Genomic DNA, 56,409 nt, shown 5'->3' with positions numbered 1-56,409 from the left:
GGAAAGCATCGGCGCCCGCGCCCATCGCGACGGCTGCGCCCCATTCGATCAATTCATAGAGCGCGCTGATGCCGCCGCAGGCCATCACCACGATCACGAACAGCCACTTGCCTGGCCTGAGCGCCGTCCGGCGCAGCAACAACTCGCGCGCCACCATCGCGGGCACGAAACCCTGCGCAAAGTGCCCCACGCCGTCGTAGGGGTTGCGCGCCAGTCCGAACCAGTCCTGCATCCAGAACCCCAGCGGTACCTGGGCATAGGTGTAGTGGCCACCCAGCATCAGGATCAGGGCGTGCACGAAGATCAGGCCGTAGAGCAGGGGCGTGAGCGGAAAGCGCCGCCGGCTCAGCCACAGCAGCGGCAGCACCACGACGACCGGCGCCACCTCCATCGCCCAGGTGTCCAGTTCCAGAGGGTGCCAGGCCGACAGGCCCAGCAATGCGATCAGGGCGACGGACCAGAGCGTCAGGCCGCGCGCGTCGAGGGTGGGGGAGGACATCGGCGGATCATATCGATCCGCCGTGCCGGACTCACTCGTGGCGCAGCGCGTCGATGGGATTGAGCCGCGCTGCCCGCCGCGCCGGGAAGTAGCCGAACAGCACACCGATGGCGGCTGAGAACAGGAAGCTCAGCAGGTTCACCCCCAGGTTGAACTGGTAGGGCACGTCCATCACCGCCGACAGCGCCACCGAGGCGCCGGTGGCCAGCACGATGCCCACCAGGCCACCGAGCGCGGCCAGCACCACGGCCTCGATCAGGAACTGCAGCAGCACCTCGCGCTCCAGCGCGCCGATGGCCAGGCGCAGCCCGATCTCGCGGGTGCGTTCGGTCACGCTCACCAGCATGATGTTCATGATGCCGATGCCGCCCACCAGCAGACTCACGGCGGCCACCGCACCCAGCAGCATGGTCATGATCTTCGTGGTGCCCGACAGGGTTTCGGCCAGTTGCTTGGTGTCGAGCACGTTGAAGTTGTCCTCGTCGGTCTCGGCCAGCTTGCGGCGCTCGCGCAGCAGCTGCGTGATCGAGGCGGTCACGCGCGTGGCGTCGGCGCCGTCGCTCATGGACACCAGCAGGGTGTTGACGCGGGTGTGGCCGACGATGCGGCGCTGCAGCGTCTTGATCGGCATCAGCACCATGTCGTCCTGGTCGTTGCCGAAGGCGCCCTGGCCCTTGGATTCGAGCGTGCCGATGACCTCGCAGCTCATGGCCTTGACCCGCAGCTGCGCACCCACGGCGCTGGTGGCGCCGAACAGCTCGCGCTGCACCGTCTGGCCGACGAGGCAGACCGCCCCACCGGCGCGCAGCTCGTCGTCGCTGAAGTTGCGGCCGTCGGCGATCTTCCAGTTGCCGGTGATCAGCCAGTCGTTGGTGCTGCCGATCACGCTGGAGCTCCAGTTGCGGCCGTTGGCCACCAGGGTCGTGCCGGTGCGGGCTTCGGGCGCGACCGCCAGGATGCCGCTGACCTGGCCCATGATGGCCTCGCCGTCGCTCTCCTTGAAAGCCGGTGCTCCGGCGCCGCCGCCGCCCGGGCCCATGCGCTGGCCGGGTCGCACCTGCAGCAGGTTGGTGCCCAGGCCTGCGATCTGGTTCTGCACCGCCGCGGTGGCGCCGTTGCCCACGGTGACCATGGTGATCACGGCGCTGACGCCAATCACGATGCCCAGGATGGTGAGGAACGAGCGCAGCAGGTTGCGCCGGATCGAGCGCAGCGCCAGGATCAGGGTGTTAAGCCACATGGCTGCCTCCCTCGGACTGGCTTTCGCGCAGCATGTGCGGCGCCGGGTTGCGCACGTCGCTGGCGACCACACCGTCGACGAAGCGCACCATGCGGCGCGCGTACTCGGCCATGTCGGGCTCGTGCGTGACCATCAGCACGGTGATGCCCTGTTCGGCGTTCAGGCGCCACAGCAGTTCCATGATCTCCTGGCTGCGTTGCGTGTCGAGGTTGCCGGTCGGTTCGTCGGCGAGCAGCACCTGCGGCTCGGTGACGATGGCGCGCGCAATGGCCACGCGCTGCTGCTGGCCACCGGACAGCTCGCCGGGGGTGTGGTGTTCCCAGCCCTTGAGCCCGACCTTCTCCAGCGCCGCGAGTGCCGCCGAGTGCCGCAGGGCCGCGGGTTCGCCGCGGTAGACCAGGGGCAGTTCGACGTTCTCCTGCGCCGAGGTGCGCGCCAGCAGGTGGAAGCCCTGGAACACGAAGCCGAAGTAGCGCCGGCGCAGGCGCGCGCGCTGGTCGCGCGAGAGTGACTCCACGTGCACGCCACGGAACAGGTATTCGCCGCTGGTGGGCACGTCCAGGCAGCCCAGGGTGTTCATCGCAGTCGACTTGCCCGAACCGCTGGGACCCATGATGGCCACGAAGTCGCCCTGCTGGATGTCGAGGTCGACCCCCTTGAGCGCCTGGAAGGCGGTGTTGCCCTCGCCGTAGGTCTTGGTGATGCCTCGCAGGCGGATCAGCGGGGCGTCGCTCACTGCCCTGCTCCGGAGGCACGCTGTTCGGTGATCACGGCCATGCCTTCGCTCAGACCTTCGCCGCTGACCTCGGTGTTGCGGCCGTCGCTGATGCCGGTCTTCACCGGTTTGGCCACGGGCTGCCCGTTTTCCAGCACCCAGATCTGGCGCGGGCCGCCGCCGCGGCGGTCCATGCCGGCGGTCTTGGGGCGGGCGGAGCTTGGCGGGCGCGGCATCATCTTCGAGAGGATGCCGCCACCGCTCGCAGGGGTGGCTCCGTTGGACGACGCGGGCGAGAAGCGCAGCGCGGTGTTGGGCACCAGCAGCACGCCCTTGGCTTCCTTGGCCACGATGGTCGCGGCCGCGGTCATGCCCGGGCGCAGGCTCAGGTCGGCGTTGTCGACGTTGAGCGTGGTGGTGTAGGTAACGACGTTGTCGGTCTTGGTGGAGCCGAAGGCCACGCGCTGGATGGTGGCCGGGTAGCGCCGAGCGGGGAAGGCGCTGACGGTGAACGTCGCCTTCTGGTCGACCTTGACATTGCCGACGTCGGCCTCGTCCACCGCCACGTCCAGCTTGAGCTGGGCCAGGTCTTCGGCCAGGGTGAACAGGGTCACCGCCTGCAGCGAGGCGGCCACCGCGTTGCCCGGATCGACCGAGCGCGAGAGCACCACGCCACTGATGGGCGATCGGATCGAGGCCTTGGACAGGTTGGTTTCGTTGGTTGACAGCGCGGCGCGGGCTTCGTTGACCGAGGCCTGGGCGGCGGCCTCGGCGGCCACGGCGCGGTCCACGGCGGCCTTGGCGCTGTCCAGCTCGGTGGCTGAAGGCACCTTGCCGCCCGACAGGCGCGCGACCTCCTCGAAGCGGGCCAGCGTGGCGCGGGCCTCGCGGGCCGTGGCCACCGCCTGGGCCAGCTGCGCCTGGGCCGAGGCCAGGCCGGCACGCGCCTGCGTCACCTGGTCCTGCAGCTTGGCGGTGTCCAGCTCCACCAGCACCTGACCCGCCTTGACGCGGTCGTTGACGTCGACCAGCACGCGCTTGACCGTACCCGAGAGCTCGCTGCCCACGTTGACCGAGCGGGTCGGTTGCAGCGTGCCGTTGGCGGCGACCGTGAGCGTGATATCGCCGGTTTTCAGCGGCTCGGTCACAAAGACCGGCGCGGCCTTGGCGCTCTTCTGCGACTGCCACACGTAGAGGCCGCCACCGGCCAGCGCGAGCGCCGCGACCGCGATCCAGGTCGAGGCGCGCTGCCACCAGCGGGGCGGACGGTCATCGCCCAGCAGGTTCTGGACGTCGGCGGGGGTGGAGGTCTTCTTGGCGTTCATGGTCATCGGGAGAAAGCGTTCAGCGGGCGGCGCTCGGCGCGGCGGTGTCCGGGGTCCAGCCTCCGCCCAGGGCCTTGTATAGGCGCACATGGCCGGTGGCGAGCGACGTCTGGGCGCTGGCCACGCTGTCCTGTGCAGACAGCAGGGTGCGCTGGGTGTCGAGCACGGTGCGGAAGTCGATCAGGCCGCTCTGGTAGCGCTGGCGCGCCAGCAGTTCGGCGTTCACGGCCGCGTCCGCGGCAGTCTGCAGGCGGGCCAGGCGCTCCCGGTCACCCTGTATGGCGACCAGCGCGTCTTCCACGTCCTGCAGCGCTGTGAGCACGGTGCTGGCGTAGCTTGCGCGCGCCTGTTCCAGTGCCGCCTCCTGCGCGCGCACCTGCGCCTTCGCGGCGCCGCCGTCCAGCAGAGGTGCCGACACGCTGGCCAGCAGGGACCGCACCATGGAGGCGCCGTCGGTCAGCGTGCCGAGGGTGAGTGCGGACAGGCCCAGTGAACCGCTCAGCCGGAAACTGGGGTAGCGCGCGGCATCGGCGGCCGCCACCCGCGCCAGCGCGGCGCTGATGCGGTGTTCGGCGGTGCGCACGTCGGGGCGCTGGCGCAGGGTCTCGGCCGGCAGCGAGAGCGCGATGTCCGCGGGCGGCTGCGGCACGGGCGCGACCGCGCCCAGCGTGGCGTCGAGCGCGCCTGGCGCCTGCCCGGTCAGCACCGACAGCGAGTTGCGGGCCTGGGCCAGGCTGGTCTGCAGCGCCGGAATCTGTGCCTGGGTCTGCGCCTGCGCGGCGACGGCCTGCTCGAGGTCGAGCGAGGAGGCCAGGCCGGCCTGCACCCGCCAGCGGGTGATCTGCAGCGTCTCGGACTGGGCGGCCAGGTTGCGTTGCGCAATGTCCAGCCGCGACTGCAGGCCACGCAGCTCGATCAGCGACGCAGCGACCTCGGCCGCCAGCGATACCTGCACATCGGCCAGGCCGGTCTCGGACGCACGGGCCTCGGCTTCGCTGGCGGCCAGACTGGCCCGGTTGCCACCGAAGATGTCGGGCTCCCAGCTGGCGTCAAAACCCGCCTGGAAGCGGTTGCTGGTGTCGGCCGTGCCCGAGCGGCTGCGCTGGGCCGAGCCCGAGGCGCTGAGCGAGGGGCCGTTGTTCGCCTGCTGCACGTCGCGCTGGGCGCGCGCCTGTTGCAGTGCGGCCTGCGCGCTGCGCACGCCGGGATTGGCTTGCAGCGACTGGGTGACCAGCGCGGTCAGGGTGGGGTCGTTGAAGCGCTGCCACCAGTTGGCCAGCGGCGTGGCGGGGGATGGGGTGCTGCTGGCCCCGGCGGACCATGCGGTTGGCACCACGACCCCGGTGGGGTCCAGGGACCCGGCTGCGTTCGGGGTGGCACATGCGCCCAACAGGGCGGCTGCGCACAGGGTCAGAAGAAGCGCACCTGGTCGGGGCCGTGACGGAGGAGCAGTAGGCATCGGTTCGTTCATGGTGTGGTGCCGGCGAACCAGCTGGAGACCGATTGTGCGCAGGCGCCTCGAAGGGACCGTGACCGGTGTGTGAAGTTCCGGTAAAGCGCCGGTCTTACTGGAACGCCACTTCGGCGAAGCTGCGCAGCTTGCGGCTGTGCAGCTGGTCCACCCCGCCAGCGCGCAATAGTTCCACCGCACGGATGCCGATGCGCAGGTGCTGGTCCACCCGCTCGCGGTAGAAGTGGTTGGCCATGCCGGGCAGCTTGATTTCGCCGTGCAGCGGTTTGTCGCTCACGCACAGCAAGGTGCCGTAGGGCACGCGAAAGCGGAATCCGTTGGCCGCGATGGTGGCGCTTTCCATGTCCAGCGCAACCGCACGCGACTGCGAGAAGCGGCGCTGCGGCGTGTTGTCGGGCAGCAGCTCCCAGTTGCGGTTGTCGGTGCTGGCCACGGTGCCGGTGCGCATGATGCGCTTGAGCTCCTGCGGCGGCACGCCGGTCACGTCGGCCACGGCCTGCTCCAGCGCCACCTGGATCTCGGCCAACGCCGGGATCGGCACCCACAGCGGCAGTTCTTCGTCGAGCACATGGTCCTCGCGCACGTAGGCGTGGGCCAGCACGTAGTCGCCCAGCTGCTGGCCGTTGCGCAGGCCGGCGCAGTGGCCCAGCATCAGCCAGGCGTGCGGGCGCAGCACGGCGATGTGGTCGGTGATGGTCTTGGCGTTGGCCGGGCCGACGCCGATGTTGACCATGGTGATGCCCGAGCGGTCTTCGCGCAGCAGGTGGTAGGCCGGCATCTGCGGCAGCCGGGGCAGGGCCTTGCCCAGCGCGTCAATCGCTTCGGTGCTCAGGCCGGCGCGGCGCGTGACCAGGTTGCCCGGCTCGACGAAGGCGACGTAGTCGCTGTGCGGGTCGGCCATCTCGGCGTGGCCCAGCTTGATGAACTCATCGATGTAGAACTGGTAGTTGGTGAACAGCACGAAGTTCTGGAACCAGTCGGGCGAGGTGCCGCTGTAGTGGCGAAGGCGCTGCAGCGAATAGTCGACGCGCGGCCCGGTGAACAGCGACAGCGGGTGCGGCTCACCGGGTTTGGGTTCGTGCGTGCCGTTGGCGATGCCGTCGTCCATCACGGTCAGGTCGGGCAGGTCGAACACGTCGCGCATCAGGGCGCGGCGCTCGGGCCCCATCTCTCCTTCCACATGCTCGTGTTCGGCGAAGGAGAAGTGGATCGGGATCGGCTGCGTGCTGGTGCCCACCTCCAGCTTGCCGTCGTGGTTGGACAGCAGCAGGCGGAACTGCTCCAGGTAGTAGTCGCTGTAGAGGTCGGGGCGGGTCAGCGTGGTTTCGAAGCGGCCCGGGCCGGCGACGAAACCGTAGCTCAGCCGGCTCTGCAGCCCGGCCTCCTGCCGCGAGACACTGCGCGAGTGCAGCCGCACGAAGGGGTAGCAGGCGCGGATGCGGGCGCCACCGGGCTCGGCACCCGCCACGAAGTCGTGCATGGCTTCGCGCAGGAAGGCGACGCTGCTGTCGTAGATGTGCTGCACCTGGGCCAGCGCGGCGGCCGGGTCGTCGAACAGCTGGGGTGCGATGAAGGTCGGGGATTTGTGCATGGGGCTATTGTGGCCATGTGCGGCGCGCTTTGTGTGACGGCAGGGGCGCTACAGTGCAGCGAGGAGCCACCATGCTTTGGAACACATCGCCCCCCATTGATGCAGCTACCGCAACTGCAACCTTGCTGGTCGCGCTCGGCTGCGGCCTGCTGGTGGGCATCGAGCGCGAGCGGCGCAAGGGCAGTGGCCCGAACCGGGCGTTCGCCGGCTTGCGCACCTTTGCGGTGACCAGCGTGGCCGGTGCGGCGGCGGCGCTGACCCAGATTGGCGGGCTGGTGGTGGCCGGTGCACTGCTGGTGATCGGCCTCACCCTGCTGGCCTACCAGCGCGACCGCTCTGACGACCCCGGCGCGACGACCGAGATTGCGCTGCTGCTGACCTACCTGACCGGTGTGCTTGGCGTGTGGAGTCTGCCGCTGGCGGCGGGTCTGGCCGTGGGCCTGACCGCGCTGCTGGCCGGGCGCGAACGCCTGCACCAGTTCGCCTTGCATTGGTTGCGCCCGGGCGAGGTGCGCGATGGCATCGTGCTGGCTGCGCTGGCGCTGATGGCCTTGCCGCTGGTGCCTGACCAGTCGCTGTGGGGCACGCCGCTGAACCCGCACAAGGTGGTGCAGCTGCTGGTGCTGCTGCTGGGTGTGCAGTCGGTGGCGCACCTGGCGGGGCGGCTGCTCGCGGCCCGCCACGCGGTGGCGGTGTCGGCGCTGGCCTCGGGCTTCGTGTCCAGCACCGCCACCATCGCCACCCTGGGGCTGGCTGTGCGCGAGCAGGGCGCCCGTCCGCGCCTCATGGCCGGTGGCGGTCTGCTGTCCTGCGTGTCCACCCAGTTGCAGTTGCTGCTGGTGGCTGCGGCCATGCAGCCGGCCTGGCTGGCGCAGCTCTGGCTGCTGGCGCTGGTGGGTGCCGGGGTGGTGGCTCTGTGGGGCTGGGTGCTGTTGCGCGGTGCGCCGACCGATGGCGATGGGCTGTCGGTTTCGTCTCCACGCATCGAGGGACTGGCGGTGCGTGGCGGTGACCGCATGTTCAGTCTGCGCGGCGCCGCGGCCGTGGCCATGCTGCTCAGCAGCATCCAGCTGGTGGTGCACGCCTTGCAGCGCTGGCTGGGTGATGCGGGCCTGGTGGCAGGCGCACTGGTCGCCGCGCTGGCCGACCTGCATTCGGCGCTGGCGGCGGTGTTTTCGGCCACCACGCCGGTGTCGGGACCGGCTGGCGTGTGGGCGGTGGCGCTGGCCTTGCTGGTGCATGCGGCGAGCAAGAGCGTCACCGCGGGCCTGACGGGCGGCGCCGCCTACCTGCGCTGGCTGGCGCCGGGTTTGTGGCTGCACACCGTGCTGGTGGCGGCCGGGGTGGTGTGGATGGGCAGCGCCTGAGCGCGTGAAGATGCGATCCGGCGCCGGGCCGCCCCAAGCCGGATCAGCCCCCGTGGGGGGCAGCGACCCGCGCAGCGGCGGAGTGCGGGGGCCTTTATCCCTTGACCGGTTCGCGCATGGTCACGAACTCTTCGGCTGCCGTCGGGTGGATGCCGATGGTGCTGTCGAACACCGCCTTGGTGGCGCCGGCCTTCATCGCCACCGCAAAGCCCTGCACGATCTCGCCGGCCTCGGCACCCACCATGTGCAGGCCGACCACGCGGTCGCTGGCTGTGTCCACGATCAGCTTCATCAGCGTGCGCTCGCTGCTGCCCGAGAGCGTGTGTTTCAGCGCCTTGAACTCGCTGCGGAAGACGGTGATGGCGCCGAACTTCTCGCGCGCCTGCGCCTCGCTGTAGCCCACGGTGCCAATGCTCGGGTGGGTGAACACGGCGGTCGGGATGAACTCGTAGCCCATGCTGCGCGGCGCCTTGCCGGCCGCGGGGCCGAACAGCTGATCCACCACCACCATGGCCTCTCCCAGCGCCACGGGCGTGAGCTGCACCCGGTTGGTGACGTCGCCCACGGCCCAGATGTGGGGCACATTGGTGCGGTAGCGTTCGTCCACCAGCACCTCGCCCTGCGCGCCCTGGGCGACACCCAGTGCTTCGAGCCCCAGGCCTTGAACATTGGGCTTGCGGCCGGTGGCATAGAGCACCGCGTCGGCCATGACCACGTTGCCGTCCTCCAGCTCGGCGCGCAGGCCTTCTGCGGTCTTGCGGATGTCCACTACGCCGGCGTTCAGGCGCAGGTCGACGCCGGACTTCTGCATTTCGCCGGCCACGAAGTGGCGGATCTCGTCGTCGAAGCCGCGCAGCACCTGCTCGCCGCGGTAGAGCTGCGTGACCTGGGCGCCCAGGCCATTGAAGATGGACGCGAACTCGCAGGCGATGTAGCCGCCGCCCACCACCAGCAGGCGATGCGGGAAGGGTTCGAGGTCAAACACCTCGTTGGAGGTGATGACGTGCTCGCGTCCGGTGAAATGCGGCACGAAGGGCGTGCCACCGGTGGCCACCAGGATGTTTGCGGCCGTGAAGGCCTGGTGGCCGGGCGATCCGTCGGCGTTGAGCGTGGACACGGTCAGGGCGTGTGGACCGTCGATGCGCGCAAATCCGTTGATGACCGTCACACCGGAGCCGCGCAGCAGGTTGGCGTAGACGCCGTTGAGGCGCGATATCTCTTTCGCGCGGTTGGCCTTGAGCGTCGCCCAGTTCAGGACGGGTTTCGCGCCTTCCCAGCCGAAGCCGTGCGACTCCTCGAAGGCGTCGTGGTAGTGCGCCGCGTAGCTGTAGAGCTTCTTGGGGATGCAGCCCACGTTGACGCAGGTGCCGCCCAAGCCGTCGGTTCCCAGGGTCTCGGCCAGTGCGACGCGGGCGCCGCGCCCGGCGGCCATGCGCGCGGCGCGCACACCGCCGCTGCCGCCACCGATGACAAAGAGGTCGAAGTCGAATGAACTCATGGCTTCAGGTGCAGGACAGGAAGCCTTTCAGTGTACGGGGACGCTCCTTGGCACCTACTGTGCAGGGGCTCTCAGGCGAGGGCGCGCACCTCGTCCTGGGCCATCACGCGCCGCCGCGCCATCTCGCGGCCCATGCCGATGGTGTCGATGCCGGCCAACCGCTTCCTGGCCTCGGGATAGGCCAGCGACTCCTCCAGCAGGATGTGGTCTAGGTACAGGGCCTCGAACACCTCCAGCGCGTGCCGCAACTCCGCGGGGTCGAACCAGAGATTGCCGTTGGTCGCAGCCTCCAGCGAGGGCGCGATCTGGATCCAGTTCTCTTCCAGCCAGCCGTGGTCCTGGATCAGGTGCTCGGCCGCCTGCACGACCTCGGCGTCCTGGCTGGCCAGCAGGGAGGGAAAGATGTGCTTCTCTTCGTCCAGGTGGTGCTGGCGCGCTTCGGTGTTGAAGTAGTTCAGCACGCGGCGGGCCAGCGCCCGGTTGGCTGCGTTCAGTCCCTCGGACTCGATGGCCTCCACCAGCCCGTGCAGTTGCCGCACATGGTCCTGGATGTCCTGGTGGGTGCTGTCGAGGAATTCGAAGATTGCGATGGAGACGGGGGCTGCGCTCATGGGAGACTCCTTTAACATGCAATCAATTCTGGAGACACCGCGGCAGCGCCCATTGATCTGCCTCAAAAAGAAAGCCCGCCAAAGCGGGCTTCCGATGAAGTGCGATATGGCGCGGAGGTCAGTACGTGTACACACCCTTGCCGGTCTTGCGGCCCAGCCAGCCGGCCGCAACCATCTCCTTAAGCAGCGGGGCGGGGCGGTACTTGCTGTCGTTGAACTCGGCCATGTAGACGTTCATGACGGCCAGGCACACGTCCAGGCCGATCATGTCGGCCAGGGCCAGCGGGCCGATGGGCTGGTTGGTGCCCAGCTTCATGCCGGCATCGATGTCTTCCGGCGTGGCCACACCCTCGGCCAGCACGAAGAAGGCCTCGTTGATCATGGGCACCAGGATGCGGTTGACCACGAAACCGGGCGCGTTCTTCACTGTGATCGGCGTCTTGCCCAGGGCCTCGGCCAAGGCCTTGACGGCGTCGTGCGTGGTGTCGCTGGTCTGCAGGCCGCGGATGATCTCCACCAGCGCCATCATGGGCACCGGGTTGAAGAAGTGCATGCCGATGAATTTGTCCGAGCGCTTCGTCGCGGCGGCCAGCTTGGTGATCGAGATCGAGCTCGTGTTGGTGGCGACGATCACCTCGGGCGCCAGGATGTCGTCGAGCTGCTGCAGGATCTTGACCTTCAGGCCTTCGTTTTCGGTCGCGGCCTCGATCACGAGCTGCGCGCCCTTGAGGTCGTCGTAGCTGGTGGAGCCCTTGATGAGCGCCAGCGCGGCGGCCTTGCCCTCGGCGGTGAGCTTTTCCTTCTTGATCAGGCGGTCCAGGCTGCCGGCCACGGTGGCCAGGCCCTTGTCCACCGCGGCCTGGGCCACGTCGACCATGACGACGCGGATGCCGCTGACGGCGCAGGCCTGCGCGATGCCGTTGCCCATGGTGCCGGCGCCGATGATGCCGACGGTCTGGATGCTGCTCATGAGGGAATCACTCCTGGAAGATGAGGGTAAAGACGGAGGCGCTCTAGGCGGGCCAGCCTACTGCGGCGCAGGGCCCTGTGCTACCTTGCCCCGCATTGTCGCGCAGCGTCTTGCACCGGCTTGACAGGCGCGCGACGCCAGGAGTCAACATGTTCGATTACATCGTCGTGGGCGGCGGGTCCGCGGGCAGCGTGCTGGCCGGCCGCCTGAGCGAGGATCCCGCCGTTCGCGTCGCCCTGCTCGAAGCCGGTCCGCCGGACCGCAGTGTGCTCATCCACTGCCCGGCGGGGCTGGCGGTGATGGCCAAGTACCAGCTCAACGGCTGGGACTATTCGACCGTGCCGCAGCCGGGCCTGCACGGCCGCAGGGGCTACCAGCCGCGCGGCAAGGTGCTGGGTGGCTCCAGCTCCATCAACGCCATGATCTACGCGCGCGGCCACGCGCAGGACTACGACGCCTGGGCGGCCGAGGGCAACCCGGGATGGTCGTTCAGCGAGGTGCTGCCGTATTTCAAGCGCGCCGAACACAACGAACGCGGCGCCGACGACTGGCATGGCAGCGGTGGCCCGCTGAACGTGATGGACCTGCGCTCACCCAACCCGGTGCTGCCCGACTTCATCGAAGCGGGTCGCCAGGCGGGCTACCCCGTCAACACCGACTTCAATGGCGCCGAGCAGGAGGGCGTGGGTGTCTATCAGGTGACCCACAAAAACGGCGAGCGCTTCAGCGCCGCCAAGGCCTACCTCACGCCGAATCTGGGTCGCCCCAACCTGCGGGTGATCACGAACGCGCTGACCACGCGCGTGATGACCGAGCGACGCGATGGCCGCCCCGTGGCCGTGGGCGTCGAGTACCGCCCCGAGGGCGGCCGTGGAGCTCTGCAGACGCTGAGCCTCAACCCGGGCGGCGAGGTGCTGTTGAGCGCCGGCGCCTTTGGCTCGCCGCAACTGCTGATGCTCTCGGGCATCGGACCGGCGTCGCAGCTGTCGGAACACGGCATTGCCACGGTGCACGAACTGCCCGGAGTGGGCCGCAACCTGCACGACCACCCGGACGTGGTGATGGTGGTCAACGCCCCCAGGTTGACCGACCTGTTTGGCATCTCGCCGCGCGGGGTGATGAACATGGCGCGGGGCATTTTCGAATGGCGGGGCCGGCGCAGCGGCATGCTCACCACCAACTTTGCAGAAGCCGGCGGCTTCATCAAGAGTGCACCCGAGGAAGCGATCCCCGACCTGCAGCTGCACTTCGTGGTGGGCAAGCTGGTGGACCACGGCCGCAAGACCGTGCTGGGCCATGGCTATTCCTGTCACGTCTGCCTGCTGCGACCGAAGAGCCGGGGCACGCTGCGCCTGGCCAGCAGCGACCCGCAGGTGGCACCGCTGATCGACCCGGCCTTCCTGCAGGACCCGGACGATGTGGCGCGGCTGGTGCTCGGCTTCAAGCGCATGCGGACGCTGCTGCAGCAGCCGGCCCTGGCGCGCCACGGCGGCATCGAATCGGCCGCCTCGCGCGATGCGCAGAGCGACGCGCAGATCGAGCAGTTCATCCGCCAACACGCCGACACCATCTACCACCCGGTCGGCACCTGCCGCATGGGGCCGGACCCGGCCGCTGGTGCGGTGGTGGATGCGCGGCTGAAGGTGCACGGCGTGGACGGGCTGCGCGTGGTCGACGCATCGGTGATGCCCAGCGTGGTGGGCGGCAACACCAACGCCCCGGTGATCATGATGGGTGAGAAGGCGGTGGCTATGATTCGCCTGGACCGATCCACCACGAGCACCACGCCATGATCCTCGAACACGCCGACATCCGCATCGACCCCGCCAAAGCCGCCGACTTCGAAGCCGCCATCCTGCGCGGCGCCAGCACCGTCATTGCGATGGCCAAGGGCTTCCAGGGCTTCAAGGTCAATCGCAGCATCGAAAGCCCGGGCCGCTACATCCTGATGATCTACTGGGACACGCTGGAGGACCACACGGTGGGTTTCCGCCAGTCGCCGGCGTTTGCCGAATGGCGCAGCATCGTCGGTCCCTTCTTCCTGCAGCCGCCGGTGGTCGAGCACCTGGAGCTGGTCGGCAAGTCGGAATGAGGCACGCGGCTACTGGCGGCGGAAGTTCGCTGCAACCGTGGTCGCCGCCCTCACCGTGACGGTACAGGGCCTGGTTCCGCGGCAGGCCCCCGCCCAGCCCACAAAGTTCGAGCCCGCCGCTGGCGTGGCGCTGAGCACCACGGTGGTGCCGCTGAGCAATGTCTGTTTGCAGGAGTTGGCGCACACCTGACTCGCGGGGGCGATGGCGACCATGCCGCTGCCGCTGCCGGCGCGCACATAGCTCAGGACATAGGGGATCTTCTCGAAGACGGCTCCGACGGTGACGTCGGCCGATAGTTTCACCTTGCAGGTCCCGACGCCACGACAGGCACCGGTCCAGCCCATGAACCTTGATCCGCTGGAGGCCTTGGCCGTCAGGGTGATGGTGCTGGCCACCGGTTGCAGCGTGACGCATGCAGAACCGCAGGCGATGCCGCCTGGTTTGCCTGTGACGACTCCCGAGCCATTGCCTGCGCGTCCTATGGACAGGGTGTGTCGCGTTGCACTGAACGTTGCGACGACGCTGCGGGCACCCACCATGCTCACGACACAGCTGCCAGTGCCGGCGCAGGCGCCGCTCCAGCCCGCAAAGCGCGCGTAGGGGCCGGGGGTGGCGGTGAGCGACACCGTGCTGCCCCCCATGTAGGTCGCACTGCAGACGCTGCCGCATGAGATGCCCCCCGATGAGGCGGTGACGCTGCCCATCGCGTTGCCGCTGCGGGACACAGACAGGGTGTACGAGCCAGCCTGGAACTGGGCGTCTACCTGCCTGGCTTCGCTCATGCTCAGGGTGCATGCACCACTTCCGCTGCAGGCCCCAGACCACCCGCCAAAGATGGATCCGGCAGAGGGCGTGGCGATGAGGGTCACGGTGGTGTTGTCGGCGAAAGTCTCGCTGCAGTCGCCACCGCACAGCACGCCCGCAGGCGAGGATGACACGATGCCGGCTCCGGTGCCGCTGCGCGTGATCGTCAGCGTGCGGGGTGTGGCGGTGAGGGCGCCGGTTTGTAGCCGCTTGAGACCCGAAACGGTGCCCCCGGGTCGGGTGTCGCTCACAGTCAGTCCTTGGATCTTGAGCAGGTTCAGCCCATCGGCAACAGAAATGGCGGGCTGAAGCTGCCGCAGTTGGGCCCAGGCACCCGCCACATGGGGTGCAGCCATCGAGGTGCCGTTGTACAGGGCATACCCCCCGCCAGGCACCGACGAGCGGATGTAGCTGCCCGGCGCCACCAGCGACACGAAGGAGGCGACGTTCGAATACGACGCGATGCCGCCGACCCCCGTGCCACACGCACTGCCGTCAGGTCCCGCGTCGCAGTGGGCGGCCACGCTGATCGCACTTGAAATACAGGCCGGCGCGGACATGGCGCTCTTGTAGCCACTGTTGCCGCTGGCAATGACCGTCGCGACGCCGGCTGCGCGCAGGTTGTCGATGGCCGCCTTCAGGGCCACATGCTGTGTGTCACAGGTGCTGTTGTACTGGCCAGCCCCGAGACTCATGTTGACAGCGGCGATATTGAGACTGTCCTTGAGCAGATAGACCCGTTCCAGCGCCTTGATCTGGTCGCTGGTGTAGGACATCACCGCGTTGGAGGCAGGGAAGAAGCTGAACACCTGGATCGAGAGCAGATTGGCGCCCGGCGCCACCCCTCTGCCACCTGCTGCATCGCTGCGTCCGGCCACGATGCCTGCCACGTGGGTGCCGTGGCTGCAGCCGTTGATAGAGGTGGCGCAGTGCACGCCCGCACCCGCCGAGGTGCTTGCCGGGACGCCGCCAGGACACAGCGACTTCGATTGCGTGGTGGTGGACGAGTAGCAGGCCTCGGACACCACCGCACCCGCCAGCATGGGGTGGGACTTGTCGACACCAGTGTCCAGCACAGCCACGGTCTGGCCTGCGCCCGTGACGCCCGTGGCCCATGCCGTGGGGGCGCCAATCATGGCCGTGCTCTCGGCCAGGGCCAGCGGCATCGCCACATCTTCCTCGATCGAGGTGACCAGAGGCGACGCCATCAGGCGCGCCAGCGTGTTGGCATCCACCTCGGCTGCGAGGTGGGGTTGCAAACTGAAGGTGCTGAGGATTTTGGCGTTGGTGCCACGGAAGTAGTTGGCTTCCAGGGCCTTCTGCGCCTGCGCCACACGCAGCCGCTTGCTGGTAGTGGGCAAAGCTGACGTGGCTTCGGACCTGGGTGTGCTGACTTTGAGACCGATGATGACCCTTGCCTGGCCCTGTGTTGCCGTTAGGGCCGCAAGCCGGTCAAGCTGCTCCGAGGGTTGGGGTTGCGCGTGCAGTGAGCCCATGCCCAGGACACCAGCCAGCAACGCACCACCCACGCGAACAGACATTCGCCAAACCATGAAAGACCTATGACCGCCACGGTCCTCCGTTAGGGGGGTACAAGCCGGGCTGATCTTGCTCTATCGGCTTTCGGAGCCAGAACTTGAGGCTGGTGCTGTTCGGCTCGGTAGTTCAGGTTTGCGTGGAGGTCTTTCTCATCAGCGTGGACTTGCCGAACAGGCTCTCGATCAGGTCCACCGCCAGCTCGGCGGTGCGGTTTCGCACATCGAGCGCCGGGTTGAGTTCCATCACGTCCAGCGAGGCCAGGCGCCCCGTGTCGGCGATCATCTCCATGCACAGCTGGGCCTCGCGGTAGGTGGGGCCGCCGGGCACCGTGGTGCCCACGCCGGGCGCGATTTCCGGGTCCAGGAAGTCCACGTCGAAGCTCACATGCAGGTGTGTGTTCTCGTCCAGCCCCATCAGCGCTTGCTCCATGGTGTGGCGCATGCCCATCTCGTCGATGTAGCGCATGTCGAACACCTCCAGTCCCACCTCGTGCACGAGGCGCTTCTCGCCCGGGTCCACGCTGCGGATGCCGATCTGCCGCACCACGCTCGCGTCGATGGCCGGGGTGTGGCCGCCGATGCCGGTCAGCTCGGCCGGGCCGTGGCCGCACAGGCAGGCCACCGGCATGCCGTGGACGTTGCCGCTGGGGGTGAGTTCGGCGGTGTTGAAGTCGGCGTGCGCATCCAGCCAGAGCACTCGAAGCTGCTTGCCTGTTTCGCGGCAGTGGCGGGCCACCGCACTGATGGAACCCATGCCCAGGCAGTGGTCGCCACCCAGCACGATGGGCAGGCGGCCCCGGGCGAGTTCGGCGTGCACCGCGTCGTGCAGCGCGGTGTTCCAGGCGACCACCTCGCCCAGGTGCCGGTAGCCGTTGACCGGCGGTTGCCAGGGGTTGGCGGGGCCGCTGAGGTTGCCGCGGTCGATCACCTCCAGCCCATGGCTTTCGAGCACAGGCTGGAGGCCGGCCACACGCAGTGCCTCGGGCCCCATGGAAGCGCCGCGCGCGCCGGCGCCGATGTCGGTGGGAACGCCGATGAGGCTGACAGGGAGGGTCATGGTGATTTCGCTGGTGGAAGACGTGACAGTGTAGGAACGGTGGCGGGAAGTCCAACCAGACTTTCCCGCACTCACGCCCGGGGCAGCTCGATCTCGAAGCGCGCGCCCTGGCCGGGGGCGCTCTCGGCACGGATCGTCCCGCCCATGCGCTCCACGGCCTTGAGCACCAGGGCCAGCCCGATGCCGGTGCCCGGAATCTGGTCCTGACGGTGCAGGCGCTGGAACATGCCGAAGATGCGGTCGTGGTGCTTCATGTCGAAACCGATGCCCTGGTCGGTCACGCTCAGCAGCACCCGGTCGCCGCGGGTCTGCGCTTCGATGCGGATGCGCGGCGCCTGGCCCGCCGGCGTGAACTTCAGGGCGTTGTCGATGAGGTTGCGCAGCACAATGGCCAGGCCCTTGGCGTCGGCCTGCACCTGCAGGCTGTCGGGCACTGGTATCTCCAGCACGCCCTGACGGGTTTCGAGCTCGTCGCGGAACGGCGCCGTCACATCTCGCACGCAAGCGGCGAGGCCCACCGGCCCGATCTGCTCCGTCATCTGCTGCAGCCGCGAGTAGGCCAGCAGGTCGCTGACCAGGCGCGACATGTGCAGCGTCGCACGCTGGATGCGGCGCAGGTAGTCGCGGCCCTGCTCGTCCAGCTGCTGCGCGTGCTCCTCCAGCAGCAAGGCGCTGAACCCCTCGATGCCACGCAGCGGTGTGCGCAGGTCGTGCGAGGCCGAATAGGTGAAGGACTCCAGCTCGCGGTTGACGACCTGCAGCCGCTGCACGCTGTCGTGCAGCTGTTGCGTGCGTTCCTGCACCTTCTGTTCGAGCTGCTCGGCCAGCTCACGCATCCGGGCCTGGGCACGGCTGCGTTCCTGCAGGTTGACCAGCATCTGCGCGAACAGCTTGAGGAGCGTGATTTCTTCCTCTGCATAGACGTGGTCGCTGCGGACCGAGTCCAGTCCCACGTAGCCATGGCAGCCTTCCTGTCCGGTCAGGGGCAGGGTCATGAGGCTGCGGATGCCCTGGGCCTTGACGATGTCCTTGAGCGGGCCTTCGGGCATGGCCTGCACGTCGGGCAGGTACACCATCTCGCCCCGCTGGTGCGCGGCCACCCAGTCTTCGTCCCAGTCCATCGGCAGGTTCTGCAGCCGGGCCTGCTCGGAGGCAATGCCTTCGGCGCACCACTCGTGGGTGTTGGAACTGGTGCGGGCCTTGAAGTCGTAGTCGAACAGGTAGGCGCGGTCGGCGGCCACGAAGCTGCCCAGATCGCCCAGCGCTTCCAGGATCGCCTGGTCCATCTGCTGCAGGGGCAGGTTGATGAAGCGGCTGGCCAGGCGGAACAGCAGCAGCACAAAGTCGTTCATGTGCTCCCGCTCCCGCTGGACCTGCTGCTGCTCGGTGATGTCGCGCACCAGGAACATGCACTGGTCACCGCCTGGAAGCCAGGCCAGGCGGGCGTTGAAGTAGTGGGGGCCATCGGCCATCTCGATGCTGTAGCCCAGCTCCTGCAGTCCGTCGCTGCGGGCCCTGTCCATGGCCGCATGCAGGCTGGCTGACAGCGGCGCGGGCATGACCTCGCGGATGGTGCGTCCCAGGAACTCCTCGGGCCGGCGATAGAGCTGTTCGGAGCCCGCCTGGTAGAACACGAAGCGCGCCTGTTCGTCCACCACAAACAGCATGTCCTTGAGCACGTCGAAGACCTGCTTGAGGGTGGCGTCGCGCTCGCGTGCGGTGGCCTCGGCCTCCCGCAGATCGGTCACGTCCAGGCAGGAGCCGACGTAGCCGACGAAACGCTGGTCGGCGTCGTAGCGGGGTCGGGCCTGTTCGTGCACCCAACGGAACTCGCCGTCGTGGCGGCGCAGGCGGTACTCCATGCTGTAGGGCCGGCGCGCATCAAAGTTCTCGTTGAAGATCTTCTCGCAGCGGTCCTGGTCCTGCGGATGCAGGTCTTCCAGCCAGAAGGTGTCGCATTCGGTGGCCAGGTCGCGGCCGGTGAAGTCGAGCCAGGCCTGGTTGAGCCAGTCCGGGTGCTTCTGGTCGTCCACGGTCCAGGCCAGGCCGGCCGAGGCATTGGCCACGGTGTCCAGGTGTTTGAGGGTCTGTCGCTGTGCTTCTTCCAGCGCCTTGCGGTCGGTGATCTCGAAGGTCGTTCCCGCCATGTAGGTCACGCGGCCCATGGCGTTGCGCAGGCCGCTACCCCGGGTGTCGAACCAGCGCACCCGGCCCTGGGCGTCGAAGGCGCGGAACTCGATGCGGAAATCGGCCTCGCCCCGGAGGAAACGGCGCAGGGCCTCGCGCACGCGGCGGCGGTCCTCCGGATGGATCAGCCCTGAGACGACCTGCTCCATCTGCTCTTGCGCAGGAGGCTGGTACCCAAGGTTCAGGAAGAACTCTTCGCTGGGCAGGATGAGGTCGCGCAGGAAGTCGCGTTCCCACACCTGCCCGTGCGAGGCGGCCAGCCGGAAGCGCTGCTCGTTGCGCTTGAGCGCCCGCTGGTCCCTCTCCAGCTGGGTGACGTCGCGGAACATCAGCAACAGGCAGTCGCCGCCGTCCCGCTGCACCCGTTCGGCGCTGTAGCGCACATGGATCAGCTGGCCGTCGCCGCGGTGGCTGCTGCCCTCGACATCGCGCACCTTCTCGCCATGCTCCAGCGCATCGATCAGGCTCTGGTGGCGGATGGCGGTGTTCCAAAGCCCCAGGCCGGCCGAGGGCTGGCCGATCAGCTGTTCGCGCGACCGTCCGAACAGCTCGCAGAAAGTGTCGTTGACCAGCAGCAGGCGGCCGCTGTGCCACTCGCTGAGCGACATGGCCTCGGGCGCGGCCTGGAAGGCGGTCTCGAAGAGCTGCTGTGCGGAGTGCCGCAAGGCTTCTGCTTCGTGGCGCTCGGTGATGTCGCGGGTGATGACCAGGACGGTGGGGGCTTCGCCGGCCGACGCCGGTTCCAGCCGGGCCTGGGATTCCCAGTGTCGCATGCCCCTGGGGCTCAGTTGGCTGAAGTAGAGGGTTTCGGCATTCCCGGTGGCGAACACCCTTTGCAGGCAGTCGGTCCACTGTGCTTCGTTGTCGGGCGAGGCGCGCAGGGCGCTGATGGGGTGGCCGATCAGTGCTTCGGGTTTCAACCCGATCGCCGCCTCGATGGCCGGGTTGGCGTACAGCACGCGACAGGCGTTGTCATAACGCACGACCACATCGGGCATGTGGTCGGTCAGGGTCTGCAGGTGGTGCTCGCTGCGGGCCAGTGCGCGCATCGAGCGGTGCAGGCGCCACGCACCGTGGGCCATGGCCGCAGCCACCAGCAGGGTGAGGCCCCAGGCCAGCGGCAGCAGCGTCCTCCAGCCGGTCAGCACGCTGTCGACCGACAGGGCGTACACCACGACCAGGCGGTCGGCTTCGCCGCCGAGGCGTTGGTAACCCACGATGCGCTCCACCCCGTCGATCATGGCCTCGGCCTGGAACACCCCGGCGGCCTGGTGGTCCAGCGCGGTGGCGAGGTGGCCGCGGAAGCTGCGCCCCTGTTCCTCGGCCACCAGCGGGTGGCGCACCAGCACGGTGGTCGCCCCGTCGGGCTCCAGTCGGAACAGGCTCATGCTGCCGCCCTCGGGCAGGCCTTCGGATTCGAAGCGCGCCAGGACGGCGTCGCGGGGCAGCCACAGCTCGTAGGTTGCACGGGCACCGGGCCCTGGCTGGCGCCACAGGAACGGCAGCACCCAGCGCCCGTCTTCCTCGCGGGCGAGTTCCGGCATCCACGTCCGTTCGGGAATGGCGCTGGCCTGTTCGCCTGGGGGCAGGCGGTGCAGTTCGAACGGCAGGCTCAGCGAGTCCACCAACAGACGGTGGTCGCCCAGCAGGTGGGGCGGCTGCAGTCCGGGTGAGAAGTGGCTGACTTCGATGGCAGCACGACCCAGACGGAGCGACTGGTCGAGTTCCGCGGCCAGTCGCCGGACCTCACGCTGCGCCCGGGCCTGCGCGAGGTCCAGGGCCGCGTCCCGCTGGGCCAGCAGCAAAACGGTGGCCAGCGCAACCAGCAGGCCGATGGACACGAGCACCAGAGACACCAGCCCCCAAGGTCTGGTGTCGCCGCGGAACGGGGTGATGGGCTCGCCGGGTGAGGCCATGAAAGGATGGTTGCTGTGTGTGAGCCCATGTGGGCCACAGAGAGTCTAGCAACCCGGACCCGGGTGGGGGATCACATGTTCCGGCGGTACTGCCCCCCCACCTCGAACAGCGCGCTGGTGATCTGGCCCAGGCTGCAGCAGCGCACCGCGTCCATCAGCACCTCGAACACGTTGCGGTTCTCGATCACGGCCTGCTTCAGGCGCGCCAGCTGAGCCGGGGCCTCGGCAGCGTGGCGGGCGTGGAAGTCGGCCAGGCGCTGCAGCTGGCTCTGCTTTTCCTCTTCGGTCGAGCGCGCGAGTTCGATGGACTCGGGCACCGGGTCGCCCTTGGGATTGCGGAAGGTGTTGACACCGATGATGGGGTACTCGCCGGTGTGCTTGAGCATCTCGTAGTGCATGCTCTCTTCCTGGATCTTGCTGCGCTGGTAGCCGGTCTCCATCGCGCCCAGCACGCCGCCGCGCTCGGCGATCTTCTCGAACTCGGCCAGCACGGCTTCTTCCACCAGCTCGGTCAGCTCGTCGATGATGAAGGCACCCTGGTTGGGGTTCTCGTTCTTGGCCAGGCCCCACTCGCGGTTGATGATCAGCTGGATCGCCATGGCGCGGCGCACGGAGTCTTCGGTGGGCGTGGTGATCGCCTCGTCGAAGGCGTTGGTGTGCAGCGAGTTGCAGTTGTCGTAGATCGCGATCAGCGCCTGCAGGGTGGTGCGGATGTCGTTGAACTGGATCTCCTGCGCGTGCAGGCTGCGGCCGCTGGTCTGGATGTGGTACTTGAGCTTCTGGCTGCGTTCGTTGGCGCCGTACTTCTCCTTCATCGCCACGGCCCAGATACGGCGCGCCACGCGGCCCAGCACGGTGTACTCCGGGTCCATGCCGTTGCTGAAGAAGAAGCTCAGGTTGGGCGCGAAGTCGTCGATGTGCATGCCGCGCGCCAGGTACGCCTCCACAAACGTGAAGCCGTTGGACAGCGTGAAGGCGAGCTGGCTGATCGGATTCGCACCTGCCTCGGCGATGTGGTAACCCGAGATCGACACCGAGTAGAAGTTGCGCACGTCGTGGTGCACGAAGTACTCGGCGATGTCGCCCATGACCTTCAGGCTGAACTCGGTGGAGAAGATGCAGGTGTTCTGGCCCTGGTCTTCCTTGAGGATGTCGGCCTGCACCGTGCCGCGCACATTGGCCAGCACCCATTCGCGGATCTTGGCGGCCTCGGTGTCGGTCGGCTCGCGGCCGTTCTCGGCCTTGAACTTTTCCAGGTTCTGGTCGATGGCGGTGTTCATGAACATCGCCAGGATCGAAGGCGCCGGACCGTTGATGGTCATGGACACCGAGGTGGTGGGGCTGCACAGGTCGAAGCCCGAGTACAGCACCTTCATGTCGTCCAGCGTCGCCACGTTCACGCCGCTGTTGCCGATCTTTCCGTAGATGTCCGGCCGCAGGTCGGGGTCGTTGCCGTAGAGCGTGACCGAGTCGAAGGCGGTGGACAGGCGCTTGGCCGGCATGCCTTCGCTCACCAGCTTGAAACGGCGGTTGGTGCGGAACGGGTCGCCCTCGCCGGCGAACATGCGGGTCGGGTCCTCGCCCTCGCGCTTGAAGGCGAAGGTGCCCGAGGTGTAGGGGAAGCTGCCCGGCACGTTGTCCAGCATCAGCCACTTGAGGATCTCGCCGTGGTCCTCGTACTGCGGCAGCGCGACCTTGCGGATGGTGGTGCCGGACAGCGATTTCGTGGTCAGCGCGGTGCGGATTTCCTTGTCGCGGATCTTCACCACGTACTCGTCGCCCGCGTAGGCCTTCTGCATGTCGGGCCACTGGGCCAGCAGCTTGCGCGCGGCCGGGTCCTGCTGCAGCTCGCGCACCTGCGCCAGGTCGATGGCGGCTTCGGACGCCTTGGGGCGGTTGGGTTTGTCCACCGCCAGCATGGCGGCGGCGGCGCGCAGCTGCTGGATCTCGCGGGCCAGTTTCGCCTGCTCGCGCGCCTTCTTCTTGTAGCCGCGCACGGTGTCCGAAATCTCGGCCAGGTAGCGCGTGCGCGCCGGTGGAACGATAGGGGTCTGGTTGGTGCTGTGGCGCACGTTCACCAGCGGCAGTTGGCCGTCGGACAGCTTCAGGCCCTTCTCGATCAGCCGCGCCTTGAGCGCCTGGTACAGCGCGGTCACGCCGTCGTCGTTGAAGCGCGCGGCCATGGTGCCGAACACCGGCATCTGGTCGGGCATGACGGTGAAGGCCTCGCGGTTGCGCTGCACCTGCTTGGCCACGTCGCGCAGCGCGTCGGCCGCGCCCTTGCGGTCGAACTTGTTGATCGCCACGAACTCGGCGAAGTCCAGCATGTCGATCTTTTCCAGCTGGCTGGCGGCGCCGAACTCAGGCGTCATCACGTACATCGGGATGTCGACGTGCGGCACGATGGCGGCGTCGCCCTGGCCGATGCCCGAGGTCTCGACGATGATCAGGTCGAAGCCCGCCACCTTGCAGGCCGCCACCACGTCGGGCAGGGCGGCGCTGATCTCGCTGCTGGTGTCGCGGGTGGCGAGACTGCGCATGTAGATGCGCTGGCCCTTCTGCCAGGGCGTGATCGCATTCATGCGGATGCGGTCGCCGAGCAAAGCGCCGCCACTCTTGCGGCGGGATGGATCGATCGAGATCACGGCCACGCGCAGCGCGTCGTCCTGGTCCAGGCGGATGCGGCGGATCAGCTCGTCCGTGAGCGAGGACTTGCCGGCGCCGCCGGTGCCGGTGATGCCCAGCACAGGCACGGTCTTGCCGGCGGCGGCCTGGCGCACGGCCTCGACCATCGATACATCGGCCTTGCCGTTTTCCAGCGCCGTGATCAGCTGCGCCAGCGCGCGCCAGTTCATCTCGCCATGGCCTTGGATCGCTTCCAGCGTCTTGGGCGCATACGAACTGATGTCGCGGTCGCAACGCATCACCATCTCGCCGATCATCCCCTGCAGGCCCATCTTCTGGCCGTCTTCCGGGCTGTAGATGCGGCCGACGCCGTAGCTGTGCAGTTCGCGGATCTCGGCCGGCACGATCACGCCGCCACCGCCGCCGAACACCTGGATGTGTTCACCGCCGCGCTGGCGCAGCAGGTCCACCATGTACTTGAAGTACTCGACGTGGCCGCCCTGGTAGGAACTGATGGCGATGCCCTGCACGTCTTCCTGCAGGGCCGCGGTCACCACGTCGTCCACCGAGCGGTTGTGGCCCAGGTGGATCACCTCGGCGCCCATGCCCTGCAGGATGCGCCGCATGATGTTGATGGCGGCGTCGTGGCCGTCGAACAGGCTGGCAGCGGTGACGAAGCGCACCTTGTTCGTGGGACGGTAGTTGGCCAGGGCCTTGAAGTCGGCGGACAGGTCGGTCATGGGGGGTCTCTCTCGGGTGGGCTTGTCGGGATGAGTGGTCATTCGACCCGCAGCCCCTGGAGGGCCGGGTCTTCGGGCGGGAAGCGCAGGTCCAGCGCCTGGAGGGTGTCGCGCACGATGGTCGCGATCATCAGGTTGCGGTGCGTCTTGGAGTTGGCGGGCACCACGGTCCAGGGCGCCCAGGCGGTCGAGGTGGTTTCCAGCAGGTCCTCGTAGGCCTGCTGGTACCGGGGCCACTGTTTGCGCACCTCCAGGTCGCCGAGGCTGAACTTCCAGTGTTTGGTGACGTCGTCCACCCGTTCCTGCAGGCGCTCGCGCTGCTCGTCGAAGCCGATGTGCAGCATGAACTTCAGGACCACGGTGCCGGTCTCGGCCAGCAGGCGTTCAAAGTCGTTGATGTGCTGGTAGCGCTGCTTGGTCTGCTCCGGCGTGATCCAGCCGTTGACCACCGGCACCAGCACGTCTTCGTAGTGGCTGCGGTTGAACACGGTGATGTGGCCGGCGGCCGGTACCTGCTGGTGGATGCGCCAGAGGTAGTCGTGCGCGCGCTCGGGTTCGGTGGGTGCCTTCCAGCCCACGGTGTGCACGCCCAGCGGGCTGGTCTGGCCGAACACGCCGCGGATGGTGCCGTCCTTGCCCGAGGTGTCGGTGCCTTGCAGGATCACCAGCAGCTTGTGGCGGCCATCGGCGTAGAACAGGTTCTGCAGCTCGTCGATCTCGCGCGCCAGGGCCTGCACCCGTGCCTGGTCCTCGGCCTTGCTGCCCTTGGAAAAGGGCTTGTCTCCGGGGTCAAAGTCCTTCAACCGTACCTGCCGCAGGGCGGGCCCGATCTGCCACCGGGCCCAGGCGCTGCCCGCCGGTGCGTGCAGTGCCGGGAAAACCGCCTGGTTCATGCCGTTCTGGGTACTCATGAGGGTGTTTGCGGGTTGGTTGACGTTTACGTAAACGTAAATTCGAATGGTAACGCAGGCGGACCGGATTCACCATGGGGGAAGCCCGCCCGAGCCTAGAATCTTGCGGCCACCGCCTGGAGAGAAAGAGACCGATGCCCACCGTCCACGACCCCGAACGCAAACGTGCCCTGGTGTTGCGCCTCAAACGCGTCGAGGGGCAGCTGCGCGGCATCCAGAAGCTGCTGGAATCCGACGCCGACTGCGAGACGGTGGCCCAGCAGCTGTCGGCCGCACGCAAGGCCCTGGACAAGAGCTTCTTCGCCATGGTCGGCTGCGTGATCGCCCAGGGCGACGTGCCGCCCGACGACGTGGCCGACATGCTGGCCCGTTTTTCCTGACCCCCGTCCTTCAGGTCCTGCCATGAAACCCATCCAGCTGTTCGACCCGGCGTCGAGCACCTACACCTACCTGCTGTTCGATCAGACCACGCGCGAGGCCGTGATCATCGACCCGGTGGACGAGCAGATCGAGCGCGACCTGGGCGTGCTGCGCGAATACGGGCTGCGCCTCGTCTGGGCGCTGGAGACCCATGCGCACGCTGACCACATCACCAGCGCTGGCAAGCTGGCCGAGTTGGCGGGCGCCAGAACGGCGGCGCCGGCGGGCTGCGGCATCGGCACCGCGGGCCGGCAGTTGCAGGATGGGGATGAGCTTGAATTCGGTGGCGAGCGCCTGCGCGCTCTCCACACGCCGGGTCACACGGCCGGCAGCATGAGCTACCTCTGGCGAGACCACGTCTTCACCGGCGATGCGCTGTTGATCGGTGGCTGCGGCCGCACCGACTTCCAGTCGGGTAGCGCGGTCGACCTCTATCGCAGCCTCACGCAGGTGCTGTTTGCGCTGCCCGATGACACCATCGTCTGGCCCGGGCACGACTACCAGGGCCGCACCTCGTCCACCATCGGCCACGAGAAGACCGGCAACCCGCGCGTGGCCGGCAAGACCGAGGCCGAGTTCGTGGCCATCATGGACGGCCTGAACCTGCCCCGGCCGCGCCGCATCGACGAGGCCGTGCCCGCCAACCTGACGTCTGGGCTGCGCCACGACGCCGACGGCGTGCAGCTGATGCAGCCGCGCGAAGGGCAGGGCGGCTACGCGGGCGACGTGTCGCCCCAGCTGGCCTGGCAGTGGGTGCAGCAGGGCGAGGCGGTGCTGGTCGACGTGCGCACCGATGCGGAGCGCGAATGGGTGGGTTTTGTGCCCGGCGCGCTGCCGGTGGCCTGGAAGCAGTGGCCGGGCATGGCGATGAACGCCGGGTTCGACGAGGCCGTGCGCGCCGCCGCCGACGGCGGGCGCAAGCTGGTGCTGCTGTGCCGCAGCGGTGTGCGCTCGGTGGCGGCCGCGCGGCGCGCCACCGAATTGGGCCTGGAGGCCTACAACATTCTTGAGGGTTTCGAGGGCGATCCCGATGGCCATGGTCAGCGTGGCCGAAAGGGAGGCTGGCGGTACCACGGACTGCCCTGGCGCCAGAACTGAGCCGGGTCGACCGTTGCTGTCCGCAGGCGCGCCGCTTATCGGAAAGACAGCGTCAGACTTGAGAAGAAAGCGTAACCACCCCTGCTAGAGCTGACAGGTAGGGGGGCATTTTCATCCTACAAGTTTTTTCAATGGGTTCTTCTTTTTACAGGAGCATCCCATGGAACTGCTGGACCACGCCCTTGAAACGCAACGCCCCTCCCCTCGTCTGACGGCCGCGCTGGAGGCGCGGATCCAGAAGGATTTCCTGCCCCGCTGGAACGACCTGTGGCAGGGTCGGTTTGCGGTGCAGGGTGCTCGCCCCGGCCCCAATTCGGTGCGCCTGGACGGCAACGATTACCTGTCGGTGTCCGGCCATCCGGACATCGTCCGCGCTCAGGTGGAGGCGCTGACCCGCAGCGGCAGTTTCGCCGTGCAGTCCGGGGTGTTCATGCACGACGAACACCCGACGCGCAACCTCGAACTCAAGCTCGCCCACTGGGTGGGCAAGGAGGACGGGTTCGTGTGCCAGTCCGGCTACGCGGCCAATGTCGGCCTGATCCAGTCGGTGGCCAATCCGGAGACGCCGGTGTACCTGGACGGGCAGGCCCACGCCTCGTTGTGGGAAGGTGCCCACGCGGCTCGCGCGCCTTCACAGGTGTTCCGGCACAACGACCCCCAGCATCTGGACAAACTCATGAGCCGGCACGGTCCAGGGCTGGTGGCGGTGGACTCGGTCTACAGCACCACCGGCGCGGTGTGTCCGCTGCATGAGATGCTGGAGGTGGTGGAGCGGCATGGCTCGATGATCCTGGTCGACGAGTCGCATTCGCTGGGCACCCACGGTCCCTCGGGTGCCGGTCTGTGCGCCCAGCTGGGGGTCACGGACCGGGTGCACTTCATCTCCGCGAGCCTGGCCAAGGCGATGGCGGGGCGGGCCGGCTTCTTCACCGCGCCGGACCGCCTGCGCTACCACATCCTCACGTCGAGTTTCCCCAACATCTTCAGCTCCTGCGTGTTGCCGCACGAGGCCGCTGGCCTCGCGGCGACGGTGGACGTGCTGCAGAAGGCCGACGCCGCGCGAGAGAACCTGCGTCGGGTGACCCGGCGCATCCGCAGCGCGTTGACCGAGATGGGGTATCCGATCGACCAGGGCACCGAGCAGATCATCGCGCTCGAAGCAGGGCCGGAGCCCGCCACCATCCAGGTGCGCGACGAGCTGGATGCGCTGGGGGTGCACACCGCGTTCTTTGGTGCCCCTGCCACCAGCCGCAACCGGTCATTGGCGCGCATGACCCTGCACTCAGCGCTGACCGAGGCGGAACTCGAGCACGTCGAGTCGGCTGCGCGCCTGGTCGCCGACCGGGTCCGGCCCTGGGAATGGGCCGCCGCCCGCCGCCAGCGCGCTGGCGCTCAGCTGTCCTGAATGGTCCGCACGCCCTGCATGTCCAGGAAGTTGCGGTACGGGTAGATCGGCAGCGGCAGGTCGGTCTCCGCCAGCGGGAACAGGGCGCCGATGAGCTGGCCATCGTCGCCCACTGCAAAGGCTTTCTCGGTCCGGATCGGTCCGCGCAGGCCCAGCTGCTGGTGCAGCTCGACCGCCGGCAGCCGCAGCCCTTTCTGGATGGCCTGCACCACGTCGAACCCCAGTCCCGCCGAACGGGCCAGATCGGCCACGTCCTTCAGGCCGGAGGCTGGCTCCAGCTGCAGCCATTCGCAGAGCCCGTCCGGGGTGAGGCCCAGCATGCCGAACGGCTCATCGAGCACGACGTACTCGACCCAGTTCGAACGGGCCCGGGTCAGCAGCGCCTCCATGATCGAAGGCACCTCCAGCAGCGCCTGGTGGTGGGACTGCATGGCCGTGCGCCAGACGGTGTTTAGCCGCGGGTGGGCGCGGCGGGCCAGCTTGACCAGTGTAGTCATCAGGCGTCCGGCGATGTCGGCCGTCTGCTTGGGGATGAACTGGTCGATCAGACCGTTGTTGAAGGCCTTGATGGCGATCTGCTCGTCGGCCTGTCCGGTCAGCAGGATGCGCGAGCCCGGCCAGTCCACCAGGGTTTCGAGCACCTTCAGGCCATCGATACCGGGCATCGCGAAGTCCACCACACAGGTCTGTGCCAGCTGGTAGCGCGCCGGGTTGGAGCCCCAGTAGCGCAGCACCTGCGGCAGCAGATGGTGGCCGTGACGCCAGCGGTCGATCATCTGCAGGTGGTGCCCCGCGTCGGCCTCCCAGCGCGCCGGCTCGTCGTTCATCCGGGCGATGAAGGCCGCCGGTCGGGAAAACAGTTCGACCTGCAGAAAGCTGGGCACGACCATGCCCAGCATCTCCAGATAGTCGATGTCGTCGTCCAGAAAGATCAGGCTTCCCGAACGGTGGTACAGCGGAAAGTTGAAGGCCATGGCTCAGTGTGTACTCGTGGGCGGGATGAAGGGGGCACGCTCGTCCCGCAGGGGCAGCACGATCGTGAACGAGGCGCCGTGACCGGGTTGGGACTGGAGGAGCAGGCGACCGTCCGATGCCTCCACCACGTTCTTGCAGAACGTCAGTCCCAGTCCGTTGCCGACACTGCTCTGCAGGGAGAAAAAGGGCTCGAAGATGCGGTGTTGCTTCTGCAGCGGAATGCCGGTGCCCTTGTCGGTCACCACGATCCTGCCCAGTCCGTCCTTGACCGTCACCTGCACGCGCAGGTCGCCCGGCTTGGGAGCGTCTCCGGATGCGGCCAACGCATGCATCGCATTTTTGATCAGGTTGACCAGTACCTGTGAAAACTGGGCGCGAGACCCCAGGAAACCGAAGTCCTCTTCCAGGGCCAACTCCACGCATTCGCGCTCGCGCGGGGAGCGGAAGGGGTACTGGCCGAGCACGTCCTGTACCAGTTCGAACGCCGTGAGATGGGTGGTGGGCCGCGGCAGCCTCAACAGTTGGGCGTTGGAGATCTGGGTGTCGATCTGCCGGTTCATGCTGCGCACCAGGTTCTGCAGCCGTTGCGCCAGTTCCTCCAGCTTCTTGCGTTTGGGTTCGGGCACGTCGTGCTGGGCCAGGCCCCGCACCACATCGCCGACCAGGTTCACCGTGGCCAGCGGTGTGCGCAACTCGTGCGCCATCACGCCCATGGTGCTGAGCGTATTGATCAGCCGGACCCGGCGCAGGTTGGCGCCCGACATGCCCAGCATCAGGCTCATGACCAGGGCAAAGGCGATCAGGGTGAGGTTCTCGGGCTCGATGCCGACCCAGGTCTGCTGCGTGCCTGTGAGCAGGAACAGGCCTGCGGCCACTGCGAACCCGGTGATGCAGCCCAGCGACGCCAGGCGCCAGTCGGTGATGTGGAAATAGATCAGGATCATGCTGCACACACTGGCCAGCCAGACCTTGTTGCCCTCGTTCATCAGGAACATCCACCCGAAGAACAGCGGCAGCTGCAGCCAGAAGATCAGTCCGTACACCCAGACGCTTGTCTTGGACTGCAGATCCCGGTTCACGCGCGGATGCAGCAGCAGCAGCCCGGTCAGGGCCAGCACCACCCGCACTGCAAACAGTTCGTAGGGCTGCGGCAGCGCCTGGCCCCACAGCCACCCGAAGATGAAGTGCCCGCCAAAGGTGAAGACGCCCAGCCACTGGAGGCGGGTCGTCGAAGGATGCAAAATAGGCTCTAGAGGTGCGTGGACAATTTCGTCCACCACCCAGCGCCAGAACCTCAGCCTGGCGTTGTGAACCCTGAGACGGTCCCACTGCAACATGTATTCCTTCCAGCGTCGACCGACGTTGCCAGCCCGTGGTCTTCAGGCGGACTGGTCCATTGTCCCGGCAACGGGGCGTCGCCCGTCATGACCCTTCCTGTCAACTTTGACAGCGTGGGCGTGGACGCCATTTTGGCCGATTGGGTTCGTGCCTTGCGCGACTCCGGGGTCGAGGCGGTGCTGGTGATGGGCCCCAACCCGATGGGAGGGCGGGACGAGCGTGAGGTGCTCGCGGTGCATCCACCGCGCCTGCTCGGTGCCGCGGAAGCCCTGGCCGCCAGCACCGACTTTGGTGCCAGCTGGCGCGACAGCGATGCGCCCCTGGTGGCCTGGCAGGACATTTCCAAGGCGGCCTATGCCGAGCCTTCCAGCCGGTGGCGCCGGCTCTGGCTGGCCCATGGGCACCAGACCTTGGTGCGTGTGGCCTTCAGCCTGCCGGCGGGGCGCGCGTTCGAGTGCTTCATGTTCAGCCCCCGGGCCTTCGCTGATCGCTCGGAAGCGGCGGCGCTGGCCTGGTCGGCCTACAACATCTGGCCGATGCTGCGCCGTGCCATCGCCGAGCAGCGGGTCACACTCAGCCCCCGCGAGCAAGAGAGCCTGAACTACGCCTTCGAAGGCCTGACCGCGCGCGAAACCGCGCAACGCATGGACTGCTCGGAGCGGACCGTCAACTACCACCTGGCCAATGCCATGGCCAAACTCAAGACCGACAACAAGCTCTCTGCGGTGCAGCGGGCCTGCTGGATCGGGTTGATCTGACGCCGGTGTGGCCGCGATGAGGATGCTGCATCGCCGCAAAGTGCCCGCCGGGCCTTGTTCATAATCTTCCGCATGACCTTACTGGCGCTCGATGTTGGCAACACGCGATTGAAATGGGCGCTGTACGACGCCCCCCGTGTGGGAGGGCGCCTGTTGGCGCATGGTGCGCAGTTTCTGGAGAACATCGAGAAACTGGCCGAGGGCGACTGGAGCGGCTTGCCCGCGCCCACCCGGGTGCTGGGCTGCATCGTGGCGGGCGACGCCGTGAAGCGGCGGGTCGAGGAACAGCTCGAACAGTGGGACGTGACGCCCCAGTGGGTGGTTTCCAGTGCGGCGGAGGCGGGTCTGAGCAACGGTTACGACCACCCGGCCCGCCTGGGTTCCGACCGCTGGGTTGCGATGATCGGCGCGCGCCAGCGCCTGCTGCAGCAGGGGCCGGCCAGGCCCTGCGTCGTGGTCATGGTCGGCACCGCAGTGACCGTGGAGGCGATCGATTCGGCTGGCCGCTTTCTGGGCGGCATCATCCTGCCGGGTCACGGCATCATGCTCCGCGCGCTGGAGTCCGGCACCGCCGGGCTGCATGTGCCCACTGGCGAGGTGCGCGACTTTCCGACCAACACCAGCGACGCGCTCACCAGCGGCGGCACCTTTGCCATTGCCGGCGCGGTGCAGCGCATGTGGGACAACCTGCGCAGCCACTGCGGGGAAGATCCGATCTGCTACATGACCGGCGGCGCGGGCTGGAAGATGGCGCCCAGCATGTCCACCCCTTGTGAGCTGGTAGATAGCCTCATTTTCGACGGCCTGCTCGAGATCGCCCACAAGAGATTCGATTAGGCCTCTCCCCAGGGCAGCATCAAGGTCACAGCCAGGAGTTGCGCGAACTCCGGTTCGAAAGCGTCGATGATGCGCTGCGGGTCGGGGCAGAGCGCGCTGTCGGCGATCACGCCGAACTGCACGCCGCCGCCGTAGCTCAGGATCGAGACACCCAGGCCGACGGTACCGGTCTGCGGTACCCAGAACATGGTCTGCTCCAGCGTCGCGCCACAGAACTTGAGTTTTTCACCGGGGCCGGGCACGTTGGTCATGACGGCAGTGGTCTTGCGACCGAACAGGCTGAGCATGGCGTCCTGTGCCGGCTTGATGAGCAGCCCCGCGACCGACAGCAGGCCGAAAGTCAGCAGCGGCTGCAGGCTGCCTTTGAGCGCGTTCATGCGCGCGCGCACCGCGTACACGCGCTCGATCGGGTTGGCGATGCCCACCGGCAGCACCAGCGGGATCAGGCCGAAGCGGTTGCCCAGTTTCCAGGCCTCTTCCATCGGGCGCAGGTTGATCGGCACCATGGCGCGGATCTCCTGGCCCACCGGGTCGTCGCCGTGCTGGCGCAGGTAGCCGGCGATGGCGCCGGCCACGCAGCTCAGCAGCACGTCGTTGACCGAGCAGTTGAGCGCCTTGCCGATGGCTTTGACCTCGGTCAGCGGGATGGGCTGGCACCAGGCCACCCGCTTCTCGCCTTTGGGCGCGCCCTTGAGCCGCGTGGGCGAGTCGTCGGGCATGAGGGCCAGTGCCGCCAGATCGCTGGCGAGCTGGCCACCGAGGCGCGCCACCTCCATGGCCTGGTCCAGCGTTTCGCCAAGCCCTTGCTGTGGCGCCGCCAGCATCGACAGCGATTTCGCTGCCCCGCCACCCGCGGCGTCCAGCGCCCGTGCCGCGATGTCGCCGAACGGCCGGATCAGCGTGTCGGCCACCCAGTCCTCGGCCGCTTCCAGACCCTGCTTGCGTGCCCTGGCATTTCGCTTCGGAGGTTCGGTGCCGCCGTCGACCAGGCTCATCATCACGCTGATCAGCGCGATGCCGTCGGCGATGCAGTGGTGGATGCGCGCGATCAGCGCCGAGCCACCCTGGTAGTCCTCGATCAGCTCGAACTGCCACAGCGGATGCGCGGGGTCCAGCGGCAACATGGCGAGCGCGCCGGCGCGCGCCTGCAGCGCCGCCTGGGCGTCCTGGCCGCGGCGGCGGGCCAGGGTGTGTGTGACCACGTGGCGGTCGAGCGAGAAGTCGGGGTCATCGCGCCAGTGGGCACCGGCGGCGTCCTGCTGGGCGGTCTGCCGGAAGCGCCGGTAGCCCAGCAGCTTGTCCTGCACCCTCTGCGCCAGCGCCTCGCGTGTGATGCCCGGGCGCAGGATCCAGACGCCCACGATCATCATCAGGTTGGTGTCCGAGTCCATGCGCAGCCAGGCGGTGTCCACCTTGCTCATGCGCTCGCCTTCCAGGCCCAGGACGCCGGCCACCGACTGCAGGGCGCTGCGCCCCTCGGATGCGGATGTCGGCGTGCCTTTGCGGATGCGCGTGACCATGGTGTCTCCTGCGTGGCCCCGGGGTTGGGGGCTGGTTGTGATTGGGTGGCGGCGTCTATTCTGGGGGCAGACGCAACCGTAAGATACCGGGCCTCCCCTAGCCCGGGTCCGGGCCACCCCCCCTCACACACGGAGACCTTCATGTCCGACCTCAAGTCCCGCTTCGATGCCGCCGTTGCCCAGTCCAAGAACCTCAGCGAGCGCCCCGACAACGCCACGCTGCTCAAGATCTACGGCCTGTACAAGCAGGGCACGGTGGGCGACAACACCGAGAAGAAGCCCGGCTTCGGTGACATGGTCGGTCGCGCCAAGTGGGACGCCTGGAACGGCCTGAAGGGCACGTCCCAGGACGCTGCACAGCAGCAGTACATCGACCTGATCGCGTCCTTGAGCTGATGCCCCACGCGCTGCCTCTGAGCGGGGCTTGCCTTACTTTTTCTTCGAGCCGGTGGCCGCTTTGGCTGCCGGCTTTTTCTTGGCCGCCAGCAGCTCGTCCAGGTTCTTGACGATCTCGCTCTCTATGCGGTCCTTGAAGGCGCCGAGCAGGAAGCCGAGCTGGGCGTCCAGCTCGAAGTGATCGGCCGTGACCCGCAGCGTGCCCTTGGCGCCGGTGCGCGAGAAATGCACCTCGTCGCAATCTTCGCCCTCTTCGTAGGCGCACTGCATGTCGAATTCGGATTCGGCCTGCTCGGCCCATTGCCAGGCCACCTTGCGTGCGCCGGAGATGCCGAGGTGGTGGTTGCGCCGGATGTGGATGTTCGCCATGGAGTTCGCGGTGTTCAGGGAGTGGACGGTGGCCGGGCTGTGGGATCGAGGGCCTGCAGCGCGGCCTGGCGCTCGGCTGCGGGCTGACGGGCCAGCGCGCGCACCGCATCATAGAACCGCGCAAAGTCGCGGCCCTCGCGCTCGAACAGCGTCTCGAACGCCGGCACCCACTGGTCGTAGGCGGCCTGGGCGCCGAAGCTGGCGTTGTTGGCTCGGTCGACCCAAGCGTCGTAGCCCTTGTAGCCGCCCCAGCCTTGGCGCAGGTCGGCGTAGCGCTGTCGGAACGCCTGCATCAGCTCGTTCTTGCGCGCGCGCTTGGCGGTCTCGTCGAGCGAGGGGTCTTCATACAGGGCCTGCAGCTGGTCGCGCGTGCCACGTGTGAGGGCGCGGAAGGCCTGGCGGCGCCCGTCGAACTCGGCGTAGGTCCTGCGAGCCGCTTCGTCCGCCTGGGCCAGCCAGCGCGCGCCGCCGATGCGCTCGACAGCCGTTGCGAAGGACTCGTTGAACGCGGTGTCACCGGAGGCGTACACCACCTGGTGGGCCAGCTCGTGGAAGATCAGCCGCGCCAGTTCGCCCTCGGGGTAGCCGATGAAGGTGTTCAGCAGGGGGTCGCCGCCGGCCCAGTTCATCCAGCCCAGCGTGGAGTAGGCGGGCACCGGGTAGACTGCCACATCCAGGTCGTTGCCGAGCCCGGCCGCAAACGCCCGGGCCTCGGCCTCGTCGTAGTAGCCCCGATAGCCGACACAGCCAGCCACCGGGAAGCACCACTGCTGCAGCCGCAGCGAGAGGGCGGGCGCCGCCACCACGTTGTAGACCGCCGCCTTGCGGTGCAGGTCGGCGTAGCGCCGGTAGCTGGCGTTGTCGGGCAGACCCAGTTCGGTCACGGCAAAGGCGCGGATGCGCTGCGTGAGCTGCAGCTTCTGTTGCAGCGCGGGCGGCGTGGCGGGGTCGTCCAGCCAGTCCTGCACCGGCCGCGCCGCGTGCATCAGTTTCAGGTGGCCGGTGACCGATTGCCAGTAGTAGCCAGGGCCGATGGCCGTCGACGCGCAACCGGATGCCAGCAGCGCGAACGTCAGCGAGGCGAACACGCGCCGAGGGAGCCGCCTCATCCCTTCTCCACTTCCACGAGGCAGTCGTAGAACACCGGCGCACGTCCCAGGTCGGTGAGCTTCTGGCTGGTCAGCTCGTTGACATTGCTGCCGTCCATCCCCAGCTTGCGCCACCAGATGCCCAGGCCGTTGACCACCCCCTGGCGCGCCCGGGGTGAGATGCGCGCCTTGCAGCGGTAGCTGCCGCGGTCGTTGAACACACGCACCACGTCGCCGTCGGCGATGCCGCGAGGGGCGGCATCGCCCGCGCTGATCTCCAGCAGCGGCTCACCCTCGATGTCACGCAGGCTCTTCACGTTCACGAAGCTGGAGTTGAGGAAGTTGCGTGCCGGCGGCGAAATCATGGCCAGCGGGTGGCGCGGGTCGCTGCCGGCCGGCTCGTGGTTGGGCAGGTGGTCGGGCAGCCCGTCCAGGCCCTGCGCCGCCAGCCGCGCGCTGAAGAACTCGCATTGGCCAGACGGCGTCGGGAAGCCGCCCTCGGCGAACGGCGCCTCGGGCACCGGCAGGGTGGCAAAACCCTGGTCCAGCAGTTGCTGGAAGTCCACCCGATCGCCGAAGGTCTGGCGGCACAGGGTTTCATCGTCGTCGGCGAAGCAGGGCTCGTGAAAGCCCATGCGCCGCGCCAGCTGACGGAACACCTCGGTGTTGGGCCGCGCCTGACCGACCGGCGCGATGGCGGGGCGGTTGAGCAGCACGTCGGTGTGGCCGTAGCTGGTGTGGATGTCCCAGTGCTCGAGCTGTGTGGTGGCAGGCAGCACGATGTCGGCGTGGTCCGCGGTGTCGGTCATGAAGTGTTCGAGCACGACGGTGAACAGGTCTTCGCGTGAGAAGCCCTGCACCACCTTGGGCGACTCCGGTGCGACCGCCACCGGGTTGCTGTTGTAGACGATCAGGGCCTCGATCTTCGGGCCGAAGGCTGGCGACGATTCGCGCAGCAGGTCGTCGCCGATCGTGACCATGTTGATGGTGCGCGGCGTGCGGCCGGCCAGCAGGTCGGGACGGTGCAGCGCGGCGCGGTCGACCGGGAAATGGCCCGAGGCTGAGAGCAGCAGGCCCCCAGCGCGGTGGCGCCAGGCGCCCGTCAGTGCTGGCAGGCAGGCGACGGCGCGCACCGCGTTGCCACCGCCGCGCACGCGCTGCATGCCGTAGTTCAGTCGGATGGCGGCTGGCTGGGTGGTCCCGTACTCGCGCGCCAGCCGCTCGATCTGTTCGACGGGAACGCCGCAGACCTCGGCCGCACGCTCGGCCGGCCACTGCAGCGCGCGTTCGCGCAAGGCGTCCCAGCCCAGGGTGTGGCGGGCAATGTAGTCGTGGTCCAGCCAGTCATTCACGATCAGCTCGTGCATCAGCGCCAGCGCCAGCGCGGCGTCGGTGCCGGGGCGCAGGGCGATGTGTTCGTGGCACTTGTCGGCCGTCTCGCTCTTGCGCGGGTCGATGCAGACCAAGCGGGCGCCGTCGCGTTTGGCCTGCTGCGCCAGGCGCCAGAAATGCAGGTTGCTGGCGATGGAGTTGCTGCCCCAGATCAGGATCAGCTTGGCCTCGGCGAAGTGCTCGACCTTCATGCCCAGCTTGCCGCCCAGGGTCTGCACCAGGGCCTCGCCGCCGGCGGCCGCGCAGATGGTGCGGTCCAGGAAGGAGGCTCCGAGCCTGTTGAAGAAGCGCGCGGCCATGCCTTCGCTCTGCACCTGGCCCATGGTGCCCGCGTAGCTGTAGGGCACGATGGCCTGCGGGTCGCGCGCGGCGATCTCCTTCAGCCGCGCGGCGATCTCATCCAGCGCCTCGTCCCAGCCGATGGGCTCGAACCGGCCGCTGCCCTTGGGCCCGGTGCGGCGCAGTGGCGTGAGGATGCGCTCGGGGTGGTGGGTGCGTTCGGGGTAGCGCGAGACCTTGGTGCACAGCGCCCCATCGGTGTGGCGGTGGGCCGGGTTGCCGGCCACGCGCACGGCTTTGCCGTCCACCACTGTGGTGAGCAATGCACAGGTGTCGGGGCAATCGTGAGGGCAAGCGCCCCGAACCGTGAATTCGTTGGGGTTGTGGGCCATGAAATGCGGTGAATGGCGTATACGCGGGGGTATGCCTATGTAGTAGGCTTCGCAAGTCTGGTGACGTCCTGTTACGAACGGGGTGACACCGCGGACTGCTCAAAAAAGCATATCAGGAGTCACTGGATGCAACGTCGTCGGGTTCTTTCTTCTCTGGGTGCCTGTCTGGGCGCTTCTTCCCTCGCCGGCGTGGCCGGCTCCGCATGGGCCCAGGCGGCTGCTGGGTCCGGGGCCATCGCGCTGGGGCAATCGGCGCCCTTCACCGGGCCCTCCGCGCAACTGGGGTTGCAGTTCAATCTGGGGGCGCAGCTGTACTTTGACACTGTCAATGCCGCTGGCGGTGTCAACGGGCGCCGCATCGAGCTCCGTCGGCTGGACGACGGTTACGACCCTGAGCGATGCGTGGCCAACACCAAGCAGTTCATCGCGGATGGCGTGTTTGCCCTGTTCGGCTATGTCGGTACGCCGACCAGCCTGGCGGCCTTGCCGCTGGCCACCGAGGCCAAGCTGCCCTTTTTTGCCCCCTTCACCGGGGCGCAGGCCCTGCGCGAGCCGTTCAACCGCTACGCCATCCATGTGCGGGCCTCGTACTTCGACGAGACCGCGGCCATCGTGAAACAGGTCACCTCGATCGGGATCAAGCGCGTGGCGGTGTTCTACCAGAACGACGCCTATGGCAAGGCCGGGCTCGAAGGTGTGGAGCGGGCCCTCAAGGCTCTGAACATGGAGCCGGCTGCGTTGGGTACGGTGGAGCGCAACAGCAACGAAGTGGCGCCCGCGCTCAAGGGCATCATGGCGGTCAAGCCCGAGGCCATCGTGCAGATCGGTGCGTACAAGGCCTGTGCCACCTTCATCCGGCTGGCGCGCCAGCAGGGGTATGCGGGCAACTTCTACAACGTCTCCTTTGTCGGCACGCAGGCGCTGCTGGACGAGTTGGGGGCGGTGGCCAAGGGTGTGGCGGTCAGCCAGGTGATGCCTTTTCCCTACTCGGCTGCCACACCGATCTCGGGCGAGTACCTGGCAGCGCTCAAGGACCAGCGCGGGGTGGTACCCAACTACTCCGGCATCGAGGGCTTTGTGGCTGCAAGGGTGCTGGTGGAAGGGCTCAAGCGGGCCCGCGGTGCCGGCCGGGAGGCTTTCATCGATGCCATCGGAAGCATGAAGGACATGAGCATCGGCGGTTTTCCGCTGGACTTCGGTCCGCAGAATCACACCGGCTCCCGCTTCGTCGAGCTGACCCTGCTGACCGAAGACGGCCGGGTGCGTCGCTGACCCTGGAAGGGCCGACATCCCCGGTCTGGTACGGGTTGTCACGATCGGCTCTGCCGCCGCGCGCTTGCGGGGCTACCATGCCCGCTTGCAGACGAGGACACCATGCAACTGATCGACTCCATCCTGACCCAGTCCGCGGCCATCGCCGCCGTGCGCCGCGACATCCACGCCCATCCCGAGCTCTGTTTTGAAGAGGTGCGCACCGCCGAGGTGGTCGCCGCCAAGCTGACCGAGTGGGGCATCCCGGTGCACCGGGGCATGGGCACCACCGGTGTGGTGGGCATCGTGCATGGGCGCGACGGCGGGGGCTGTGGTCGCGCCATCGGCCTGCGAGCCGACATGGACGCGCTGCCGATGCAGGAGCACAACCACTTCGCGCACGCCAGCCAACACGCCGGCAAGATGCACGCCTGCGGTCACGACGGCCACACCGCCATGCTGCTGGCGGCGGCGCAACACTTCTCGAAACACCGGAACTTCGACGGCACGGTCTACCTGATCTTCCAGCCGGCCGAGGAGGGCGGCGGCGGAGCCCGCGAGATGATCAAGGACGGCCTGTTCGAGCGGTTTCCGGTGGAGGCGGTGTTCGGCATGCACAACTGGCCGGGCCTGCCGGTGGGCAGCTTTGCCGCCAGTGCCGGCCCGGTGATGGCGTCGAGCAACGAGTTCCACATCGTCATCCGTGGCAAGGGCTCGCACGCTGCGCTTCCGCACAACGGGATCGACCCGGTGCCCGTGGCCTGCCAGATGGTGCAGGCTTTCCAGACCATCATCACGCGCAACAAGAAGCCGGTGGATGCGGGCGTGATCAGCGTGACCATGATCCACACCGGCGAGGCTACCAACGTGGTGCCGGACAGCTGCGAGATCCAGGGCACGGTGCGCACCTTCACCTACGAGGTGCTCGACATGATCGAGCGGCGCATGCGGGAGATCGCGCAGCACACCTGCGCCGCCTTTGGTGCCACCTGCGAGTTCCAGTTCCACCGCAACTACCCGCCCACCATCAACCACCCGGCCGAGACCGCGTTCGTGCGCGAGGTGCTCACCGGCATCGTCGGCGCCGACCAGGTGCTGGTGCAGGAGCCGACCATGGGGGCCGAAGACTTCGCCTACATGCTGCAGGAGCGGCCGGGCTGCTACATCTTCATCGCCAACGGCGAGGGCGCGCACCGAGAGATCGGCCATGGCGGCGGGCCCTGCACCCTGCATAACCCGAGCTACGACTTCAACGACGACCTGATCCCGCTGGGAGCCACCTACTGGGTGCGGCTGGCCGAACAGTGGCTGTCGCAACCGCGCAGGGACACCGCATGATCAATCCCCAGTCCGCCTTTGCGCCGTCCTACGCCAGGGCGCGCGTGCAGTTCCTGGAGGGGGCGGCCGCCGCCGGCATGGCCATCCGCAGCCACAACCACCCGCTGCCCGGACGCGAGCAGGAAACCCTGGCCATGGACGTGGCCCTGGACGGGCCGCCGGACGCCGATCGACTGCTGATCGTCAGCAGCGCCTGCCATGGCGTTGAAGGGTTCTGTGGCTCGGGCATCCAGGTGTTTGCCACCCACGACGCCGACTGGCGCGCGCACGCCCGCGCCGCCGGGGTGGCGGTGCTGTACATCCACGCGCTCAACCCCTACGGGTTCTCGCACCTGCGCCGGGTGACCGAGGACAACGTCGACCTCAACCGCAACTTTCAGGACTTCTCGCAGCCCCTGCCGGTGAACCCGGCCTACGACGAGCTGCACCCGTTCCTGCTGCCGGCGGCCTGGCCGCCCGTGGCGGAGAACGAGGCGGTCATCGCCCATTTCATCGGACGCAAGGGCCTGGGCGCGTACCAGAGCGCGGTCTCCCAGGGCCAGCACAGCCACCCCGATGGCCTGTTCTTCGGCGGCACGGCGCCGACCTGGAGCCACCGCACGCTGCGCGAGGTGCTGCGCGAACACGGGCGCTGCGCGCGCCACATCGCCTGGATCGACCTGCACACCGGGCTGGGGCCCAGCGGCCTGGGCGAGCGCATCTTCGCCTGCCGGGACGACGATGCGGCCCTGCAGCGCGCCCGCGCCTGGTGGGGCGGCGACGGCCAGACGCCAGTGACTTCGATCTACGACGGCAGTTCCGCCTCGGCCCGCCTGACGGGCCTGATGTGGAACGCAGTCTACGAAGAGTGCCCGCAGGCCCAGTACACCGGGATTGCCCTGGAATACGGCACCCTGCCGTTGCTGGATGTGCTCAACGCCCTGCGTGGTGACCAGTGGATGCGCCTGCACCCAGACGCGCCGGCCGGACTGCGGACCGTGATCCAGAAGCGGGTGCGGGACGCGTTCTATGTCGACACTGACGACTGGCGCGCCCAGGTGGTATCCCAGGCCCGCCAGGCCCTGTTCCAGGCGGTGGACGGACTGCGCCGCAGCCCGCCCCAATAGGCTCAGGCGGCGGCCCCGGGCTCAGGGCGCCGTGCGGTAGGCGCCCGTGAGTTGCAGCAGGTGCTGGCGCTGGCCGGATTCGAGGTACGGCGCCAGCACATTGAGCACGTGCTGCGCACCGCGCAGCAGCGCAGCCTGCGCGTTGTCCGGTTCCAGCGCATGGCGCGGGTCGCGCACGTATTCGAAGCTCAGCCAGTAGGTCAGCAGCACCACCATGCAGTTCGCCGTGGGTTCGAGTTCTCTCGCATCCAGGTCGATGGCGCCCGCGCGCGACATGCCGCTGAGCAGGCTGCGCACCGCACGGATCTTGTTCTTGAGCACGGCCTGGAAACGGGTTTCCAGCAGCCGGTTCTTGGACAGCAGGTCGTTGAGGTCGCGGTACAGAAAGCGGTACTCCCAGACGATTTCGAACAGCGAGTGCAGGAAGAACCAGGCGTCCTCGACGTTGCGCACGCCGTCGCTGGCCTGCAGCAGCTCGTTGAGTGCCTTCTCGTAGCGCTCGAACAGCGAGTTGATCAGCTCGTCCTTGGCTGGGTAGTGGTAGTACAGGTTGCCGGGGCTGATGCCGAGTTCGGAGGAGATCAGCGTGGTGGAGACATTGGGCTCGCCGAAGCGGTTGAACAGCGCGAGGGTGACTTCCAGAATGCGTTCGGCCGTGCGTCGGGGGGCTTTGCGGGTCATGTCAGGCGCGCTGCGTCTGCAGCCGTTGTTCAAGGGTGTCGAGGGTGTCGCCCAGGCGTTCCAGGGCCGTTTCTCGCCGCACCGGTTCTGCGGGCAGCAGGCGCCGTTGCGGGTCGCGCAGGGCGGCCTCGTCCAGCGAGATGCCGTGTCGCTCCAGCATGGGGCCCAGGTGGCCGGTGCGGTCGCGCAGCAGCTGGCGGGTCTGCTGGAAGGCGTGCTCGGCCAGTTCGCGGCGCTGGCGGTAGCTGAAGGTGTTGGCGAAGAACAGCTCGGCGTCGCGCTGGTCGGGTTCGATCAGCACGATGTCGGTGTTCGGGTAGCTTCGCTCGTAGTGTTTGAAGCCCAGCGCCAGGCGGGAATGGATCATCGAGCGGAAGGTCTGGCTCATGACCGCCGGCAGCCCGCCTTCGACCAGCGAGGGAATGTGCTCGCTGCCAGCGCCCGCGTGGAACGGCACCAGCGGGTTCAGGCACAGCAGAAGGTCCACTCCCTCGTCCAGCGCCACCGTGGCGTGCACGGTCTTCTTCAGCGCACCGTCCACGTAGTGCCGGCCGTCGATGACCACCGGCGGGAACAGGCCGGGCAGTGCGGCGCTGGCCTGGATGGCGCGCGAGATCGGCACATGGTCCCAGCCCGGGCGACCGAACGGTGTGGCCTCGCCGGTGTCGAGCTCGGTGGCCACCAGGGTCAGGCGGGCGCGCAGCTGGCGGAAGTCGTTGCTGCGGCCGGGTTTGCTGAACAGGCGCTGGATCTGCTCGTGGATGCCCTCGTTGTCCAGCACGCCCGTGGGCAGTGCCGCGCCCATGCGCTCGAAGGCGTTGGTGAAACGTTTGCCCTGGGCGGCCCAGGCCCACAGGGCGCCGCTCATCAGCGCCGGCACACGCTGCGCCCGTTCGATGAACTCGCGCCAGGCCGGGCGCATCAGCCAGGCGGGATCGAAGCGGTCGTCGCCCAGCCGGTCCTCAATGAAGGATTCGCACAGCTGGCGCGGCGTGATGCCGTTGGCCAGTCCGGCGGCGATGAAGCCGCCGGCCGACACGCCGATGTAGTGATCGCAGCCGTTGAAGTCCAGTCCGTGCAGGCTGTCTTCCAGGGCGCACAGGGCGCCGATCTCGTAGATCGCACCCAGCGGCCCGCCGCCAGCGAAGGCCAGCGCGATGCGTGGGGCTGGGCGGGAACGCCGTGTCGAACGGGGGCGGGAAGGCGTCATGCGGTCGAGTGTAGACCGCCCCGATGGCGGCGAGTGTTGCGTTGCAGCAGTCCGGGCGGACGAAAAAAAGGGGCGCCGCGCGCCCCTTTCTGCTCAGCCGAGCCTTCCAACGTCGTGGCGCTCAGGCGGCCTTCTTGGCGCGCGCCGGGGCTTTGCGGGCAGGCTTGGCGGCGGCTGTTTTCGTGGCGGTTTTGGCCGCGGCCTTCGGTGCGGCGGCCTTGCGCGGTGCGGCTGCCTTCACGGTCTTGCCACCCTCGCTGGCCACGGCGGCGCTGAGGGCGTCGATGCGCTCGATCAGGGCCTCGATGTCGCGCGCCGAGGGAACGCCCAGCTTGTTCAGGGCCTTGGCCACGCGGTCTTCAAAGATGTTCTCCAGCTTGTCCCACTGGCCGGCGGCCTTGCTGCCGATGTCGCTGGCCATGTTGGTCATGCGCTGCGTGGCTTCGTTGAGGCGTTCCTCGGCGACAGCCTGGGTCTTGCGCTGGATCGAAAGGCCTTCCTTGACCAGGGTCTCGAAGGCCTTGCCGCCTTCGGCCTGGGCCTTGGAGAAGGCGCCGAGACCGGCCAGCCAGATCTGCTGGGCGGAATCCTTGATCGCGCCGGACAGCGGCGAAGCGGAGGCGGTGGCGCCGGTGCTGGCGGTGCCGGATTTGCGAGTCTTGGTGACCATGGAAGCTCCGTGAACGAGGTGGATCGGGATGGCGGCACGGCAGTGCCTCAGGGTGATGGCACTGTACGGCTGTGACGCTGTGCCTGTGTAGGGTCCGGCGACTAAAAAACGGGGGGTGTGCGCCACGGGTTTGTGCTGAACCGGTGGCCTCGGCTCGTGGTGAACAATGCACGGTTGTTCCCGATACCCACAAATCCAGGAGTACCTCGATGCACTATTTCGTCACCGGCGCCACCGGCTTCATCGGCAAACGGCTTGTCAGGAAACTGCTGGAGCGCAAGGGCGCGGTGGTGCACTTCCTGCTGCGCAAGGAGAGCGAAGGCAAGGTGGCGGAACTGCGCGAGTTCTGGGGCGTGGGCGCGACCCGCGCCATCCCGGTGTTCGGTGACCTCACTGCGAAGAAGCTGGGCGTGAGCGCCGACGACGTGAAGGCACTCAAGGGTCAGATCGACCACTTCTACCACCTCGCGGCGGTTTACGACCTGGAGGCCGATGCCGAGAGCCAGATCGCCGTCAATGTGGACGGCACGCGTAACACGGTCGAGTTCGCCAAGGCCATCGGCGCCGGCCACTTTCACCACGTGTCGTCGATCGCCGCAGCGGGCCTGTACGAAGGCGTGTTCCGCGAGGACATGTTCGAGGAGGCCGAGGGCCTGGACCATCCGTACTTCATGACCAAGCACGAGAGCGAGAAGATCGTTCGCAAGGAGTGCAAGGTGCCGTGGACGGTGTACCGGCCGGCGGCCGTGGTGGGCGACAGCCGCACCGGCGAGATGGACAAGATCGACGGGCCGTACTACTTCTTCAAGCTGATCCAGCGCATGCGCCAGATCCTGCCGCCCTGGATGCCCAGTGTCGGTCTCGAAGGCGGGCGCATCAACATCGTGCCGGTGGACTTCGTGGTCAACGCGCTCGACCACATCAGCCACCAGAAACGCGGTGGCGGTGGCTGTTTCCACCTGGTCGACCCGATGGGCTACCGCGTCGGCGATGTGCTCGACATCCTGAGCAAGGCCGCGCACGCGCCCAAGATGAACCTGTTCGTCAACGCGGCGCTGCTGGGCTTCATTCCCAAGAGCGTGAAGAAGGGGCTGATGGCGCTGGCGCCGGTGCGCCGCGTCTACCGCGCGGTGATGCAGGACCTCGGATTGCCCGAGGACATGATGACCTTCGTCAACTACCCGACGCGCTTCGACTGCCGCGAAACCACGGCCGCGCTCAAGGGCAGCGGCATCGCCTGCCCCGACCTCAAGGACTACGCCTGGCGCCTGTGGGACTACTGGGAGCGCCACCTCGACCCCGACCTGCACATCGACCGCAGCCTGCGCGGCACCGTGGCGGGCAAGGTGGTGCTGGTCACCGGCGGCAGTTCGGGCATCGGTCTGGCGGCGGCGCACAAGTTTGCCGAGGCGGGTGCGGTCACCATCATCTGCGGCCGCGACCAGGACAAGCTTGACGAGGCCTGCAAGGAAGCGAAGGACAAGGGCTACGAGTTCGTGGCCTACCCGGCCGACATCGCCGACATGGCCGACTGCGACCGTTTCGTGCAGCTGCTGATCCAGAACCATGGCGGCGTGGACTTCCTGATCAACAACGCGGGTCGCTCGATCCGCCGCGCGATCGAAAGCAGCTACGACCGCTTTCACGATTTCGAACGCACCATGCAGCTGAACTACTTCGGCTGCCTGCGCGTGACCATGGGGCTCCTGCCCGGCATGGTGGCCAAGCGCAAGGGCCACATCGTGAACATCAGCTCCATCGGCGTGCTGACCAACGCGCCGCGCTTCTCGGCCTACGTGGCGAGCAAGGCAGCGCTGGACGCCTGGACCCGCTGCGCATCGTCCGAGTTCGCCGACCAGGGCATCTCGTTCACCACCATCAACATGCCGCTGGTGCGCACGCCCATGATTGCACCGACACAGATTTACAAGAACGTGCCGACGCTATCGCCCGAAGAAGCGGCCGACATGATCGCGCAGGCCTGTATCTTCAAGCCGGTGCGCATCGCCACGCGCCTGGGGGTGACGGGCCAGGTGATGCACGCCTTCGTGCCGCGCATCGCCCAGATTGTCATGAACACCAGCTTCCGCATGTTCCCCGACTCCTCCGCCGCCAAGGGCGAGAAGGGGGCGAAGCCGCAGCTCTCGCCTGAAGCCATCGCGATGCAGCAGATGATGCGCGGAATACACTTTTAATCCATCCCCGCGGCGCTGCGCGCCACCCCCTCAAGGGGGCGACACCTGCGGCCCGGCAAAGCCGGTTCCGCGGTGTTTCTGGGATGTGGGGCTGGCAGGCGGTGCGACCTACAATTTGCCGGCCGTTTCTCTTCATTCGTCCACCGCCATGACCACCCCGAACCACACCCCCGTCGACCTGTCCAACGTCCAGCCGCGAGAGAAGGCCGAGCTGCTCGCGCAGGCCCTGCCGTACATCCGCAAGTACCACGGCAAGACCATGGTCATCAAGTACGGCGGCAACGCCATGACCGACCCGGCCCTGCAGCAGGACTTCGCCGAAGACGTGGTGCTGCTCAAGCTGGTTGGCATCAACCCGGTGGTGGTGCATGGCGGCGGTCCGCAGATCGAGACCCTGCTGCAGCGCCTGGGCAAGAAGGGTGAGTTCATCCAGGGCATGCGCGTGACCGACGCCGAGACCATGGAAGTGGTCGAGTGGGTGCTGGGCGGCGAGGTGCAGCAGGACATCGTGGGCCTGATCAATGCCGCCGGCGGCAAGGCTGTGGGCCTGACCGGCCGCGACGGCGCCATGATCCGCGCGCAGAAGCTGCGCCTGGCCGACCAGCAGGACCCGAGCCGCGAACACGACGTGGGCCAGGTCGGCGACATCGTGTCCATCGACCCCTCGGTGGTCAAGGCGCTGCAGGACGACCAGTTCATTCCCGTGGTCAGCCCGATCGGCTTCGGTGAAAAGAACGAGAGCTACAACATCAACGCCGACGTGGTGGCCGCCAAGCTGGCGACCGTGCTGCAGGCCGAGAAGCTGCTGATGCTGACCAACATCCGCGGCGTGCTGGATAAGGCCGGCAACCTGATGACCGAGCTGACGCCGCGCCGCATCGACGAGCTGTGCGAGGACGGCACCATCAGCGGCGGCATGATTCCCAAGATCGCCGGCGCGCTGGACGCGGCCAAGAGCGGCGTGAATGCGGTGCACATCATCGACGGCCGCGTGCCACATGCGCTGCTGCTCGAAGTGCTGGGCGACCAGCCGTTCGGAACGATGATCAAGAGCCACTGAACATGCGCCTGCTGCTGGTTGAGGACGACGTCATGGTCGCCAGCGGCATCAAGCTGGGGCTGAGCAACGCCGGCTACACGGTGGACTGGGTCGGCAGCGCCGAGCGGGCCGAGCAGGCGGTGGAGAACGACAGCTTCGACCTGGCCATCGTCGACATCGGGCTGCCCGGCATCAATGGCCTGGAGCTGACCCAGCGGCTGCGCGCGCGCGGCTGTGCCATGCCGGTGCTGATCCTGACCGCGCGCGACGCCTTGCACGACCGGGTGCAGGGCCTGGACCTCGGCGCCGACGACTACATGCTCAAACCCTTCGAGCTGCCGGAGCTGCTGGCGCGCCTGCGTGCGCTGCTGCGGCGCTCGCAGGCCGCGACCACGGCGGTGCTCAGCCTGGGACCGCTGGAGATGGACACCGCACTGCGCCGCGTCAACCTGGCTGGTCAGACCATGGAGCTGGGGCCGCGCGAGTGGACCGTGCTGGAGTACCTGCTGCTGCAGGCGCCCAAGCCGGCGGCCAAGGACAAGCTGCTGGCGGCGCTGACCGGTTGGGACAAGGAGATCACGCCCAACGCCATCGAGGTCTACGTCTCGCGCCTGCGCGCCAAGCTGGAGCCGGCCGGGGTGGCGCTGCGCTCCATCCGCGGCTTCGGCTACCGGCTCGAACTGCTGCCGCCGTCCGCCCATGCGCGCGAGCCCTGAGGGCCGGTCGGCCAGTGGCCTGATCTGGGGGCTGCAACGGCGCCTGCTGGTGCTGCTGTTCCTCCCGCTCGGGCTGGTCGGGCTGGTGAGTGTCTATTTCCACTACCAGAGCGCGGGGACAGCGGCCCTGCAGCAGGACCAGCAACTGCTGCGGCTGGTGCCGATGCTGGCCGACTCGGTGGTGGTGACCCTGCCCCGCGACGCCCCCCGGCCCATCGACATCGATGCCGACCCGGGACTGGCCCTGCTGCTGGCGCCGCCGGTGGACGAGTTCCTCAAGGAGCGCGAAGGCTATGCCGGCTACGGCGTGATGGACGCCAATGGCCGTCTGCTGATCGGCGACCGCTGGCTGCCCACCGTGCTGCCCACCACCGAGGACGCCGAGTTCCTCAGCGTGGTCGACGGCGGCATCACCTACCGGGTGGTGGCGCAGCGCAGCCCGACCGCGGCTGGGGAACTCATCATCATGCTGGCCGATGGCTCCGATGGCCGCCAGCAGTGGCTGGACACCGTGCTGCTGCGGGTGGTGCTGCCCAACCTGCTGCTCATGGTGGTGGTGGCGGTGGCGGTGACCTGGGCGGTGTCGCGCGCCTTGCGCCCGCTGATCGACCTCAAGGAGGCGGTCGAGCGCCGCTCGCCCCGCGACCTGAGCCCCATCGATGCCGAGAGCGCCCCGGCCGAGGTGCGGCCGCTCGTGTCCTCGCTCAACCGCCTGTTCTCGCTGGTGAACGACCAGACGCAGGCGCAGCGGCGCTTCGTGGCCGACGCCGCGCACCAGCTGCGCACGCCGCTCGCCGGGCTGCAGGCGCAGGTCGAGGCTTGGTCGCAGGCAGCGCGCTCGATGGGGGGCGCAGAAACGCTCAGTCTCCGGGTAGAGCAGGTGCACCGCCTGCGCGACGCGACGCGCCGGACCTCGCAGCTGGCCAACCAGTTGCTGGCGCTCTCGCGCGCCGACAGCGTGAGCGCCAGCACCCACCCGATGGAGCAGGTCGACCTGCAGGAGCTGTGCGAAAACATCCTGGCGCTCCATCTGGATGCCGCGGCCGACAAGCAGATGGACCTGGGGCTGGAGGCTGCTCCGGCCCAGACCCGCGGCCACACCTGGCTGCTGCGCGAGCTGCTGATCAACATCGTGGACAACGCGGTCAAGTACACCCCGCCGGGCGGGCGCATCACGCTGCGCTGCGGGCAGGACCTCGTGGCCGAGCCGCCGCAGGCCTGGATCGAGGTCGAGGACGATGGTCCCGGCATTGCGGAGGATGAGCGGCAGCGGGTGCTGGAGCGCTTCTACCGCCTGCCCGGCACCCAGGCCGATGGCAACGGACTGGGGCTGGCCATTGCCGACGAAATCGCCCGTTCTCATCACACCCAGCTGCAGCTGCTGACCGGTGTCAACGGGCGCGGATTGCGCGTGCGCGTGGTGTTCGAGGCGGTCCGGGCCGGCGGGAGGCCTGTGCGAGAATCGCCGGAGGGATGACACACCACGGGCCGCACACCTCGCCGCCCGTCTGCTGAACACCAACGGACCCGACCACCCATGAGCTCCAGCGCTTCCTCGTCCACGGCCGCCGCCTCTACCGAAGCCGCCAGCGAAGGCGCCGAGAGCACCGAGTCCGGTGGCCGCAAGCGGCCCAGGCCCGGTGAGCGCCGGGTGCAGATCCTGCAGGCGCTGGCCACCATGCTGGAGCAACCTGGCGCCGAGCGCGTAACCACCGCGGCGCTCGCCGCCCGGCTGGACGTCAGCGAAGCCGCCCTTTACCGCCATTTCGCCAGCAAGGCCCAGATGTTCGAGGGACTCATCGAGTTCATCGAGCAGTCGGTGTTCGGGCTGGTCAACCAGCTGGGCGAGCGCGAGCCCGATCCGGTGCTGCGCTCGCGCAAGCTGGTGACGCTGCTGCTGCAGTTTGGCGAGAAGAACCCCGGCATGGCGCGCGTCATGGTGGGCGACGCGCTGGTGTACGAGAACGAGCGCCTGCAGCAGCGCATGAACCTGTTCTTCGACAAGATCGAGTCGGCGCTGCGCCAGAATCTGCGCGAGATCGCCGTGCTTTCGTCGGCGACCACGCCCACCGTCGACGCCCAGGCCGATGCCTCGGTCATCACGGCCTTCTGCATGGGGCGGCTGCAGCGCTTTGCCCGCAGCGGCTTCAAGCGCTCGCCCAGCGAGAACCTCGACCACGGCCTGCGCCTGCTGTTGCCCGACGGTCGCCTGTGAGCTTTCGGCGCCCGATCTGCGGGTAAACCCGTAGGTGGTGGTGCCGGGCGCCGTGCATTAGGGCGCAGCCCCTAGACAAAATCCCCGTCATGCGCCGCGGGTTGCGCATGGGGTCATTCTTTTGCGGTGAAAATAGCACGACCGTTCGATTTGTGGGCGGTCTTCTTTTTTCCTTCACCGCATGAGCGCCACCACCTCATCCAAACGCCCGCGCAGCGACGCCGCCCTGACGCGGTCGCTGCAAAAAGGCCAGCAGACCAAGGCCGCCATCGTCGATGCGGCGCTCGGTCTGGCGACGCAGATCGGCTTGGAAGGCCTGTCCATCGGCGCGCTGGCCGAGGTCATGCAGATGAGCAAGTCGGGCGTGTTCGCGCACTTCGGCTCGCGCGAGGAGTTGCAGATCTCCGTGGTGCGCGAGTACCACCACCGTTTCGAGGAAGAGGTGTTCTATCCGGCCATGTCGGTGCCGCGCGGCCTGCCGCGCCTGCGCGCGCTGTTCGACAACTGGATGAAGCGCACCTCGGTCGAAATCGACTCGGGCTGCCTCTACATCAGCGGCGCAGTGGAGTTCGACGACCGGCCCGGCCCGGTGCGCGACGCGCTGGCCAGTTCGGTCAGCACCTGGCTGGCGGCCATGAAGCGCGCCATCGAACTGGCCATCGAAGAGGGCCACCTGCGCGCCGACACCGACGCCGAGCAGATGCGCTTCGAGATCCATTCCTTGATCCTTGCGCTGCACTACGAGGCCCGCTTTCTGCGTGCGCCCGACTCGCTGCAGCGCGCTGTCTCCGCCTTCGAGGGCATCGTGCTGCGCTACAGCGCGGGCGATGCCACCGACCCCGCACCTGCTCGCAAGGCCGCCCGCAAGCCTCGCGCCGCCTGACCTTCTCCTTCTTCACAAACCCTCCACAGGAGTTCACCCATGCCCGTCTACAACCCGCCCCTGCGCGACATGCAGTTTGTGATGCACGAGGTGCTGAACGTCAGCGCCGACTTCCAGTCCATGCCGCAACACGCCGAGATGGACGCCGACACCATCAACGCCGTGCTCGAAGAGGCCGGCAAGTTCGCCTCGCAGGTGATCTTCCCGCTCAACATCAGCGGCGACACCGAAGGCTGCACGCTGGACAAGGCCACACACGAGGTCAAGACCCCCGCCGGCTTCAAGGAAGCCTACAAGACCTACACCGACGGTGGCTGGTCGGCGCTGTCGTGCGACCCCGAGTACGGCGGCCAGGGCCTGCCCCTGGTGGTCAACCAGTGCCTGTACGAGATGATGAATTCGGCCAACCAGGCCTGGACCATGTACCCCGGCCTGAGTCACGGCGCCTACGCCGCGCTGCACGAGCACGGCACCCCAGAGCAGAAGGCCCTGTACCTGCCCAAGCTGGTCAGCGGCGAATGGACCGGCACCATGTGCCTGACCGAACCGCACTGCGGCACCGACCTGGGCCTGATGCGCACCAAGGCCGAGCCGCAGGCCGACGGCACCTACAAGATCACCGGCAACAAGATCTTCATCAGCGCCGGTGAACACGACATGGCCGCCAACATCGTGCACCTGGTGCTGGCCCGCCTGCCCGACGCGCCCCCCGGCATCAAGGGCATCAGCCTGTTCGTGGTGCCCAAGTTCCTGGCCAGTGCCGACGGCACGCTGGGCGCGCGCAACGGCATCTACTGCGGGGGCCTGGAGCACAAAATGGGCATCCACGGCAACGCCACGGCGCAGATCGTCATCGACGGCGCCATCGGCACCCTGGTGGGCCAGCCGCACAAGGGCATGCAGGCCATGTTCGTGATGATGAACGCCGCCCGTCTGGGCGTGGGCAACCAGTCGCTGGGCCTCACCGAAGTGGCCTACCAGAACGCGCTGGCTTACGCCAAGGACCGCATCCAGATGCGCAGCCTGTCCGGCGCCAAGGCCAAGGACAAGCCGGCCGACCCGATCATCGTGCACCCCGACGTGCGCAAGATGCTGCTGACCGCCAAGGCCTACGCCGAAGGCGGCCGGGCGCTGGCCATGTACAGCTCGGTGCTGCTGGAGAAGGTGCACCACCACCCGGACGAGAAGGTGCGCAAGGACAGCGACGAAATGCTCTCCCTGCTCACGCCCATCGTGAAGGCCTTCCTGACCGACAACGGCTACCAGGCCGCCACCATGTGCCAGCAGGTCTTCGGCGGCCACGGCTACATCAAGGAATGGGGCATGGAGCAGTTCGTGCGCGATGCCCGTATCAACATGATCTATGAAGGCACCAACACCATCCAGAGCCTGGACCTGCTGGGCCGCAAGGTGCTGGGCAACAACGGCGCCACGCTCAAGAAGTTCGGCAAGCTGGTGACGGCGCTGGTGATGGAAGAAGGCGTCAACGAGAAGATGGCCGAGTTCATCAACCCGCTGGCGGTGCTGGGCGAACAGATCACCAAGTTCACCATGGAGATCGGCTTCAAGGGCCTTCAGAACCCCGACGAAGTGGGCGCCGCCGCGGTGGACTACCTGCGCGTGGCCGGCCACCTGGTGTTCGGCTACTTCTGGGCCCGCATGGCCCAGGTGGCCCTGCAGAAGATCGCCGAGGGCAGTACCGACCCGTTCTACACCGCCAAACTGCAGACCGCGCGCTTCTACTTCGCCAAGCTGTTCCCCGAGACCGCGACGCTGATGCGCACGGCGCGCGCCGGCAGCAAGGTGCTGATGGACACCGACGCGGCCCTGGCCTGACGGATCTTTGCCTTCCCCACCCACAACGAGATCAGGAGACACCCATGAGCAAGCGCACCGTCGCATTCGTGCTGTCCATGGCTTCGACCATGGCCATGGCCCAGATGACCCCCGAAGGTCTCTGGCGCAACATCGACGACAAGACGGGTGAGGCCAAGGCCGAGATCCGCATTGCCGCGGCGGCCTCGGGCGCGCTGCACGGGAGGATCGAAAAAGCGCTCACGCAGAGCGGTGAACCCAACTGCACAGCGTGCACCGACGACCGCAAGGACAAACCCAAGGTCGGCATGGAAATCATCCGTGGTGCGAAGAAGTCGGCCGCTGACGCGGTGTGGGAAGGCGGGAAGATCCTCGACCCCGAAAACGGCAAGGAATACACCTTGAAGATGACCCCGCTGGACGGCGGCAAGCAGCTGCAGATCCGCGGCTACATCGGCCCCTTCTACCGGACCCAGATCTGGCAACGCGTGCAGTGACGCTTGCCCCACTCCTTCATGGAACCCCAATGAAACGATTCCAAGTGAAAAAAGTCGCCGTGCTCGGCGCGGGCGTGATGGGCGCGCAGATCGCGGCGCACCTGGTCAACGTCAAGGTGCCAGTGGTGCTGTTTGATCTTCCGGCCAAGGATGGCGCCAAGAACGGCATCGTCACCCGCGCCATCGAAAACCTCAAGAAGCTCAAGCCCTCCCCGTTGGGCGTGGCCGCTGATGCCGACCTGATCGGTCAGGCCAACTACGAAGAGCACCTGGAACAGCTGCGCGGTTGCGACCTCATCATCGAGGCCATCGCCGAGCGCATGGACTGGAAGCTCGACCTCTACAAGAAGATCGCGCCCTTCGTCGCCGACCACGCCATCGTCGCGTCCAACACCTCGGGCCTGTCGATCACCAAGCTCAGCGAGGGCCTGCCCGAGGCGATCAAGCCGCGCTTTTGCGGCATCCACTTCTTCAACCCGCCGCGCTACATGACGCTGGTGGAGCTGATCAACACCCCGACCACTGAAGCGAAGATCCTCGACGACCTGGAAGCCTTCGTCACCAGCGGTCTGGGCAAGGGCGTGGTGCGCGCCAAGGACACGCCCAACTTCGTGGCCAACCGCATCGGCATCGCCGGCATGCTGGCGACGATGAAGGAGGTTCAGAACTTCGGCCTGACGTATGACGTGGTGGATGACCTCACCGGCAAGCGCCTGGGCCGCGCCAGCAGCGGCACCTTCCGCACCGCCGACGTGGTGGGCCTGGACACGATGGCCCACGTCATCAAGACGCTGCAGGACAACCTGAACGAGCAAACCGACCCGTTCTACGGCAGCTTCGACACGCCGCCGGTGCTGGCCAAGCTGATTGAAAAGGGTAACCTGGGTCAGAAGGCCAAGGCCGGTTTCTTCAAGAAAGTGGGTCGCGACATCCTGCGTTTCGACCTGGAGAGCGAAGACTACGTGCCCGCCGGCGAAAAGGCCGACGAGGTCTATGGCCGCATGCTCAAGCGCCCGGCCGCGGAGCGCCTGAAGCTGCTGCGCAATGCCGAAGGTCCGCAAGGCCAGTTCCTCTGGGCGATCCTGCGCAACGGTTTCCACTACGCCGCCGTGCACCTGGCCTCCATCGCCGAGACCGCGCGCGATGTGGATCAGGCCATGCGCTGGGGCTTCGGCATGAAGCAGGGCCCGTTCGAGCTGTGGCAGGAAGCCGGCTGGCTGGAGGTGGCGAAGATGGTCCAGGAGGACATCGACGCCGGCAAGGCGCTGAGCAAGGCGCCGCTGCCCGACTGGGTGTTCAAGGGGCCCGTCGCCGAGGCCGGCGGCGTGCACACCGCCCAGGGTTCGTGGAACCCGTCCAAGGGCGTGTTCGAAGCGCGGCGCAGCCTGCCGGTTTATGAACGCCAGCACTTTCCCGAGCTGCTGCTGGGCGAAGCCGGCCCGAAGTTCGAGACCGCCGGCACGACCATCGAAGAGAACGATTCGATCCGTGTGTGGACGCTGGACGGCGATGTGCTGATCGCCAGCATCAAGACCAAGATGCACGCCATCAGCCCCGAGGTCTGCGAAGGCCTGATGGCCGCCATCGACCTGGCCGAGGCCGAGTACCAGGGCCTTGTGATCTGGTCGGGCGACGAGCCCTTCAGCGCCGGCGCCGACCTGCAGGCCATGCTGCCCGCCTTCATGGCCGTGGGCGTGGCCGCCATCGAAGACGCCGAAGGCTTCATGCAGCAGGTGATGCTGCGCCTGCGCTACGCCAACGTACCGGTGGTCTCCGCCGTGCGCGGTCTGGCGCTGGGCGGTGGTTGTGAACTGGCGGTGTACAGCGCGCGCCGCGTGCTGCACATGGAAAGCTACGTCGGTCTGGTGGAAGTCGGCGTGGGCCTGGTGCCCGGTGCCGGCGGCCTGACCTACATCGCCCGCCGCGCGGCCGAGAACGCCGAGACCTCGACGGGCAAGGACCTGCTGCCCTTCCTGACCGAGGGCTTCACCGCCGCGGCCATGGCCAAGGTCGGCACCAGCGCCATCGAGTCGCGCCAGCTGGGCTACGTGCTGCATTCCGACCTGATCGTGCCGCACAAGGACGAGTTGCTGTTTGTCGCCATCAACGAAGCCAAGGCCCTGTTCGCCGGCGGCTACCGCGCGCCACACAAGCGCCTGTTCCCGGTCGCCGGCCGCGACGGCAAGGCCACCATCCTGGGCAGCCTGGTCAACATGCGCGACGGCGGCTTCATCAGCCAGCACGACTTCCACATCGCCAGCCTGATCGCCAACGTGGTCACCGGCGGCGATGTCGAACCTGGCACGCTGGTGAGCGAGGAATACCTGATGACGCTGGAGCGGAAGGCCTTCTGCTCGCTGATCGTTCACCCCAAGACGCAGGAACGCATCCTCGGGATGCTCAACACCGGCAAGCCCGTCCGAAATTGACCCACCCCTGCCGCGCTTTGCGCGACCCCCTCAAGGGGGCAACACCTGCGGCCCGGCAAAGCCGGTTCCGCGGTGTTCTGGAAAAGACACTTATGGAGTCGATATGAAACAGATCCAAGACGCCTACATCGTCGCCGCCACTCGCACGCCCATCGGCCGATCGCACAAGGGTTCGTTCAAGCACCTGCGGCCGGACGACCTGCTGGCCCACGCGCTGCGCGCCGCCATGGCCCAGGTGCCGCACCTGGACCCCAATGCGGTGGAAGACGTGATCGCCGGCTGCGCGATTCCCGAAGCCCAGCAGGGCCTGAACGTGGCGCGCATCGGCGCGATCCTCGCCGGCCTGCCCAACTCGGTCGGTGGCATCACCGTCAACCGCTTCTGCGCCTCCGGCCTGTCGGCCGTGGCCATGGCGGCCGACCGCATCCGCGTCGGCGAGGCCGACGTGATGATCGCCGCCGGCACCGAGAGCATGAGCATGGTGCCCATGATGGGCAATAGCCCAAGCCTTTCGCCCACCATCTTCCGCAACACCGACGACATCGAGAGCTACGGCATCGCCTACGGCATGGGCCTGACGGCCGAGAAGGTGGCGCAGCAGTGGAAGGTGTCGCGAGATGCGCAGGATGCGTTCGCGGTGCAGTCGCACCAGCGCGCCGTGATTGCGATGAAGAACGGCGAGTTCACGGACGAGATCACGCCGGTGACGGTGCAGGAGCGCAGCGTCGACCTGGAGTCCGCCGAGGTCTCCATCGCCGAGCGCACCGTGAGCCTGGACGAGGGCGCGCGCCCCGATACCTCGCTTGAAGGTCTGGCCAAGCTGCGCACCGTGTTCGCCGCGCGCGGCTCGGTCACGGCAGGCAACAGCTCGCAGACCAGCGATGGCGCGGGCGCGCTGATCCTGGTGAGTGAGGCCGCTCTCAAGCGCTACAACCTCAC

Annotated in this window: 45 protein-coding genes and 1 pseudogene (2 of these 46 cut by a window edge); 23 read left to right on the top strand and 23 right to left on the bottom strand. The window is 67.7% G+C overall.

Annotated elements, in window-relative coordinates:
- The 6 genes from ACFOPI_RS12930 to ACFOPI_RS12905 all read right to left on the bottom strand — a co-directional run.
- A protein-coding gene (locus ACFOPI_RS12930) for a DUF2238 domain-containing protein (RefSeq protein ID WP_382174425.1) crosses the window boundary here: on the bottom strand, positions 1–499 show its 5' portion. It extends 131 nt beyond the left edge of the window; 499 of the gene's 630 nt are visible here — the first part of the coding sequence; its start codon is at positions 497–499; its stop codon lies off the left edge, out of view.
- Positions 500–530: 31 nt separating this feature from the next.
- A complete protein-coding gene (locus ACFOPI_RS12925) occupies positions 531–1,739 on the bottom strand; it encodes an ABC transporter permease (protein WP_382174423.1) in 1,209 nt (402 codons plus the stop codon).
- Positions 1,729–2,475, bottom strand: a complete 747-nt coding sequence (locus ACFOPI_RS12920; RefSeq protein WP_382174421.1) for an ABC transporter ATP-binding protein — start codon at positions 2,473–2,475, stop codon at positions 1,729–1,731. Before ACFOPI_RS12920 ends, ACFOPI_RS12925 begins: the two co-directional genes overlap by 11 nt.
- Positions 2,472–3,779, bottom strand: a complete 1,308-nt coding sequence (locus tag ACFOPI_RS12915) for an efflux RND transporter periplasmic adaptor subunit (RefSeq protein ID WP_382174419.1) — start codon at positions 3,777–3,779, stop codon at positions 2,472–2,474. The genes ACFOPI_RS12920 and ACFOPI_RS12915 overlap by 4 nt, the downstream gene beginning before the upstream one ends.
- A gap of 19 nt (positions 3,780–3,798) precedes the next feature.
- A complete protein-coding gene (locus ACFOPI_RS12910; RefSeq protein ID WP_382174953.1) occupies positions 3,799–5,238 on the bottom strand; it encodes an efflux transporter outer membrane subunit in 1,440 nt (479 codons plus the stop codon).
- Positions 5,239–5,344: 106 nt separating this feature from the next.
- The gene (locus ACFOPI_RS12905; protein ID WP_066253316.1) at positions 5,345–6,841 is read right to left on the bottom strand and encodes an AMP nucleosidase; all 1,497 of its coding nucleotides are present in this window, start codon (positions 6,839–6,841) and stop codon (positions 5,345–5,347) included.
- A gap of 71 nt (positions 6,842–6,912) precedes the next feature.
- Here ACFOPI_RS12905 and ACFOPI_RS12900 point away from each other — a divergent pair, with 71 nt between their 5' ends.
- Positions 6,913–8,208 (top strand): MgtC/SapB family protein, encoded by a 1,296-nt coding sequence (locus ACFOPI_RS12900; protein ID WP_382174418.1) that lies wholly within the window; start codon positions 6,913–6,915, stop codon positions 8,206–8,208.
- Between the two features lie 94 nt (positions 8,209–8,302).
- Here ACFOPI_RS12900 and gorA read toward each other — a convergent pair whose 3' ends face one another.
- From gorA to ACFOPI_RS12885, 3 genes are all read right to left on the bottom strand, one after another.
- Entirely contained in the window at positions 8,303–9,706 is a 1,404-nt protein-coding gene (gorA, locus tag ACFOPI_RS12895; protein WP_382174417.1) for a glutathione-disulfide reductase, read from the bottom strand.
- 71 nt (positions 9,707–9,777) lie between these two features.
- Positions 9,778–10,317, bottom strand: coding sequence for a hemerythrin domain-containing protein (locus ACFOPI_RS12890; RefSeq protein ID WP_382174415.1), 540 nt, complete (start codon positions 10,315–10,317; stop codon positions 9,778–9,780).
- 118 nt (positions 10,318–10,435) lie between these two features.
- Positions 10,436–11,287 (bottom strand): 3-hydroxybutyryl-CoA dehydrogenase, encoded by an 852-nt coding sequence (locus ACFOPI_RS12885; protein WP_382174413.1) that lies wholly within the window; start codon positions 11,285–11,287, stop codon positions 10,436–10,438.
- 149 nt (positions 11,288–11,436) lie between these two features.
- Here ACFOPI_RS12885 and ACFOPI_RS12880 point away from each other — a divergent pair, with 149 nt between their 5' ends.
- Together ACFOPI_RS12880 and ACFOPI_RS12875 are read left to right on the top strand one after the other, a co-directional pair.
- Positions 11,437–13,080: a GMC family oxidoreductase gene (locus ACFOPI_RS12880; protein WP_382174411.1), complete on the top strand. Its 1,644-nt coding sequence runs from the start codon at positions 11,437–11,439 to the stop codon at positions 13,078–13,080.
- Positions 13,077–13,379: an antibiotic biosynthesis monooxygenase family protein gene (locus ACFOPI_RS12875; protein ID WP_382174409.1), complete on the top strand. Its 303-nt coding sequence runs from the start codon at positions 13,077–13,079 to the stop codon at positions 13,377–13,379. The genes ACFOPI_RS12880 and ACFOPI_RS12875 overlap by 4 nt, the downstream gene beginning before the upstream one ends.
- A 9-nt stretch (positions 13,380–13,388) precedes the next feature.
- On the opposite strand, the gene ACFOPI_RS12870 is transcribed toward ACFOPI_RS12875, so the two are convergent.
- The 5 genes from ACFOPI_RS12870 to ACFOPI_RS12850 all read right to left on the bottom strand — a co-directional run bounded on the left by ACFOPI_RS12870 (position 13,389) and on the right by ACFOPI_RS12850 (position 25,158).
- On the bottom strand, positions 13,389–15,545 hold the full coding sequence (locus tag ACFOPI_RS12870) for a S8 family serine peptidase (protein ID WP_382174407.1): 2,157 nt from the start codon (positions 15,543–15,545) through the stop codon (positions 13,389–13,391).
- 304 nt (positions 15,546–15,849) lie between these two features.
- Positions 15,850–16,779, bottom strand: coding sequence for an arginase (gene rocF / locus ACFOPI_RS12865; protein WP_382174406.1), 930 nt, complete (start codon positions 16,777–16,779; stop codon positions 15,850–15,852).
- Between the two features lie 71 nt (positions 16,780–16,850).
- Positions 16,851–20,882: a PAS domain S-box protein gene (locus ACFOPI_RS12860; RefSeq protein WP_382174404.1), complete on the bottom strand. Its 4,032-nt coding sequence runs from the start codon at positions 20,880–20,882 to the stop codon at positions 16,851–16,853.
- Positions 20,883–20,953: 71 nt separating this feature from the next.
- The gene (gene icmF / locus ACFOPI_RS12855) at positions 20,954–24,247 is read right to left on the bottom strand and encodes a fused isobutyryl-CoA mutase/GTPase IcmF (RefSeq protein WP_382174402.1); all 3,294 of its coding nucleotides are present in this window, start codon (positions 24,245–24,247) and stop codon (positions 20,954–20,956) included.
- Positions 24,248–24,285: 38 nt separating this feature from the next.
- A complete protein-coding gene (locus tag ACFOPI_RS12850) occupies positions 24,286–25,158 on the bottom strand; it encodes a PPK2 family polyphosphate kinase (RefSeq protein ID WP_382174400.1) in 873 nt (290 codons plus the stop codon).
- A gap of 134 nt (positions 25,159–25,292) precedes the next feature.
- Between ACFOPI_RS12850 and ACFOPI_RS12845 the strand changes: the two genes are divergently transcribed.
- The 4 genes and pseudogenes from ACFOPI_RS12845 to cqsA all read left to right on the top strand — a co-directional run bounded on the left by ACFOPI_RS12845 (position 25,293) and on the right by cqsA (position 28,081).
- Positions 25,293–25,538, top strand: a complete 246-nt coding sequence (locus ACFOPI_RS12845; RefSeq protein WP_066153800.1) for a metal-sensitive transcriptional regulator — start codon at positions 25,293–25,295, stop codon at positions 25,536–25,538.
- A 22-nt stretch (positions 25,539–25,560) separates the two neighbouring features.
- A pseudogene (locus ACFOPI_RS12840) lies at positions 25,561–26,241 on the top strand (MBL fold metallo-hydrolase); the annotation flags it as partial.
- Positions 26,242–26,265: 24 nt separating this feature from the next.
- Positions 26,266–26,676, top strand: coding sequence for a rhodanese-like domain-containing protein (locus ACFOPI_RS12835; RefSeq protein WP_382174951.1), 411 nt, complete (start codon positions 26,266–26,268; stop codon positions 26,674–26,676).
- A gap of 160 nt (positions 26,677–26,836) precedes the next feature.
- On the top strand, positions 26,837–28,081 hold the full coding sequence (gene cqsA, locus ACFOPI_RS12830; protein WP_382174398.1) for an alpha-hydroxyketone-type quorum-sensing autoinducer synthase: 1,245 nt from the start codon (positions 26,837–26,839) through the stop codon (positions 28,079–28,081).
- On the opposite strand, the gene ACFOPI_RS12825 is transcribed toward cqsA, so the two are convergent.
- Positions 28,069–29,055 (bottom strand): response regulator, encoded by a 987-nt coding sequence (locus ACFOPI_RS12825; RefSeq protein ID WP_382174396.1) that lies wholly within the window; start codon positions 29,053–29,055, stop codon positions 28,069–28,071. The two genes, cqsA and ACFOPI_RS12825, sit on opposite strands and share 13 nt — an antisense overlap.
- A gap of 3 nt (positions 29,056–29,058) precedes the next feature.
- On the bottom strand, positions 29,059–30,297 hold the full coding sequence (locus tag ACFOPI_RS12820; RefSeq protein WP_382174394.1) for a sensor histidine kinase: 1,239 nt from the start codon (positions 30,295–30,297) through the stop codon (positions 29,059–29,061).
- A 183-nt stretch (positions 30,298–30,480) separates the two neighbouring features.
- Here ACFOPI_RS12820 and ACFOPI_RS12815 point away from each other — a divergent pair, with 183 nt between their 5' ends.
- Both ACFOPI_RS12815 and ACFOPI_RS12810 read left to right on the top strand, forming a co-directional pair.
- Positions 30,481–31,152 carry a helix-turn-helix transcriptional regulator gene (locus tag ACFOPI_RS12815; protein WP_066153788.1) on the top strand — a complete coding sequence of 224 codons (672 nt, stop codon included), beginning with the start codon at positions 30,481–30,483 and terminating at the stop codon, positions 31,150–31,152.
- 72 nt (positions 31,153–31,224) lie between these two features.
- Complete coding sequence (locus ACFOPI_RS12810; protein ID WP_382174392.1) at positions 31,225–31,989, top strand: type III pantothenate kinase; 765 nt, start codon at positions 31,225–31,227, stop codon at positions 31,987–31,989.
- Here the strand turns inward: ACFOPI_RS12810 and ACFOPI_RS12805 are convergent.
- Positions 31,986–33,509, bottom strand: coding sequence for a wax ester/triacylglycerol synthase family O-acyltransferase (locus ACFOPI_RS12805; RefSeq protein WP_382174390.1), 1,524 nt, complete (start codon positions 33,507–33,509; stop codon positions 31,986–31,988). The two genes, ACFOPI_RS12810 and ACFOPI_RS12805, sit on opposite strands and share 4 nt — an antisense overlap.
- Before the next feature lie 141 nt (positions 33,510–33,650).
- Here ACFOPI_RS12805 and ACFOPI_RS12800 point away from each other — a divergent pair, with 141 nt between their 5' ends.
- Entirely contained in the window at positions 33,651–33,905 is a 255-nt protein-coding gene (locus tag ACFOPI_RS12800; RefSeq protein WP_382174389.1) for an acyl-CoA-binding protein, read from the top strand.
- A 33-nt stretch (positions 33,906–33,938) separates the two neighbouring features.
- Here ACFOPI_RS12800 and ACFOPI_RS12795 read toward each other — a convergent pair whose 3' ends face one another.
- The 3 genes from ACFOPI_RS12795 to ACFOPI_RS12785 are packed head-to-tail and all read right to left on the bottom strand — an operon-like array spanning position 33,939 to position 37,425.
- Positions 33,939–34,274, bottom strand: coding sequence for a polyhydroxyalkanoic acid system family protein (locus ACFOPI_RS12795; RefSeq protein WP_382174387.1), 336 nt, complete (start codon positions 34,272–34,274; stop codon positions 33,939–33,941).
- Between the two features lie 14 nt (positions 34,275–34,288).
- Positions 34,289–35,383: an aminopeptidase gene (locus ACFOPI_RS12790; RefSeq protein WP_382174385.1), complete on the bottom strand. Its 1,095-nt coding sequence runs from the start codon at positions 35,381–35,383 to the stop codon at positions 34,289–34,291.
- Complete coding sequence (locus tag ACFOPI_RS12785; protein WP_382174383.1) at positions 35,380–37,425, bottom strand: molybdopterin-containing oxidoreductase family protein; 2,046 nt, start codon at positions 37,423–37,425, stop codon at positions 35,380–35,382. The genes ACFOPI_RS12790 and ACFOPI_RS12785 overlap by 4 nt, the downstream gene beginning before the upstream one ends.
- Positions 37,426–37,551: 126 nt before the next feature.
- Between ACFOPI_RS12785 and ACFOPI_RS12780 the strand changes: the two genes are divergently transcribed.
- The 3 genes from ACFOPI_RS12780 (at position 37,552) to ACFOPI_RS12770 (ending at position 41,120) form a co-directional block, all read left to right on the top strand.
- Positions 37,552–38,697, top strand: coding sequence for an ABC transporter substrate-binding protein (locus ACFOPI_RS12780; protein ID WP_382174381.1), 1,146 nt, complete (start codon positions 37,552–37,554; stop codon positions 38,695–38,697).
- Between the two features lie 102 nt (positions 38,698–38,799).
- On the top strand, positions 38,800–40,014 hold the full coding sequence (locus ACFOPI_RS12775) for a M20 aminoacylase family protein (RefSeq protein ID WP_382174379.1): 1,215 nt from the start codon (positions 38,800–38,802) through the stop codon (positions 40,012–40,014).
- Positions 40,011–41,120 (top strand): M14 family metallopeptidase, encoded by a 1,110-nt coding sequence (locus ACFOPI_RS12770; RefSeq protein WP_382174377.1) that lies wholly within the window; start codon positions 40,011–40,013, stop codon positions 41,118–41,120. Before ACFOPI_RS12775 ends, ACFOPI_RS12770 begins: the two co-directional genes overlap by 4 nt.
- A 21-nt stretch (positions 41,121–41,141) precedes the next feature.
- Here the strand turns inward: ACFOPI_RS12770 and ACFOPI_RS12765 are convergent, their stop codons facing one another.
- The 3 genes from ACFOPI_RS12765 to ACFOPI_RS12755 all read right to left on the bottom strand — a co-directional run bounded on the left by ACFOPI_RS12765 (position 41,142) and on the right by ACFOPI_RS12755 (position 43,681).
- Positions 41,142–41,801, bottom strand: coding sequence for a TetR/AcrR family transcriptional regulator (locus ACFOPI_RS12765; protein ID WP_382174376.1), 660 nt, complete (start codon positions 41,799–41,801; stop codon positions 41,142–41,144).
- 1 nt (position 41,802) lies between these two features.
- On the bottom strand, positions 41,803–43,011 hold the full coding sequence (locus tag ACFOPI_RS12760) for a patatin-like phospholipase family protein (RefSeq protein WP_382174374.1): 1,209 nt from the start codon (positions 43,009–43,011) through the stop codon (positions 41,803–41,805).
- Between the two features lie 121 nt (positions 43,012–43,132).
- Positions 43,133–43,681: a phasin family protein gene (locus ACFOPI_RS12755; protein WP_382174372.1), complete on the bottom strand. Its 549-nt coding sequence runs from the start codon at positions 43,679–43,681 to the stop codon at positions 43,133–43,135.
- 209 nt (positions 43,682–43,890) lie between these two features.
- On the opposite strand from ACFOPI_RS12755, the gene ACFOPI_RS12750 reads away from it, so the two are divergent.
- From ACFOPI_RS12750 to ACFOPI_RS12705, 10 genes are all read left to right on the top strand, one after another.
- Complete coding sequence (locus ACFOPI_RS12750) at positions 43,891–45,876, top strand: SDR family oxidoreductase (protein ID WP_382174371.1); 1,986 nt, start codon at positions 43,891–43,893, stop codon at positions 45,874–45,876.
- Between the two features lie 148 nt (positions 45,877–46,024).
- Positions 46,025–46,936, top strand: coding sequence for an acetylglutamate kinase (gene argB, locus ACFOPI_RS12745; RefSeq protein ID WP_382174369.1), 912 nt, complete (start codon positions 46,025–46,027; stop codon positions 46,934–46,936).
- Positions 46,937–46,938: 2 nt separating this feature from the next.
- Positions 46,939–47,631 (top strand): response regulator, encoded by a 693-nt coding sequence (locus ACFOPI_RS12740; protein WP_382174367.1) that lies wholly within the window; start codon positions 46,939–46,941, stop codon positions 47,629–47,631.
- Positions 47,615–49,108, top strand: a complete 1,494-nt coding sequence (locus ACFOPI_RS12735) for an ATP-binding protein (protein WP_382174365.1) — start codon at positions 47,615–47,617, stop codon at positions 49,106–49,108. Before ACFOPI_RS12740 ends, ACFOPI_RS12735 begins: the two co-directional genes overlap by 17 nt.
- Positions 49,109–49,168: 60 nt before the next feature.
- Positions 49,169–49,846, top strand: a complete 678-nt coding sequence (slmA, locus tag ACFOPI_RS12730) for a nucleoid occlusion factor SlmA (protein WP_382174363.1) — start codon at positions 49,169–49,171, stop codon at positions 49,844–49,846.
- 181 nt (positions 49,847–50,027) lie between these two features.
- Positions 50,028–50,729: a TetR/AcrR family transcriptional regulator gene (locus tag ACFOPI_RS12725; RefSeq protein WP_382174361.1), complete on the top strand. Its 702-nt coding sequence runs from the start codon at positions 50,028–50,030 to the stop codon at positions 50,727–50,729.
- A gap of 39 nt (positions 50,730–50,768) precedes the next feature.
- Positions 50,769–52,565: an acyl-CoA dehydrogenase C-terminal domain-containing protein gene (locus ACFOPI_RS12720; protein ID WP_382174359.1), complete on the top strand. Its 1,797-nt coding sequence runs from the start codon at positions 50,769–50,771 to the stop codon at positions 52,563–52,565.
- A gap of 44 nt (positions 52,566–52,609) precedes the next feature.
- Entirely contained in the window at positions 52,610–53,041 is a 432-nt protein-coding gene (locus ACFOPI_RS12715; protein WP_382174357.1) for a DUF2147 domain-containing protein, read from the top strand.
- A gap of 29 nt (positions 53,042–53,070) precedes the next feature.
- Positions 53,071–55,470 (top strand): 3-hydroxyacyl-CoA dehydrogenase/enoyl-CoA hydratase family protein, encoded by a 2,400-nt coding sequence (locus ACFOPI_RS12710; RefSeq protein ID WP_382174355.1) that lies wholly within the window; start codon positions 53,071–53,073, stop codon positions 55,468–55,470.
- Between the two features lie 103 nt (positions 55,471–55,573).
- Positions 55,574–56,409, top strand: partial view of an acetyl-CoA C-acyltransferase gene (locus ACFOPI_RS12705; protein WP_382174354.1) — the 5' portion only. The gene runs 370 nt beyond the window's last position; only the first 836 of its 1,206 coding nucleotides appear in the window; its start codon is at positions 55,574–55,576; its stop codon lies off the right edge, out of view.

It is taken from the genome of Hydrogenophaga luteola (assembly GCF_042648585.1).
GTDB lineage: Bacteria > Pseudomonadota > Gammaproteobacteria > Burkholderiales > Burkholderiaceae_C > Hydrogenophaga > Hydrogenophaga luteola.
Note: the sequence above shows the minus strand (reverse complement) of the source record. Positions and strands in the feature narration are given on the sequence as shown.

What these genes read in the sequence shown, in the direction of transcription:
- ACFOPI_RS12850 (WP_382174400.1), bottom strand. Translation starts at nt 25,158, where the DNA reads ATGAGTACCCAGAACGGCATGAACCAGGCGGTTTTCCCGGCACTGCAC.
- argB (WP_382174369.1), top strand. Translation starts at nt 46,025, where the DNA reads ATGACCACCCCGAACCACACCCCCGTCGACCTGTCCAACGTCCAGCCG.
- ACFOPI_RS12875 (WP_382174409.1), top strand. Translation starts at nt 13,077, where the DNA reads ATGATCCTCGAACACGCCGACATCCGCATCGACCCCGCCAAAGCCGCC.
- ACFOPI_RS12725 (WP_382174361.1), top strand. Translation starts at nt 50,028, where the DNA reads ATGAGCGCCACCACCTCATCCAAACGCCCGCGCAGCGACGCCGCCCTG.
- ACFOPI_RS12845 (WP_066153800.1), top strand. Translation starts at nt 25,293, where the DNA reads ATGCCCACCGTCCACGACCCCGAACGCAAACGTGCCCTGGTGTTGCGC.
- slmA (WP_382174363.1), top strand. Translation starts at nt 49,169, where the DNA reads ATGAGCTCCAGCGCTTCCTCGTCCACGGCCGCCGCCTCTACCGAAGCC.
- ACFOPI_RS12885 (WP_382174413.1), bottom strand. Translation starts at nt 11,287, where the DNA reads ATGAGCAGCATCCAGACCGTCGGCATCATCGGCGCCGGCACCATGGGC.
- ACFOPI_RS12710 (WP_382174355.1), top strand. Translation starts at nt 53,071, where the DNA reads ATGAAACGATTCCAAGTGAAAAAAGTCGCCGTGCTCGGCGCGGGCGTG.
- ACFOPI_RS12915 (WP_382174419.1), bottom strand. Translation starts at nt 3,779, where the DNA reads ATGAACGCCAAGAAGACCTCCACCCCCGCCGACGTCCAGAACCTGCTG.
- ACFOPI_RS12765 (WP_382174376.1), bottom strand. Translation starts at nt 41,801, where the DNA reads ATGACCCGCAAAGCCCCCCGACGCACGGCCGAACGCATTCTGGAAGTC.
- ACFOPI_RS12890 (WP_382174415.1), bottom strand. Translation starts at nt 10,317, where the DNA reads ATGAGCGCAGCCCCCGTCTCCATCGCAATCTTCGAATTCCTCGACAGC.
- ACFOPI_RS12825 (WP_382174396.1), bottom strand. Translation starts at nt 29,055, where the DNA reads ATGGCCTTCAACTTTCCGCTGTACCACCGTTCGGGAAGCCTGATCTTT.
- ACFOPI_RS12750 (WP_382174371.1), top strand. Translation starts at nt 43,891, where the DNA reads ATGCACTATTTCGTCACCGGCGCCACCGGCTTCATCGGCAAACGGCTT.
- ACFOPI_RS12795 (WP_382174387.1), bottom strand. Translation starts at nt 34,274, where the DNA reads ATGGCGAACATCCACATCCGGCGCAACCACCACCTCGGCATCTCCGGC.
- ACFOPI_RS12735 (WP_382174365.1), top strand. Translation starts at nt 47,615, where the DNA reads ATGCGCGCGAGCCCTGAGGGCCGGTCGGCCAGTGGCCTGATCTGGGGG.
- gorA (WP_382174417.1), bottom strand. Translation starts at nt 9,706, where the DNA reads ATGAGTTCATTCGACTTCGACCTCTTTGTCATCGGTGGCGGCAGCGGC.
- ACFOPI_RS12790 (WP_382174385.1), bottom strand. Translation starts at nt 35,383, where the DNA reads ATGAGGCGGCTCCCTCGGCGCGTGTTCGCCTCGCTGACGTTCGCGCTG.
- ACFOPI_RS12755 (WP_382174372.1), bottom strand. Translation starts at nt 43,681, where the DNA reads ATGGTCACCAAGACTCGCAAATCCGGCACCGCCAGCACCGGCGCCACC.
- icmF (WP_382174402.1), bottom strand. Translation starts at nt 24,247, where the DNA reads ATGACCGACCTGTCCGCCGACTTCAAGGCCCTGGCCAACTACCGTCCC.
- rocF (WP_382174406.1), bottom strand. Translation starts at nt 16,779, where the DNA reads ATGACCCTCCCTGTCAGCCTCATCGGCGTTCCCACCGACATCGGCGCC.
- ACFOPI_RS12800 (WP_382174389.1), top strand. Translation starts at nt 33,651, where the DNA reads ATGTCCGACCTCAAGTCCCGCTTCGATGCCGCCGTTGCCCAGTCCAAG.
- ACFOPI_RS12860 (WP_382174404.1), bottom strand. Translation starts at nt 20,882, where the DNA reads ATGGCCTCACCCGGCGAGCCCATCACCCCGTTCCGCGGCGACACCAGA.
- ACFOPI_RS12925 (WP_382174423.1), bottom strand. Translation starts at nt 1,739, where the DNA reads ATGTGGCTTAACACCCTGATCCTGGCGCTGCGCTCGATCCGGCGCAAC.
- ACFOPI_RS12905 (WP_066253316.1), bottom strand. Translation starts at nt 6,841, where the DNA reads ATGCACAAATCCCCGACCTTCATCGCACCCCAGCTGTTCGACGACCCG.
- cqsA (WP_382174398.1), top strand. Translation starts at nt 26,837, where the DNA reads ATGGAACTGCTGGACCACGCCCTTGAAACGCAACGCCCCTCCCCTCGT.
- ACFOPI_RS12760 (WP_382174374.1), bottom strand. Translation starts at nt 43,011, where the DNA reads ATGACGCCTTCCCGCCCCCGTTCGACACGGCGTTCCCGCCCAGCCCCA.
- ACFOPI_RS12880 (WP_382174411.1), top strand. Translation starts at nt 11,437, where the DNA reads ATGTTCGATTACATCGTCGTGGGCGGCGGGTCCGCGGGCAGCGTGCTG.
- ACFOPI_RS12835 (WP_382174951.1), top strand. Translation starts at nt 26,266, where the DNA reads ATGCAGCCGCGCGAAGGGCAGGGCGGCTACGCGGGCGACGTGTCGCCC.
- ACFOPI_RS12780 (WP_382174381.1), top strand. Translation starts at nt 37,552, where the DNA reads ATGCAACGTCGTCGGGTTCTTTCTTCTCTGGGTGCCTGTCTGGGCGCT.
- ACFOPI_RS12785 (WP_382174383.1), bottom strand. Translation starts at nt 37,425, where the DNA reads ATGGCCCACAACCCCAACGAATTCACGGTTCGGGGCGCTTGCCCTCAC.
- ACFOPI_RS12900 (WP_382174418.1), top strand. Translation starts at nt 6,913, where the DNA reads ATGCTTTGGAACACATCGCCCCCCATTGATGCAGCTACCGCAACTGCA.
- ACFOPI_RS12910 (WP_382174953.1), bottom strand. Translation starts at nt 5,238, where the DNA reads ATGCCTACTGCTCCTCCGTCACGGCCCCGACCAGGTGCGCTTCTTCTG.
- ACFOPI_RS12720 (WP_382174359.1), top strand. Translation starts at nt 50,769, where the DNA reads ATGCCCGTCTACAACCCGCCCCTGCGCGACATGCAGTTTGTGATGCAC.
- ACFOPI_RS12805 (WP_382174390.1), bottom strand. Translation starts at nt 33,509, where the DNA reads ATGGTCACGCGCATCCGCAAAGGCACGCCGACATCCGCATCCGAGGGG.
- ACFOPI_RS12740 (WP_382174367.1), top strand. Translation starts at nt 46,939, where the DNA reads ATGCGCCTGCTGCTGGTTGAGGACGACGTCATGGTCGCCAGCGGCATC.
- ACFOPI_RS12810 (WP_382174392.1), top strand. Translation starts at nt 31,225, where the DNA reads ATGACCTTACTGGCGCTCGATGTTGGCAACACGCGATTGAAATGGGCG.
- ACFOPI_RS12775 (WP_382174379.1), top strand. Translation starts at nt 38,800, where the DNA reads ATGCAACTGATCGACTCCATCCTGACCCAGTCCGCGGCCATCGCCGCC.
- ACFOPI_RS12715 (WP_382174357.1), top strand. Translation starts at nt 52,610, where the DNA reads ATGAGCAAGCGCACCGTCGCATTCGTGCTGTCCATGGCTTCGACCATG.
- ACFOPI_RS12770 (WP_382174377.1), top strand. Translation starts at nt 40,011, where the DNA reads ATGATCAATCCCCAGTCCGCCTTTGCGCCGTCCTACGCCAGGGCGCGC.
- ACFOPI_RS12815 (WP_066153788.1), top strand. Translation starts at nt 30,481, where the DNA reads ATGACCCTTCCTGTCAACTTTGACAGCGTGGGCGTGGACGCCATTTTG.